Annotated in this window: 44 protein-coding genes and 1 tRNA gene (1 of these 45 running past the window's edge); 30 read left to right on the plus strand and 15 right to left on the minus strand. The window is 58.0% G+C overall.

The genetic code is table 11. The features are described 5' to 3' along the window. Positions 1-1,817, minus strand: a 1,817-nt coding sequence (locus V6M90_RS23835; RefSeq protein ID WP_332847232.1) for a retention module-containing protein, incomplete at its 3' end; no start/stop codon positions are given. A gap of 331 nt (positions 1,818-2,148) precedes the next feature. Here V6M90_RS23835 and V6M90_RS23840 point away from each other — a divergent pair. The 5 genes from V6M90_RS23840 (at position 2,149) to V6M90_RS23860 (ending at position 8,757) form a co-directional block, all read left to right on the plus strand. Then, positions 2,149-3,501 (plus strand): TolC family outer membrane protein, encoded by a 1,353-nt coding sequence (locus tag V6M90_RS23840; protein ID WP_003171076.1) that lies wholly within the window; start codon positions 2,149-2,151, stop codon positions 3,499-3,501. Between the two features lie 44 nt (positions 3,502-3,545). Next, positions 3,546-5,699, plus strand: coding sequence for a type I secretion system permease/ATPase (locus tag V6M90_RS23845; protein ID WP_078731137.1), 2,154 nt, complete (start codon positions 3,546-3,548; stop codon positions 5,697-5,699). After that, on the plus strand, positions 5,689-7,065 hold the full coding sequence (locus V6M90_RS23850; protein WP_332847233.1) for an HlyD family type I secretion periplasmic adaptor subunit: 1,377 nt from the start codon (positions 5,689-5,691) through the stop codon (positions 7,063-7,065). The genes V6M90_RS23845 and V6M90_RS23850 overlap by 11 nt, the downstream gene beginning before the upstream one ends. Positions 7,066-7,186: 121 nt before the next feature. Continuing rightward, positions 7,187-7,262: transfer RNA gene (locus V6M90_RS23855), tRNA-Thr, on the plus strand. Between the two features lie 172 nt (positions 7,263-7,434). Then, complete coding sequence (locus tag V6M90_RS23860) at positions 7,435-8,757, plus strand: tyrosine-type recombinase/integrase (protein WP_332847234.1); 1,323 nt, start codon at positions 7,435-7,437, stop codon at positions 8,755-8,757. 9 nt (positions 8,758-8,766) lie between these two features. Here the strand turns inward: V6M90_RS23860 and V6M90_RS23865 are convergent, their stop codons facing one another. Beyond that, positions 8,767-10,755: an RNA-binding domain-containing protein gene (locus tag V6M90_RS23865; RefSeq protein WP_332847235.1), complete on the minus strand. Its 1,989-nt coding sequence runs from the start codon at positions 10,753-10,755 to the stop codon at positions 8,767-8,769. Between the two features lie 1,137 nt (positions 10,756-11,892). On the opposite strand from V6M90_RS23865, the gene V6M90_RS23870 reads away from it, so the two are divergent. The 9 genes from V6M90_RS23870 to V6M90_RS23910 all read left to right on the plus strand — a co-directional run bounded on the left by V6M90_RS23870 (position 11,893) and on the right by V6M90_RS23910 (position 22,288). Then, complete coding sequence (locus V6M90_RS23870; RefSeq protein WP_332847236.1) at positions 11,893-12,867, plus strand: integrase domain-containing protein; 975 nt, start codon at positions 11,893-11,895, stop codon at positions 12,865-12,867. 2 nt (positions 12,868-12,869) lie between these two features. Then, positions 12,870-13,139, plus strand: a complete 270-nt coding sequence (locus V6M90_RS23875; protein ID WP_332847237.1) for a hypothetical protein — start codon at positions 12,870-12,872, stop codon at positions 13,137-13,139. A gap of 477 nt (positions 13,140-13,616) precedes the next feature. Then, a complete protein-coding gene (locus V6M90_RS23880) occupies positions 13,617-15,032 on the plus strand; it encodes an HsdM family class I SAM-dependent methyltransferase (protein WP_332847238.1) in 1,416 nt (471 codons plus the stop codon). Next, entirely contained in the window at positions 15,029-16,684 is a 1,656-nt protein-coding gene (locus tag V6M90_RS23885) for a restriction endonuclease subunit S (RefSeq protein ID WP_332847239.1), read from the plus strand. Before V6M90_RS23880 ends, V6M90_RS23885 begins: the two co-directional genes overlap by 4 nt. Beyond that, a complete protein-coding gene (locus tag V6M90_RS23890) occupies positions 16,681-18,318 on the plus strand; it encodes a restriction system-associated AAA family ATPase (protein WP_332847240.1) in 1,638 nt (545 codons plus the stop codon). Before V6M90_RS23885 ends, V6M90_RS23890 begins: the two co-directional genes overlap by 4 nt. 1 nt (position 18,319) lies before the next feature. Further along, positions 18,320-19,402: a hypothetical protein gene (locus tag V6M90_RS23895; RefSeq protein WP_332847241.1), complete on the plus strand. Its 1,083-nt coding sequence runs from the start codon at positions 18,320-18,322 to the stop codon at positions 19,400-19,402. 512 nt (positions 19,403-19,914) lie between these two features. After that, on the plus strand, positions 19,915-21,000 hold the full coding sequence (locus V6M90_RS23900; RefSeq protein WP_332847242.1) for a hypothetical protein: 1,086 nt from the start codon (positions 19,915-19,917) through the stop codon (positions 20,998-21,000). Positions 21,001-21,320: 320 nt separating this feature from the next. Next, the gene (locus V6M90_RS23905; RefSeq protein WP_141064604.1) at positions 21,321-21,644 is read left to right on the plus strand and encodes a DUF2388 domain-containing protein; all 324 of its coding nucleotides are present in this window, start codon (positions 21,321-21,323) and stop codon (positions 21,642-21,644) included. Between the two features lie 353 nt (positions 21,645-21,997). Further along, positions 21,998-22,288, plus strand: coding sequence for a DUF3077 domain-containing protein (locus tag V6M90_RS23910; RefSeq protein ID WP_141064606.1), 291 nt, complete (start codon positions 21,998-22,000; stop codon positions 22,286-22,288). 82 nt (positions 22,289-22,370) lie between these two features. On the opposite strand, the gene V6M90_RS30270 is transcribed toward V6M90_RS23910, so the two are convergent. Continuing rightward, complete coding sequence (locus tag V6M90_RS30270) at positions 22,371-22,445, minus strand: hypothetical protein (RefSeq protein WP_408637335.1); 75 nt, start codon at positions 22,443-22,445, stop codon at positions 22,371-22,373. Beyond that, a complete protein-coding gene (locus V6M90_RS23915; protein ID WP_332847243.1) occupies positions 22,438-25,788 on the minus strand; it encodes a DEAD/DEAH box helicase in 3,351 nt (1,116 codons plus the stop codon). The genes V6M90_RS30270 and V6M90_RS23915 overlap by 8 nt, the downstream gene beginning before the upstream one ends. 197 nt (positions 25,789-25,985) lie before the next feature. Here V6M90_RS23915 and V6M90_RS23920 point away from each other — a divergent pair, with 197 nt between their 5' ends. Further along, positions 25,986-28,115, plus strand: a complete 2,130-nt coding sequence (locus V6M90_RS23920; RefSeq protein ID WP_332847244.1) for a M48 family metallopeptidase — start codon at positions 25,986-25,988, stop codon at positions 28,113-28,115. A gap of 72 nt (positions 28,116-28,187) precedes the next feature. Here the strand turns inward: V6M90_RS23920 and V6M90_RS23925 are convergent, their stop codons facing one another. Further along, entirely contained in the window at positions 28,188-29,480 is a 1,293-nt protein-coding gene (locus tag V6M90_RS23925) for an OprD family porin (protein ID WP_332847245.1), read from the minus strand. Between the two features lie 409 nt (positions 29,481-29,889). Between V6M90_RS23925 and V6M90_RS23930 the strand changes: the two genes are divergently transcribed. Further along, positions 29,890-31,977: a TonB-dependent receptor gene (locus V6M90_RS23930; protein ID WP_141064610.1), complete on the plus strand. Its 2,088-nt coding sequence runs from the start codon at positions 29,890-29,892 to the stop codon at positions 31,975-31,977. A 65-nt stretch (positions 31,978-32,042) separates the two neighbouring features. On the opposite strand, the gene V6M90_RS23935 is transcribed toward V6M90_RS23930, so the two are convergent. From V6M90_RS23935 to V6M90_RS23945, 3 genes are all read right to left on the minus strand, one after another. Further along, positions 32,043-32,258, minus strand: a complete 216-nt coding sequence (locus tag V6M90_RS23935; protein ID WP_042944036.1) for a hypothetical protein — start codon at positions 32,256-32,258, stop codon at positions 32,043-32,045. A gap of 236 nt (positions 32,259-32,494) precedes the next feature. Next, positions 32,495-33,601, minus strand: a complete 1,107-nt coding sequence (gene aguA / locus V6M90_RS23940; RefSeq protein WP_305428246.1) for an agmatine deiminase — start codon at positions 33,599-33,601, stop codon at positions 32,495-32,497. A gap of 121 nt (positions 33,602-33,722) precedes the next feature. Next, positions 33,723-36,623, minus strand: coding sequence for an aminotransferase (locus V6M90_RS23945; RefSeq protein ID WP_332847246.1), 2,901 nt, complete (start codon positions 36,621-36,623; stop codon positions 33,723-33,725). 144 nt (positions 36,624-36,767) lie between these two features. Between V6M90_RS23945 and rfbB the strand changes: the two genes are divergently transcribed. The 4 genes from rfbB to V6M90_RS23965 all read left to right on the plus strand — a co-directional run bounded on the left by rfbB (position 36,768) and on the right by V6M90_RS23965 (position 41,630). Next, entirely contained in the window at positions 36,768-37,850 is a 1,083-nt protein-coding gene (gene rfbB, locus V6M90_RS23950) for a dTDP-glucose 4,6-dehydratase (RefSeq protein ID WP_332847247.1), read from the plus strand. A 116-nt stretch (positions 37,851-37,966) separates the two neighbouring features. Continuing rightward, a complete protein-coding gene (locus V6M90_RS23955) occupies positions 37,967-39,775 on the plus strand; it encodes a sensor histidine kinase (RefSeq protein ID WP_141064615.1) in 1,809 nt (602 codons plus the stop codon). Beyond that, positions 39,772-41,148 carry a sigma-54-dependent transcriptional regulator gene (locus tag V6M90_RS23960; protein ID WP_003171050.1) on the plus strand — a complete coding sequence of 459 codons (1,377 nt, stop codon included), beginning with the start codon at positions 39,772-39,774 and terminating at the stop codon, positions 41,146-41,148. Before V6M90_RS23955 ends, V6M90_RS23960 begins: the two co-directional genes overlap by 4 nt. A 26-nt stretch (positions 41,149-41,174) precedes the next feature. After that, positions 41,175-41,630 carry a YiiD C-terminal domain-containing protein gene (locus V6M90_RS23965; protein ID WP_141064616.1) on the plus strand — a complete coding sequence of 152 codons (456 nt, stop codon included), beginning with the start codon at positions 41,175-41,177 and terminating at the stop codon, positions 41,628-41,630. A 61-nt stretch (positions 41,631-41,691) separates the two neighbouring features. Here V6M90_RS23965 and cysQ read toward each other — a convergent pair whose 3' ends face one another. Then, positions 41,692-42,528, minus strand: coding sequence for a 3'(2'),5'-bisphosphate nucleotidase CysQ (gene cysQ / locus V6M90_RS23970; protein ID WP_305428244.1), 837 nt, complete (start codon positions 42,526-42,528; stop codon positions 41,692-41,694). Further along, complete coding sequence (gene nudE / locus V6M90_RS23975; protein WP_003171047.1) at positions 42,525-43,091, minus strand: ADP compounds hydrolase NudE; 567 nt, start codon at positions 43,089-43,091, stop codon at positions 42,525-42,527. Before nudE ends, cysQ begins: the two co-directional genes overlap by 4 nt. Before the next feature lie 87 nt (positions 43,092-43,178). Between nudE and yrfG the strand changes: the two genes are divergently transcribed. Further along, a complete protein-coding gene (gene yrfG / locus V6M90_RS23980; RefSeq protein WP_003171045.1) occupies positions 43,179-43,841 on the plus strand; it encodes a GMP/IMP nucleotidase in 663 nt (220 codons plus the stop codon). A 107-nt stretch (positions 43,842-43,948) separates the two neighbouring features. Here yrfG and lysM read toward each other — a convergent pair whose 3' ends face one another. Next, positions 43,949-44,389, minus strand: coding sequence for a peptidoglycan-binding protein LysM (gene lysM, locus V6M90_RS23985; RefSeq protein ID WP_003171044.1), 441 nt, complete (start codon positions 44,387-44,389; stop codon positions 43,949-43,951). Between the two features lie 132 nt (positions 44,390-44,521). On the opposite strand from lysM, the gene V6M90_RS23990 reads away from it, so the two are divergent. The 4 genes from V6M90_RS23990 (at position 44,522) to V6M90_RS24005 (ending at position 49,381) form a co-directional block, all read left to right on the plus strand. Beyond that, positions 44,522-45,409 (plus strand): LysR family transcriptional regulator, encoded by an 888-nt coding sequence (locus V6M90_RS23990; protein WP_141064618.1) that lies wholly within the window; start codon positions 44,522-44,524, stop codon positions 45,407-45,409. A 97-nt stretch (positions 45,410-45,506) separates the two neighbouring features. After that, positions 45,507-46,346 (plus strand): formate dehydrogenase accessory sulfurtransferase FdhD, encoded by an 840-nt coding sequence (gene fdhD, locus V6M90_RS23995; RefSeq protein WP_003171041.1) that lies wholly within the window; start codon positions 45,507-45,509, stop codon positions 46,344-46,346. Beyond that, a complete protein-coding gene (locus V6M90_RS24000; protein ID WP_003171040.1) occupies positions 46,343-48,691 on the plus strand; it encodes an FdhF/YdeP family oxidoreductase in 2,349 nt (782 codons plus the stop codon). The genes fdhD and V6M90_RS24000 overlap by 4 nt, the downstream gene beginning before the upstream one ends. A gap of 207 nt (positions 48,692-48,898) precedes the next feature. Then, positions 48,899-49,381 (plus strand): glycine zipper domain-containing protein, encoded by a 483-nt coding sequence (locus tag V6M90_RS24005; RefSeq protein WP_003171039.1) that lies wholly within the window; start codon positions 48,899-48,901, stop codon positions 49,379-49,381. A gap of 110 nt (positions 49,382-49,491) precedes the next feature. On the opposite strand, the gene V6M90_RS24010 is transcribed toward V6M90_RS24005, so the two are convergent. The 3 genes from V6M90_RS24010 to V6M90_RS24020 all read right to left on the minus strand — a co-directional run bounded on the left by V6M90_RS24010 (position 49,492) and on the right by V6M90_RS24020 (position 53,284). Next, the gene (locus V6M90_RS24010; protein WP_003171038.1) at positions 49,492-49,923 is read right to left on the minus strand and encodes an acyl-CoA thioesterase; all 432 of its coding nucleotides are present in this window, start codon (positions 49,921-49,923) and stop codon (positions 49,492-49,494) included. Positions 49,924-49,946: 23 nt separating this feature from the next. Next, on the minus strand, positions 49,947-51,884 hold the full coding sequence (locus tag V6M90_RS24015; protein WP_003171037.1) for a RecQ family ATP-dependent DNA helicase: 1,938 nt from the start codon (positions 51,882-51,884) through the stop codon (positions 49,947-49,949). Between the two features lie 224 nt (positions 51,885-52,108). Next, the gene (locus V6M90_RS24020; RefSeq protein WP_332847248.1) at positions 52,109-53,284 is read right to left on the minus strand and encodes a tetratricopeptide repeat protein; all 1,176 of its coding nucleotides are present in this window, start codon (positions 53,282-53,284) and stop codon (positions 52,109-52,111) included. A gap of 175 nt (positions 53,285-53,459) precedes the next feature. Between V6M90_RS24020 and V6M90_RS24025 the strand changes: the two genes are divergently transcribed. From V6M90_RS24025 to V6M90_RS24045, 5 genes are all read left to right on the plus strand, one after another. After that, entirely contained in the window at positions 53,460-53,630 is a 171-nt protein-coding gene (locus V6M90_RS24025; protein WP_003171034.1) for a YhfG family protein, read from the plus strand. After that, a complete protein-coding gene (locus tag V6M90_RS24030; RefSeq protein WP_003171033.1) occupies positions 53,630-54,235 on the plus strand; it encodes a putative adenosine monophosphate-protein transferase Fic in 606 nt (201 codons plus the stop codon). Before V6M90_RS24025 ends, V6M90_RS24030 begins: the two co-directional genes overlap by 1 nt. 178 nt (positions 54,236-54,413) lie before the next feature. Continuing rightward, positions 54,414-54,896 carry a hypothetical protein gene (locus tag V6M90_RS24035; protein WP_332847249.1) on the plus strand — a complete coding sequence of 161 codons (483 nt, stop codon included), beginning with the start codon at positions 54,414-54,416 and terminating at the stop codon, positions 54,894-54,896. A 286-nt stretch (positions 54,897-55,182) separates the two neighbouring features. Continuing rightward, positions 55,183-55,539, plus strand: coding sequence for a DUF1493 family protein (locus V6M90_RS24040; protein ID WP_305428240.1), 357 nt, complete (start codon positions 55,183-55,185; stop codon positions 55,537-55,539). Between the two features lie 102 nt (positions 55,540-55,641). Further along, positions 55,642-56,493, plus strand: a complete 852-nt coding sequence (locus V6M90_RS24045; protein ID WP_078822888.1) for a DMT family transporter — start codon at positions 55,642-55,644, stop codon at positions 56,491-56,493. A gap of 57 nt (positions 56,494-56,550) precedes the next feature. On the opposite strand, the gene V6M90_RS24050 is transcribed toward V6M90_RS24045, so the two are convergent. Beyond that, positions 56,551-57,671, minus strand: the 3' portion of a protein-coding gene (locus tag V6M90_RS24050; protein ID WP_078731105.1) for a phosphoenolpyruvate carboxykinase. 421 nt of this gene lie beyond the right edge of the window; the window shows 1,121 of its 1,542 coding nt (coding positions 422-1,542); its start codon lies off the right edge, out of view; the stop codon is at positions 56,551-56,553.

Consider the following 57,671-nt stretch of genomic DNA (forward strand, 5'->3'; position numbering starts at 1 on the left):
GGGGTTTCTTCGTCGCCAACGGTGAAGGAGCCGGCGATGGTGTCTTTGCTGACGGTGTCTTCAACCAGCGGGTTGGCAACGACTTCGATGGTTGGCAGGTCGTTGACCAGGGTGACGTCCGGGGTCGCACTGGCTTGGGCCGTGGTGTTGGCCGCATCCGTCACGGTCAGGTCAAAGGCCGGCAGTTTGTTGCCTGCGTTGACTAAATCGGCACCGGCCTGGGTCAGGACCACGTTATTGCCGACAATGGCATAGTAGCCGTCTTTATTGCTGTCACCCGTAAAGGTCACGACCAGACCGGCAACTGGCGTTTCCGCATCGCTGACACTGAACGTGCCGGCCACAGTCCCGGCCACGGCGGTGTTTTCGACCAGTGTATTGGCCGTTGTTTCGATCACGGGCAGGTCATTGACGGGTGTAATCGTCACCGTCAGCGTGCTGCTCGACCCGGTGTTGGTGGTGTACCCGATCTGCGGCACTTCGCCGCTGTAGTCCTTGACCGGGGTGAATACATACGCACCATCAGCACCGATGGTGATGGAGCCAATACCCTCGATCTGAGCAGTCTGGCCTGCGTTAAAAGTGCGGCCGTCCACATTGAACGTCGCAACGGTCAACACGTTATCGATGTCGCTGTCGTTGCTCAGCACGTTGCCGGTGGCGGAACCATCTTCTGCAATCGTGGCGGTATCGGCGACCAAAACGCTTGCATTGTCCACGGCGACGACTGTCGAGGTGGCCGCAGCAGGATTGATTGCCAGGTTTTCGTAGTTACCACCGGTGGCGCTGGTGATCGTGGCGCTGACGGCAAGGTCTTTGCCATCGGCCAGGTTGGCAGGCGTGTCGACACTGACCGTACCGCTGGTTTTACCCGCTTCGATGGTAATGGTCTGATCGTTGGACAGCTTGATCACGACGTCAGTCTGCGCCGCGTTGGTCACGGTCGCGGTGTAGACGATCTTGCCGCCTTCATCCACCGACGCGGTCGCGGTCAGCGTGACGGTGGTGGTGTCGATGGTGTCGTTGATCTGGGTGACCGCTGGCGCCGGGTCAGTGGTGATGATCAGGTTGCCGCCGCCGGCGGTGCCGGTGATGGTGGCGGAGATCGACGAAGCATCCAGGTACGGCGTGTCATTGCCTGCAAACGTGACGTTCAGTGCACCCGAGGTCTGGCCGGCGGCGATCACAACCGCGAGACCGTTGGACAAGGTGACGGTCAGGTCGCTGGTGGGTGCCTGGGTAATAAACGCCGTGTAAACGACAACACCACCGGCTTCGGTGATGGTGGGCGTGGCGGTCAGGGTAATGGTGACGTTGCGCGGGTCGACGCCATTGTTATCGCCGGCGGTGAGCGTATTGCCCACGGCATCAGCGGCGTTCAGACCGGTCGTCGGGTAACCGATGGTAGGGTCAACCACACCAGCGGTGGCTTCCAGCACGACAAAGCTGTGGCCGCCGCCAACGGCGCCGTCCGCGCCTGCAGCGGTCGGACCGGCCGCAGTGGGCTCAAGGTTCTGGGTCGGGTCGACGCCGGCAGCGATAGCTTGCTGCAGTTCGGCGACGGACGGTGCGGCTTGAGCAGTGGCGGCACTCAGGTCGATGGCCGAGTCAGGCGCGTTGGCACTCCACTGGCTGTCGCGGCCCAGGTCGATCACTCGACCATCGGCCAGCTCCAACGATATGGCACCCGCAGGGCCGGTATCGACCTGCTCCCCGGCAACCAGGCGATCCCCTTCTACCAGCAGGCGGCGAATCCCTTCCGGGGAAACTGCGAACACTTGACCGACAATGCTTTTGACGACCGCAACGCTGCTCATAAAAGACTCTCCGTGTATTACCGTTCGGGGGTATCCATCAAGGAGACCGGCCCGCTCGCCGCTGCCGATTCAGATAGTTGGAGTACACATTTTTTCGAAAATATATTGGCGTCAATATTTTGTTGTTTCGTGAGAAAAATTACTTTCCCGTCAAGGTATTGACCTATTGGACGCCATCCTAAACAATCCGCCTCGTAATGTCACATTGATATTTAAGCGGCCTCGCGACTTTCTGTTTGCGCCTTTCGGCGTCCAAGAAAAACGGGCATTTCGAGTTGCCACTCCAATTTGTTGCGGTTTTTCAGGCAACCAATCCTCGGGAAAAAATAGAATGCGTTTGCACCTTCTTAAAGTTATGCCTTTTGCTCTGGCCGCCGGTTTCGTCCAGGCTCAAACCCTTCCCGAAGCGATGCAGGACGCGGTGAAAAACCATCCGGAGATCCAGGCGGCTATCAATGCGCGTATTGCCGCCGACTACCAGGTCAGAGAGGCCCAGGGCGGCTACCTGCCTAAAGTCGACCTGCTGGGCGGTTATGGCCGTGAAAGCTCGGACAACACCTCGACCCGCGCCGCGAGCAATAGCCATGACTGGAAAACCCTGAACCGCGGCGAGTCGACCATCCGACTTCAGCAAAATTTGTTCCAAGGTTTCGGCACCATCAATGAAGTGGGCCGCCAACAAGCCACCGCCAACTCCCGTGGCTATGCGCTGCTCAATACCTCCGAGCGCACCGCACTGACGGTTGCCCAGGTTTATCTGGATGTCTTGACCCGTCGCGAGATGGTGCAACTGGCAGAAGACAACCTGAAAAGCCACGAACGTATTTTTGACCAGATCAAACTGCGCACCAGCCGTGGCGTCGGCAGAATGGCGGACATGGACCAGGCAGAAGCCCGACTGGCTCAGGCTCAAAACAACCTGATCACCGAACAGACCAACCTGGCGGATGCCAATACCAACTTCCTGAGCGTAGTCGGCAAAGAGCCCGATCAGCTCGAAAAGCCAATGGGCATTGTGACCGCGCTGCCGGCCAGCCTGGATGAAGCACGCCGCCAGATGGTTGCGGACAGCCCGGTATTGCGCTCGGCCGAGTCGGATATCGCCGCTGCCGAAAAGCAGTACGAAGCCGCCAAGTCGACTTTCTACCCGCGCTTTGATGCCGTGCTGCAACGCTCAGCCAATAACAACATCGGCGGCGAAGAAGGCCATGACAATGGTTATTCCGCCATGCTGAACATGCAGTTCAACCTGTACAACGGCGGCAGCGACAAGGCCAGCCTGCAGTCCAAGGCCTCCCAGGCCAGCCAGGCGCTGGATATTCGCAACAATGCGCTGCGCCAGCTGAATGAAGAACTCGGTTTGGCGTGGAACGCCTACAATAACGCGAGCCAGCAGGTGCCGATCGCACAGCAATACGTGGACCGCAGCAATAAGGTGCGCACCTCGTACCAGCAGCAGTTCAGCCTGGGCGAACGTACACTGCTCGACCTGCTCGACAGCGAGAACGAACTGTTCACCGCTCAGCAGCGCCTGGCACAGATCAAAAACCTGCACATCTATACGCAGTACCGCATCAAGGCCGATATGGGCCAATTGCTGAGAAGTCAGGGCGTCGTTGCGCCGCTGGCATCGGTTGTGCAGAACGAAGTCAAAACGAAGGTAAACCTGCCAGGGATGAACTGATTCTTGACGGCGTGAACCACTCAACCGTTTAAGAGAGAGTCAGCTTGGATTCTGAAATAGGTGTGGCGCAGCTCAACCATGACCCGCGCAGTCAGCATGACGACCCCTTGCTGGACGGGTTGTTGACGCTCTGCTCCCTGCATTACAAGCCCGCCAGCCGGGCTATGCTCACCACAGGCCTGCCCCTGGCGGGGCAACGCCTGAGCCCGGATTTGCTACCCCGCGCAGCGGCCCGGGCAGGTTTGCAGGGCCGTTTGCTGCAGCGCAAGCTGGAGCAGATCCCGTCCATTGCATTGCCGGCCTTGCTGTTACTGAAGGAAGGTCGCAGCGCGGTGCTGTTGGGATGGGAGGGGGACACCGCCCGCCTGCTGCTCAGCGAAAGTGACGGCGGCGAAGTCCAAGTCACCCGTGAAACGCTGAGTCAAGATTACAGCGGTCGGGTTTTTTTCGCGCAGCCGCAACATAAATTTGACGTCACCAGCGGCACGTTGATCCCGCGCGCGCGCTCGTGGTTCAAAGACACCCTCAAGCGTTCGCGCTGGCTATATGCCGACGCCATCGCCGCCAGCCTGGTGATCAACCTGATCGCCCTGGCCGCGCCACTGTTTGTGATGAACGTGTATGACCGCGTAGTGCCGAACCAGGCCACCGCCACCCTGTGGGTGCTGGCCATCGGTATTTGCGGCGCCTACCTGTTCGACCTGTTGCTCAAGAGCATGCGCAGCCTGTGCCTGGACCTGGCGGGCAAGAAAACCGACCTGATCATTTCCGCGACGCTGTTCGAGCGCATCGTGGGCATGTCGATGAAAATGCGCCCGGCGCGCGTCGGCAGCTATGCCTCGAACATCCATGAGTTTCAGGGGATGCGCGACTTTCTCACCTCCCTGACCCTCGCCAGCCTGATCGATTTGCCGTTTACCCTGATCATCCTCGCGGTGATCGCGCTGCTCGGCGGCCACCTGGTCTGGATCCCCATCGTCGCCTTCCCGCTCGCCCTGGGCATCGGCCACTTCCTGCAAAAACCGCTGACCGCGACACTTGAGCGCACCATGGCTCTGGGGGCCGAACGCCAATCGAGCCTGATCGAAACCCTCGCCGGGCTGGATGCGGTGAAGGTCAACAACGCCGAAAGCGAACGCCAATACCAGTGGGAACAAACCATCGGCACCCTCAGCCGCCTGGAGCTGCGGGTCAAGGTGCTGTCCGGCCTGGCGATGAACATCACGTTGCTGATCCAGCAAGTGGCGGGCGTGGCGATGATTATCTTCGGCGTGTACCAGATCATCGATGGCGTCCTGAGCATGGGCGGCCTGGTGGCGTGCTACATGCTCAGCGGTCGCGCACTCGGCCCGTTGGCGCAGCTGTCGGGCCTGCTGACGCGTTACCAGCAAGCCAAGGTGACGATGGTGTCGGTGGACCAGATGATGGAGCTGCCGCAGGAACGCAACTTCGACGAACGCCCCCTCAGCCGCAAAACGCTGCAAGGCGCGATGGCGTTCCGCGAGGTCGACTTCACCTACCCGAACCAGCAGAACCTGGCGCTGCGAGGCATCAACCTGACTGTTCGCCCTGGCGAGAAAATCGGCATCATCGGCCGCAGCGGCTCGGGCAAAAGCTCGCTGGCCAAGCTGCTGGTGGGTCTGTATCAGCCGGACTCCGGCTCGCTGCTGGTGGACGGTGTCGACATCCGCCAGATCGACGTCAGCGAATTGCGCCATAACATCGGCTACGTGGCCCAGGACATCCAACTGCTGGCCGGCACCTTGCGCGACAACCTCGTGTCCGGTGCCCGCTACGTGGACGATGAAATGGTGCTACAGGCGGCAGAACTCGCCGGCGTGCACGAATTCGCCAGGCTGCATCCCCAAGGCTACGAACTGCAAGTGGGCGAGCGCGGGCAAAACCTTTCCGGCGGTCAACGCCAGAACGTCGCCCTGGCCCGCGCACTGCTGCTGAACCCACCGATTCTGCTGCTGGACGAACCGACCAGCGCCATGGACAACACCGGTGAAGAACGCCTGAAACAACGTTTGCAGTCGGTTATCGAAAACAAGACGGTGATTCTCGTCACCCACCGTGCTTCGCTGCTGAGTCTGGTCGATCGCCTGCTGGTGATCGACCGTGGCCAGATCCTCGCAGACGGTCCAAAAGCGGCCGTCATGGAAGCGCTGAAAAAGGGGCAGATCAGTGTTGCTTAAGTCCGGTGCAGGCGGTTGGAAGAACGTTATCTTCCGCTATTTCAAAGGCAGCGACTCGCTCGATGACCAGCCATTGCCCGAGGTCGAAAAGGCGCTGATCGACGATGCGCCGCGCATCGTGCGCCTGACCATCTGGGGCGTGATCGGCTTTTTCGTGTTTCTGTTGTTGTGGGCGCACTTCGCGATTATCGACGAAGTCACCAAGGGTGACGGCAAGGCGATCCCGTCGTCGCGCATCCAGAAAATCCAGAACCTGGAGGGCGGCATCGTCGCGCAGATCTACGTACACGAAGGGCAGATCGTCGAAGCCGGCGCGCCGCTGGTGCGCCTGGACGACACGCGCTTTGCCTCCAACGTCGGCGAAACCGAAGCCGACCGCGTGGCCATGGAACTGCGCGTGGAACGCCTTAGCGCCGAGATCGAAAATCGCCCGCTGAACATCACCGAGGACGCGCGCAAAGCCGTGCCCAACCAGGCCTCGAACGAAGAATCGCTGTACCTGAGCCGCCGCCAGCAACTGGCGGACGAAATTGGCGGGCTGCAACAGCAACTGCTGCAACGCCAGCAAGAGTCGCGTGAATTCAGCTCCAAGCAGGAGCAATACCGCAACAGCCTGAACCTGCTGCGCCAGGAAATCGGCATGTCCGAACCCTTGGTCAAACAAGGCGCGATCTCGCCGGTAGAAGTGCTGCGCCTCAAACGCTCCGAAGTCGAAACCCGTGGCATGCTCGACGGCACCACCCTGGCCATCCCTCGCGCCCAGGCCGCCATCAACGAAGTGCAGCGCAAAATCGACGAAACCCGTGGCAAGTTCCGCAGCGAAGCCCTTGCCCAGCTGAACGAAGCTCGCACCAACCTGAGCAAGGCCCAAGCGACCTCCAAAGGCCTGGAAGACCGCGTCAGCCGCACCATGGTCACCTCCCCCGTGCGCGGCATCGTCAAACAGATGCTGGTCAACACCGTCGGCGGCGTAATCCAGCCCGGCAGCGACATGGCCGAAGTCGTCCCGCTGGACGACACCCTGCTGGTGGAAGCAAAGATCCGCCCACAAGACATCGCCTTCCTGCACCCGGGCCAAGAGGCGATGATCAAATTCACCGCCTACGACTACACCATCTACGGCGGCCTCAAAGGCAAACTCGAAACCATCGGCGCCGACACCGTGATGGACGAAGAGAAGAAAAACACCTTCTACCTCATCAAACTGCGCACCGACCGCAGCCACCTGGGCACCGACGAGAAGCCATTGCTGATCATCCCGGGCATGGTGGCGTCCGTAGACATCATCACCGGCAAGAAAAGCATCCTGAGCTACCTGCTCAAACCGATCATCAAATCGCGCGCCGAGGCACTGCACGAACGCTGATTTTTCGCGGGTGACGTAGGGAAATGCGGGGAGATTTGCGAAAACTTGGGTTTTCGCAAAAATAGTCAGATTTCAGGGGTTTACAGAACTCTGGCAGTCGCTATAATCGTCGCCCTAACACGCCGGTATAGCTCAGTTGGTAGAGCAACTGACTTGTAATCAGTAGGTCCCGGGTTCGACTCCTGGTGCCGGCACCATACAAGGTTCCAGAGAAGGCTTTCAAAATCTCTGAAACCCCCGAAAAACCCGCCTTCTGGCGGGTTTTTTCGTTTTGGCGTTCCGTCGGATTCCGTCAGAAACTGGTGGATTCCAACCGTTTTAAGGGTAGAGTTTGGGATACAGGTCACTTCGATAAAAGGGAGTACCCTTATGTCGCGCACAACAGCTCCGCTCTCCGACGCAGCTTGCCGCTTGGCAAAACCTACAGACCGCGCCTACAAGCTTTTCGACGGCGATGGCCTCTATCTCCTAGTCCAACCCAATGGCCGCAAAGGCTGGCGGCTCCGTTACGTCAAACCTGACGGACGGGAAGGACTGACCTCGTTCGGCAACTACCCCGTCATTGGCCTCGCCGATGCGCGCCGCAAGCGCTTGGAAGTCAAGCGAATGCTGGCGGATGGCGTTGATCCTATAGAGACCAAACACCAAGCTAAGGCGGAAGCCGTAATCAAAGGCAGAACCTTTGAAAGCGTTGCGCTCGACTGGCATACGGAAATGTCGGCCAAGTGGGCACCGGGCCATTCCAAGACAGTGATGAGCCGCCTCAAAACCCACGTATTCCCGCTGATCGGCGCACGCGCCATTGTTGATCTCGACACCCATGACCTTATGCAGCCCTTGGAAGCGATCAAGAAGCGCGGAACGATCGACGTTGCTTTAAGGGTACAAAACTACCTGCAGAGCATCATGCGCGAGGCAAAGCGCCTCCGGCTTGTCACCGCCAACCCTGCATACGACCTCGAAGGCTCGATCAAGGCCCCGCGAGTGGTACATCGCCCCGCTCTACCCTTATCGCGACTGCCGGAACTACAGGAGCGGATAGACACCTATAAAGGCCGGGCGCTTACCCGTCTGACGGTGATGCTGTCGCTGCATGTGTTTGTACGCTCCAGCGAGCTGCGTTTCGCACGCTGGAGCGAGTTCGACCTCAAGCGCGGCACCTGGGAGATACCGGACACTCGACCCGCGCTGGAAGGAGTACCCTTTTCCACAAGGGGTACGAAGATGGCAGGGGATATCCATTTAGTACCCTTATCGCCGCAAGCAGTGGCGCTACTCGAAAAAATCCATGCACTCACAGGCAAATTCGCATTGGTCTTCGCAGGGGATGCCAAACCCTGGAAGCCCATGTCCGAAAATACGGTGAACAACGCGCTTCGGACGATGGGATACGACACCAAAACCGATATCTGCGGGCATGGATTTCGTTCGATGGCCTGCAGCGCACTGATCGAGTCAGGATTGTGGTCGGAGACAGCCATTGAACGGCAGATGAGCCACAAGGAGCGCAACAACGTCCGCGCCGCTTACATCCACAAGGCCGAGTTCATCGAGGAGCGCAGGCTGATCATGAACTGGTGGAGCCGGTACCTGGAGGCCAACCGGCAGGAGCATGTCACTCCACACGAGTTTGCAAACCAGACCGGGACGAACGTCACGCGGCTCAAGGCGAAAAGCCGCTTGAGGGAGTAGGCCGTTAGCCTACTCCTCGTCCTGCCCACCAACGTACGCTTTGTACGCCTGCCTTTCATGAGTCGGCTTGGACGGAAATGCCAACTGAATCTGCCTACTTTTCACCATTCCATTCAGGTACTGCTGACGGAGGGCATCTGGACTGCGCTTTACCAAATTAGCCAAAACGTTGAGCGTCAGATAGTGCTCCTTGCATAGGGTGATAATCACCTGTTGCATACGATCCTTTTGCATGCGCTCTCGATTGCGCGGCTCCTCAGCCAGTATTTCGAGCTTTTCTCGAAACCCTGCATCAAGCCTGTCCAAAGCATCGATCAGCGGCGCGTCAATATGATCGCTCAACAAGCAGCCATCATCGTTTCGCTGCATATCCAGCTCGACCTTATGTTCGGAGCTACCTACATTATGTTCGGAGCTAGCCCCGTTATGTTCGGAGCTGCCGGCGTAATGTTCGGAGCTCTGTAGCGGACCTGCGAACACTTGCTCCGGCGTAGGCAGTTGCTCACCTGGCAGGTGATAAATCATGCCCCGCGAGCGCCCGTCGGGCACAAGGAATCCCTCGCGTACCAACCGCGCAAGCAGTTGGCTCAAGTCATGAGCATGAGTATCACAAATCTCAAGGAGACGATTATGGCTGACCACCCGCTCAATCGCGGCCGTGGCCAAAATCAACCTAGCAGTATGTTCCAAGCTCTCGAAACGAACCCCAAATCGCTCTCGTAACTGCTCCACCACCCCTTCAGGAAGCAAGTCCAACATGCGAAGCTCAAGAAGGGTTTGCTCGGGCTCGGGCTTTTCATAAAGGGCTGGCGGTCGCCAATGCTGGCTGCGCCACCCGCTGTAGATTTTTGGAACCCCAGAACCACCACGCTCGCCAAGACCGATAAGAAGAAACATTTGGTGCATTAGCCTGTTCCGGCAATCGCTGGTACCACCTTGCAACACCTGCTCAAGGGGTAAACGTAAGCCGCCAGGATTGCGAAAGCCAAACAAGTCAGGACGCTTCACGACTAACACAGAAACCCGCCCGGTATAGTCGGCATGGACCAAGGTATTAACCAAAGCCTCGCGCAGAGCTTCATGTACCGGTGTGTCATCCTGGCGCTGATCACCTTTGAGAGCGAACGGTACCTTTAGGTCCTCAACCAACTTGCGATAAACCCGCCGGTAGAAATCAAACAGATTTCCTGACCAGGTTCCATCAGGGACGAGCCTATCCACCCAACGTAGTTCTGTTTTGGCGTGCGGCCGCTCCTGATAGTCCACAAAGTAATGCGGCACACTCTCCTGGATCGAAAGCCAGCGTCCGAACATTAGTAAACCTGCCAGAGTCAGCCCTTCGACTCCGTTCGCGCGGTCCTTACGCCAACCTCCTATCTGTCGGAGAAACTCAATCCCTTGGTGCTCCAGCGCTGGATGGCCTGGCTTTATGTCGCTAAGCATCTGGCGGTAGATACGCAGACTGTCCGGATCAATGTCTGCGAAGTCGTAATTCGGCAAAATCCGCTCGTCCCGACAGTCCTCCACTTGCTCTGCGAACATGCGGCGAACATCTTCTTCAGAGCAACGCCGATCCCCCTCATGTAATCGACGATAAGTGTTACCTAGCGGCTGACCATTGAGAAATACCGGCTTCTGCTTACGCGAAGCCGCCGGGATTTTCACTTCAAGTACCTGCTTGCCCTCCAGCTCTCTGACGACCACCTCCCGGTCAGTCAGCAGATTGACACTGACCTTGGCCGGATTGTTGAGGGTATTGAACAGGTCAGTACGTACTTTCTCGATATTTGATAGGCCTGCAACGCTGAACTGCCCATCCTTCTCGCGCACGCCAAGCAGTACTACCCCACCCTGAGTGTTAGCAAAAGCGGAGTAGGTTAACCAGAAATCCTTAGGCAACTCTCCCTTCCCATCCTGCCCCTGAGCGAGCTTGCACTCGAGCTCGACAGATTCAACCAGCGAGGGCAGGTCTTCAAGGGTGTGGGGATTGAGTGACATCAAAGACTTCCTAAATGATCAGCCGGCTTCACGTAGCTGCAAAAGGTCGAAGAAAAGACTTACGTGCGGGGATTGTACTCAGTCTTCCATAGTCGCACGCAACTCGACGAGCGGAGACTGATCATGAACTGGTGGAGCCGATTCCCTGTCACGAATCAGCAGGAGGATGTCACTCACGACTCTGCACGAATGTCACACGGCCAAAAGCCAATCGCGGCGCAGCAAAGTAAGCGTACGTTCTCGAAATCTCGATGATCCGTTTGTCCACGCGGGTCCATCCAAACAGGGCTGCAAAGCCGCCCTGCTTGGATGGACCTCACTTAAAAAATCTAAAGCTCATCCAACTGTCTGTGGAAAACCACGGATTTCCACCGGTGGATAATTTCATCCACAGCCGCAGTAATCCCGAAAATTCGAGCCTTGACCCAAATTATCCACAGGCGTAGAAAAGATCGGGCAAAGCGCTGTCGTTGACAGCAACCCAGGTAGCCAGAACCTTTAAGGCTACGCCATACCGTGGTGGTTCCCCCAAAGTGCGATTAGCGTCCGGCGGCTCGCACGGTCACAGCGATGTGATGGATGCCTACTTTTATCAGTGTGCCCACTGCGGCAACTCATCCCCTTTCATAGCTGCCCTGCAGCAACCTATCCGCTTGGCCATTTCACTGCGCCAACCTGCGCCCGTCTCTTTCTTCCGAAAAGAGACGGGCGCTCCTACCGCTGCTGCAGCCCAACTCGTACAAGGCTTTGCGGCATTCCCCCTCGTTACAATCGGCGTGACAAACACCGAAATCACCAGCAACAGCGATGCAGATGATGGTGCCGCAGCCCACGGAATGGACTGCACCTGACTGACAGTCAGGCACGCCCCGGTCATCACTTCGCTGCCTTCACCCGACTCAGGATCTCGCGGCATTGGTCTCGTCAGCCAGTGCAGCCTCCACCCGCCCACCGGTAACGGTGTTCAGGAGGCCAGATCATGAGATGCCCAAGCTCCCGTCGTAAAGAGCCGCCAGTCCCGCGTTAGTGGACAACCCTCACAGGTCGCAGGGGCCTTGATCCCTGATAACACTCAACATTCGTGGCGGGATGACGTGGGGAAGGTTTTATAGGTTTGGCTTCGAGAGGAGTTTGATCATGGCATTGGTAGGAAGGCGAGACGGGCGCAATTTTGGATATGGCCGGCAGTTGAGCTATGCCGGGCCACAAGCATTGCGTGATCTTTTTGGCGGCGGCCATTACGGCACGGTCAAAGCGCACAGTGATCGCTGGCAGGCGTTTGTACGCTGGTGTCGCTCGGAGGATGGGCCGGGGGTTAACGATGCGCGGCAAATAGATCGGCAGACCTTGTTGGACTATGCCGGACATCTGCGTCAGCAAGTTGAACAAGGTGAGCTCGCCATCGCCACCGCACAAAACCGGTTGTCCAGCGTGAACCGGACCATCGCCGCGCTGCGCGGTGATCAGTATGTGAAAGTGCCGAGTCCGAGCAAGGCATTGGGAATGCGGCGAACCCGTGTTCGTCGCTCGGTGCCGCAAGGCCAAGATCGCAGGCACGTGAAGCGGATCGTCGACGTGCTCTGCGAACACCAAATGCCGCGCGCGGCGGCAATCACTCAGTTGGCGAGAGCCACCGGCATGCGCTTACGCGAGGCCATTTTGGCGGACCTACCGCGTTTAAAACGTGAGGCCGAACATTATGGCAAGATCAACATCCAGGATGGCACCAAAGGTGGCCGTTCAGGGGCGTCAGCACCTCGCTGGGTTACGGTAGATGATCATATTCGTGATGCGCTGAGGTTTGCCGAACAGGTCTCACCCGACGGTAGTCGCAACCTACTTGCGCCGAACGAAAACTACTTTGATTTTCAACGGCAGGTCGTCCGCCCTGCACGGGGCATCCTCCATACGCAAACCCTCAAAGGCTTCCACGAATTGCGGGCGGCCTATGCGTGTGAACGCTTTAAGCAGATCACCCATCACCTTGCTCCCATCAATGGTGGCAGGTGCAGGCGAGTCGACCCTCACCTTGATCGAGAGGCACGATTACAAATCAGCTATGAGCTGGGACACGGTCGAGTCAACGTGATATCGGCTTACATCGGTGGCTAGGTATGAACAAACCATTCGATATGGAGATCTTCTTGGCAGGGGTATTGACTGGAGCACATGCAACACGAGTACGTCACATCCGCCAGGCCAAGACTATTCAAGCAGCCATTTCTGAACGCTGGAACCGAGACAATCCATGGACATGGCAAAAAAAACATCTCATATGGTTCTTGAACCAAAGCGCGAAGCATCGCGCCTCTGCAACGCACTACTACTTCGCCCTCACCGCACAGCTGGTCGCTCTCAGGCTCGGAAAGCCTTGGTTTAGGTAGGCGTGGGTGCGCGCAGCCGCTACACGAACAGCGTCAAGACTTAAGCCCAGATTGACCGCAGCCAAACAATCGTACTGACAGCCTCGTCACCGAGCAGCTTCGAACCAGTACGTCGCGGGCCCATACGGTTTCAATTTTTCAATAGAACTGAGAAACTGGCTCATCCCGACGGCATGCCTCCAAGAAATCGTTTGTCCCAGAGAGCGCAGCACGCCTAAAGACACCAATTGGCCTAAACGACCCCGGTTTTTGGTCCAAAACGTCGCGGCGGTGCTTTTATTGTATAGCCGTCGAAAATCCTAGATATACACAGCTGCAAATTTTGGAAACCGATACCATGTCTTTGGTGAACAATCCCCGCACAGGCAGCCAGTCGGCCCAGCTACCGGCTGCTCAGCTCTCAGTCTCGTCCAGATGACTACTCAAGATATCGTTGGCAAGCTTTGGAGCCTGTGTAACGTCCTAAAGGACGATGGCGTGACGTACCATCAATACGTCACCGAGCTAACTTATTTATTATTTCTAAAGATGGTAGACGAGACCGGTCAAACGGGCCAATTGCCTGCAGGATGCGAGTGGGCGGACTTGGTTGCACAAAGTCCTGCTCAGCGTTTGGAGTTCTACAAGGTGACCTTAATTCGTTTAGGGAACCACAGCTCGCCAGTTGTAAAAGAAATATTTACAAACGCTAGCAGCTTCATAAAAAAGCCTGCAACTCTATCCTCTTTAGTAACCGATATGGACAAACTAGATTGGTATAGCGCTCGACAGGAAGGTCTAGGCGACATATACGAAGGCCTTCTAGAAAAAAACGCTAACGAAAAGAAGAGCGGGGCTGGACAATACTTTACGCCACGCGTGCTGATAGACAGCATGGTTGCAGTCATGAAGCCTAAACTAGATGACCGTATCCAAGATCCAGCTGCAGGTACGGGTGGGTTCCTAATCGCTGCCCACCACTATCTGAAAGAGCATAACGAGCTCGATACACTCAGCAAGTCTCAGAGACGAAAGCTAAGCTGCGACACTTTTTTCGGAATGGAACACGTCCAAGATACCCATCGGTTGGCACTTATGAACTTGATACTCCACGGTATCAATAGTGCAGGAGAGATGGGCCCCACAAAAGGTGGAATTCACTACGGTGATACGCTCGGCCCTGAAGGCGAAAAATTAGCCAAAACAGGTGCTACTTTGATACTCACCAATCCTCCCTTCGGAACAAAAAAGGGCGGAGGTTTACCTGCACGCACCGATCTTTCTTTCCCTTCAAGCAACAAACAACTTTGCTTCGTACAACATATAATAAATGCCCTTGAGCCGGGCGGCAGGGCAGCAGTTGTGCTACCTGACAATGTTTTATTTGATAGAAATATAGCAGCCGAAGTTCGCCGCGACCTCATGGACAAATGCAATTTGCATACTATCCTCCGGCTCCCGACTGGTATTTTCTATGCACAAACAGTGAAAACAAATGTTCTGTTTTTCACTAGAGGCAAAAAGGATCAAAACAATACAAAACAAGTGTGGGTGTATGACATGCGCACAAATATGCCCCAATTTGGAAAACGCACCCAACTTACTCAACAACTTTTTGCTGATTTCGAATCTGAGTTTGGGGATGACCCCTATGGAGATGCCGCCAATTTATCTAACCGCCAGGATAAGGGCGAGCTAGGACGCTGGCGCGTTTTCACGAGAGATTTTATTGCGGCCCGAGGTGACAGTCTTGATATCTCTTGGTTGAAGGACGACGGAGAAGGACGTCATGAGTTGCTTTCGGACCCTGCTATATTAGCTCGAGAGGCGTTGGGTGAACTAGAACAGGCATTAGAGGATTTGAAGGGAATTTTGTTCGAGTTAGGTGAGGAGCTGGACGAGGGTGAGGAGTGAAGACACTTCCGAAGAGCTGGACTGAGGCCACCCTAGGCCAGGTTATCAAAGGTTTCGAAACAGGGAGGAGTATTCAGGCTGCTGGTACGCCTGCAGGTCCGGATGAGTTTGGCGTGTTGAAAATTAGTGCCGTTACTTGGGGACGATTTCAGCCAGAAGAAAATAAAGCACTTTTCTCTATTGACAAGCCACTTCCCCATGAAACGGTAAAATCAGGAGATTTGCTCATCTCCCGAGCTAATACCACTGCATTAGTAGGAGCTCCAGTTCTAGTCGACCGAAATTATGACCACTTGATGCTCCCCGACAAAATTTTACGTGTGCTGTATAGATCTGAACTCGTTGATCCACGTTATTTAGTTCAGGCCCTGCGCTCGCCTATTGCTCGCACCTATATAGAAGCCAATGCGACAGGGACCAGCGAATCCATGCGTAACCTGTCTCAGGCAAAGCTGAAAAACATACCTATTTTACTCGCACCGCTCGCTGAACAAAAACGGATCGCAGATAAGCTCGACCGACTTATCGCCAGAGCGGATGCTTGTCGAGAGCGGCTTGACCGCGCACCTAAAATACTTAATAACTTTCGTCAGGCCGTTTTGGAAGCTGCAACAAGAGGCGACCTATCAGCTGAATGGCGCGAATCTAAAAAAATAGAAGATGGTGTACAATCTTTTAATATAGACGAGAGCGATTCCTTTAGCACATACCAATTCCCTATAAGCTGGCAAGCTGTACGACTCTCAGATATTGCTTCTATTCAGGGAGGAGTAACTAAGGACTTGAAAAAACAGTCTCACCTCCATCCCGAGATACCATATTTGCGTGTTGCTAACGTTCAACGAGGCTATCTAAATCTCAATGAAATAAAGTCTATTCGTGTCCCACCAGACAAACTCGAAAACTTGCTCCTGAGAGCCGGGGACATCCTCTTCAACGAAGGCGGAGATATAGATAAGCTTGGAAGAGGCTGGATCTGGAATGATGAGCTGCCAGTATGCACTTATCAGAACCATGTATTTCGTGCGCGCTTGCTGAACCCCAATTTTGAACCCCGCTATATTTCTTGGTATGGCAACAGCCGTGGACATTTTTACTTTCTGACCAATGGAAAGCAAACTACAAACTTAGCGTCTATAAATAAGTCAGTCTTATCATCTTTGCCGGTAGCTATACCGCCTCCTGAAGAGCAAGTAGAAATAGTTCGACGTATTGAATCTCTTTTTTCGCTCGCGGATGCACTGGATGCAAAATACAAAGTATTTCGCGCTCAAGTGAATCAGCTCATTCCTTCGCTTATTTCTAAAGCGTTTAGCGGAAATTTCGTGCCCCAAGATTCATCTGACGAACCAGCTGAAGAGCTACTCACGCGCGCCATGGCAGCAAATCAAATTCAAAGGCCTAGTCTGACAACTACAAAGCCAACAAGGAGGACTCCATTGGACGCTGCGCTCGACGAGACTCTATTAGATGTCATCGACAAGATACCGAAAGACGGCCTTACTTTTGAAGAACTCAGTAATTTAGCTGGGCGGGATTACGAGACTGTCAAGGAAGAGCTATTCAAATTACTTTCCATGAAAGAGCCGGCTATTCAACAATTCTTCGATACCAAAACAAAGACAATGAAGTTCAGGCAGGTACAAGGATGAAGCTCCTTCGAGTACATATCGTTTCCGCCAAGTCCTGCGGGGGCCTACTGGATGGTCTCGACATCACCATGCGAGACTCAAGCACCGGACCGGTTGAGTTCGAGCCGCTTTGCCTAATAGGCCCAAATGGCGCCGGAAAATCGCAGCTTATTCAGGTAATTGCGGAAGCTTTTCAGTCATTATTTCACGCCGTCGTTCCTAGCGAGGAGCGAAACGAAGGCAATGAAAACCTACTGTTCGAAATTGAATATCTTATATCTCCTATAACAAACGAGAAGCCAATAGAGGTGCGCGCAAGCCGCCTTGCTCAAGGGAGAAAAAGGCCAGTTATCACTCTATCCAAGAAAATTGACGATTACGAATGGGTAGAGTGCGACTTAACAGACCCTGCAACCATTTCACTTCTTCCGGCCAAAGTAGTTGGATATACTTCTGGGGCGAATGAAACTCTAAGCTTACCTTTTTTAGTGTCTCGTAGCGGGTATGCCGACGAAGTCACACGCAGGGCTCTAAATAAAAAAACAGTTTCCGAATCAGTTCCAGATACGAGACTGATGTTGATTGATTATGGAACCCACCTTGAAGTTTTGGTATCTAATCTATTATTAGGGACAGCAGAGCAAAGAACAGCTCTATTGAGCGATGCGCGCGTTCAAGACCTCCATACGTTCAGATGCGTCGTTCAACTTGCACACTCCGCAGTTCCTAAGACAGCTGCCGCAAAACGAGGCCGCTATAAAAGAAAAGGCATACAGCTCACTGATGAACTGGAAAAATACCTAGATCAGTTGCGACGTTGCGCGACAAGTCATAATCACGACCCTAAAAATGACAGTTATACGTTCGATTTCTTTATAACAAAAGAAACGCGCATTGCTTTCGCCTCCTTTTGGTCAACTGCGCTCGAGCTATATGGAGCCCTGCATAAGCTTGCGATGCTAAATGATCTGGCCATCCCAAGAATGACGCGCGATCGATTCAAGAAGGAAACCCAGTTACGCAAGTTTGCATCTCGTTTACCGGAACCCCAAGACGAGGATAAAGTCTTTAGGTTCGAACGCGTTACATTCAACGCTCATGAAGAACGGGGCACAGTCGACTACGTATCACTCTCCGATGGGGAACATCAGCAGGCACAGCTTCTAGGTACTCTGTGCATGGCCTCATTCCCGAATGTTCTTTTTCTTCTTGACGAACCGGAATCACACTTCAACCCGCAATGGCGGGTAAAGCTAATGTCCAAAATTTTGAGTTTGCCTACAGCAAACGGTAAACGTGATGAGGTATGCGCCGCCGCCCTGCAAGACTTACTACTTACTACCCACTCTCCCTTTGTTCCCTCCGATATGCCAAGGGAACGTGTTTTGATTTTCACAAAAAACCCAGACACAGGGAAAATTGACGTTCGACACCCCGACATAGAGACTTTTGGGACGACTTTCGACTCAATCCTGGCCGAGTGCTTTGATATACGCCCACCAATGTCTGACGTTCCCAAAGCAGTAATCGAAGAGCTTAAATCTTCACAGAATGCTCAAGAAATCCAAGATCGTATGCAGACACTAGGTGAGTCGGTAGAAAAAATTCTTCTTGCAGACCGAGTTCGTCAACTACAACGAAAATCGAGGGAATAACGTGCTGTTTGGCTATTCTATCGCAGCTACCTCTGAAAACTGGCTACATGAAAGTATGATAGCAGCAGTTGAAAAAGTTCACTCGCTAGTTGATGAGGGAAAGCGTATGCCAAAATGGCCGAACATTTTTCCCGATGCGTATAGGGAGAGATTGTCGGGCAGAAAAGGGCTGGCCAAAAGATTAGCAGTTTATACCAAAGCCATAAAATCTCTAAGTTCTGCAGATCGAGAGTTGGTGCTTCAAGCTCTCAGCACACAGAATAGGATATCCGAGCTTCTAAGCCGGCAGTGTGATTGCATGGATCTAGAAGAGCTTCCCATGGCCTCACGAGAGCCTATTAAAAATCTTTTCACTTTCGCTTTCGGGCTTCTCACTGACTATGGGGTTCGTCAACGCCAATATAAGGCACTATGCGAAACCATACCTGCTCGTATTTGTCCATTTTGTGGCTGTGAAGGGCTAGATGCCCCAGGAGCCCCTCAGGAAGACTTAGATCACTACATTCCGCGATCAAAGTATCCATTTGCCGCTGCAAATTTACGAAACTTGGCTCCTATGGGGGGCAGGTGTAATGCCTCATATAAGCATATGCAGGACCCACTACGTGGCACTGACGGCCGCCGTAGAATAGCTTGCGACCCATATCTTACAGACGGTATAAGTATTTCACTGAACAACAGTATTGTCGACGATTTCGCCGTCGACCGTATAATCTCTGAGTGGGTAATTGACTTTCAGCCTACAAACGAAGCAATTGAAAGTTGGGAAGAAATATTCCATATCAGAGAGCGGTGGAAACGGGACATTTTGGACGAACCAACATTCAATCAATGGCTCGGCGATTTCAGAAACTATTGTAGGAGCGCCGCATTTAGATTCACGGCAGATAATGATGTCACGGAAGCAATTGATCGTTATGAACAATACCTCTCTGGCTGTGGATTTCGTGATCGTTCATTTTTGAAAGCGGCAGTGTTCCGATTTATGTCGATCCGGTGCGCTCAGGGTTGTCAACGCCTCTTGCCTCTACTTAGAGATTTGACAGGGGTGCCTCAACCACAAAATGCTCCACTGCCAATCTGACGGATACCAGCCATAAATGACTAGGCGTCAGTGGGATGTGATTAAAGATTCTCCTCCGGAGAAATCCGACTTAAAGGGCACGACAGGAAAAGGATAATTTTAGGGGTAGTCGCTCGCTTAATGGCCAAAAAAAATTTATATATTAGCTAATTAGAACTTTATTCGACTCCTGGTGCCGCACCATACAAAACGAAGCCCCTGCAGAAATGCAGGGGCTTTGTTGTTTCTGAGCTTTGATGTTAGCGCGCTTACGCTCTCAGTTGTTTCGCCCTGTTTGAGCTTGCCGCGCGGCTTCCCACGGGCTTTTCTTCCTTCCCTACGCTCTGGCGATGAGAACCAACATGGCAGTCATCGAGGCGCAATGAGTGCCCCTCCCCTTGCTGCATAAGTGAGACGTATAAAGAGCTTTTGCCCTACAAATAACGACTTGATTCTTCGCCCGAGCAAAAAACTACCACTGACCTACACTCAGTTTAGCAATGTCCTTTTGCCACCACTCAAGGAAGGGAATCATGTTAAAAGCGTGCGGAAAGGCGGTCGTCATGGCTGGAGTTGCGGGATTTATTTGCCCCGCCTCAGCCTATCAAATCAACCCACTGGTCAACAAATACGTGCCTGGATCGAATCCCTCAATCGCAGGTATGGCCGCCTCCCCCTTGCATGAAGAAATAACCTACCGAGCGCGAAAGTGCGCAGAAGATCAATCAGGCCAACCACCACTAATACTGAAATGCACGACCGCTGGCTCATCGCCAGGAGCGGGATTAGGGGGTAACAAGCAAGATGCGCTGGTACGTGGAGTTTGGTGGAACGATGACCCAAACCAGTTGCTTTTTGGTTTTTTTGGAAATCGCCATGCCAAATGGCGAGCCTGGATGCATGACGGCAAGCGAATTGCTCATACAGGCACGAACTACAAGGGTGAGAAAGCAGAAATCAATCAAACCTACTATATGCAGTACCGCTCTCATTATGGAGACCTTCAGTTTCTCCACGCCATGGCAAGTGCCGACGGCCAACCGGCATTAGTCACACAAGCCAACATCCTCGCATGGGCCGAATTCGTTTATCAGGTAGCCACTCACCAGATTGATGCAGAAACGAAACTTAAGGATGTAAGAACTCCAAACTTCCAAAGCTTTTTCGGCAAACAGCCGGGCTGGACCATCAACTACCTGTTTGCCCCAACCTATCGACTAAAAGCTTCCGAATACACCCCGCAAATGGCCCTAGGCTCTCTGCTCCACGTCATACAAGACTCGTATTCACTCGGCCATACCCTTCGCGATTTCAGCCCGACGACAGCCTGCCCCAGCGGACGAGTCATTCAATACTATTCATACACAAATCAAGATGCTGACTTACATCACATGACCGACACGCCCTCATCTTGGAAAGCGCAAGGTCTCGTTGCACCACAAGATCCAGTGAGCGCGAGCGCAACAGTACTGCGATTTGCCAAGCAACGTGCAGAGTGGTCGACCGTCAGGGATTATCTTCAAAAGGTCGTGTTCTGCGCGGACACTGACGCGGTAGCTTCCGGGCCCGGGAAATATGGCGTATCGAAGGTCGCGCAAGCTGAGAGCCCGGGAGAATAGGGAAAGGTGCAAGACCATGCACCAATCTAAAATGGAGATCTTGGTCCGCCCACGTTCCTCAAACCGTGGTACCCAACGTGCGATTAGCGTCCAGCAGCTCTCTCATGGGCATAGCGATGCCGACTTTTACCAGTACCCTAGACAGTTCATCCTGCTATGTTTCCCGCGCGGATGCGGAAGCTCAGTTGAAACGATCACAAAGGATTGATTCGTCAATGAAAATCGTGGCATGGCCTTAGTCTGGCGCCGGGCTTCTTGTTTCTGGCAATCCCCTGCTCTGATAGGGTTGCCCCCTCAGACAGCAATGGAAGCATCAAAGCATGGGTTCATGGAAGACTCTGGCAATCGCCGTCATGGTATCAATCAGCGCTCAGACCGTTGCGGAAGATAGGGGCTCGTATCAAAACTCAATGATGATGATAACTATGGCTCCCACTCTCGTCCTTGTTGCAACGACGGGCATTTCTCTAGCCGTCACAAAAAAATTCAAGCCCGCCAAGGATGATGCGCTTGCGTTTATTGGCTCAGATGGCGAGATTCGCGGCGCTCGGTTTGAGCAGGCCTCCAGGTACTACCAGTCGGCGTATCCCTCCCCCCGCATGTCAGACATGCAGCTGGCCCAGGCGATAGTTACATCATTTTGAAAGCGACCTTCGAATCGGCACAGTGATTTTCGCTCGCCCTAAGACTCGCCCAGACCAACCGTTCTATTTTCCCGATTGCTCCTTGCGCCCCACCACGCTACCCTCCCTCCATCGCTGCCAATTCAGCGATCGGGCCTGATAACCCGGCAAGATGCAGGCGCACATAGCGCCCCCAAAACCCGATTTTGAAGGCGTTTTTTTTGCCTTAAAATTCGTGCAATGGCGGCTGTGCGTGGGAGACCTTCGGGTCTGCCGGGTTCCTGTATCTCCGGTTTATCAGCCTGCGCACAGCTGCCACCCAATTCGCCTGATAACGAATGTGGTAGCTCTCACTCGATATGGGAGTTTTACCGATGACCGCTACACCTGCGTCTGCGTTAACCACCCTCGGCGTCACCCCCTTCTCCTTTCACTCCGACCAGCCTCTGTTCCGCGTTAACAGCGGTGTTTCCCTGCATGAAGCCTTGCACCACGTTTCCGACCTGCTCCACGTCGCCAAGCTGCTCGCCGAAGATGCAGCGATGACGAAGGAGACGGACCGTTATGCCTGGGCGTCGCATTATTTGCAGGAGATGAGCAAGGCGGTGATTGATGATGTGGTGAAGGTGTTGGAGTCGCCAGGCAATACCGGGGGCGGGCAATAAGAAGGGCTGTGGTGGCTGGGCGAGCTCGGCTCCCACAGCATGAGCGCCCCGGCTTGGGGCGCTTTTTTCGGTATAACCCTGATCATTCGCGCGTCGTGAATGACCGCCGCTGAACGCCCTGAAGTTGATCTGCCTGCGGGTGGTTGCAACTAGACATCCGTTCTTTCTTGGGCGTTCGCGCTCTGCACAATCACCCCAAAATCGCACCGTCTCCATCGCGGTATCGCCACGTCTCCCGTCACAGCTTTCTCAAAATAGGGCAATGCTCCCCACAGTTTGATATCCCCCACAAGGTAGATGCGGTGCTGGGCTCGGGTCAGCGCCACATTCAACAGATTGGGTTTGGAGGAGGCCCAAGTTGCGCCACCGGCATTCTCCATGTCAGTGCCCAATAGCATGAACACCGTTTTTTCCTCTTTGCCTTGAAAGGTATGGACGGTGCCGACGCTTCTTTTAAGCCAGCGTTTCAATTCATCCCTCTTGGGTACAGCCTGCTTCCACGTACAGCTCAGTAGACCTTCACGCAACGCTGTACGGATCGCCTTGAAAGGCGAGATGACGTAGAGCTCAGGCAGTGCCGTGTCGCGGTGGAAGAGGCTGACGATCACCTTGATCATGAACTCGATCTGCTCGGGCACTACCTGTTTGCGTTCGACGGCGCCGCGGATGTCGACCCAGCCACTGGGGAGGTCGATCAATGGTGCAGCACTGGGGTTTCGCTCAGGTAGGCCATAGACCATTTTGTTGTCGTAGGCGATACGGTTGGCCAAGGTGAACATGGGTTCGTGACAGCGACGGTGTACACGCAGTGGGCTGCCAACCCATATTGTCTCGTCCAAGAAAGGTGCATAGGCACCAAAGCGATTGGCCTGGTCGGCGAGACGCTGGACAGACACGCAATGGGGCGCATAGGCATTGCTGGCGGTGACAGGGTTGAGTTCGCCCAGCGCGTTGAGCAAAGGCGTTGGAAGTGTAAAGACGGGTTCAATCTGCAATGGGTCCCCAACCACCACACAGCGTTGTGCCCGCCAAAGCGCCCCGACGGCAGCTTGCGGAACGGCCTGGCCTGCTTCATCAATGAAAACCCAGCCCAAAGCGTTTGGGCCCAGGCCGGCGAATTGTTTGGCGAAGGAGGCAAACGTGCTGGAAACCACTGGCACCACCATGAACAGGTTTTGCCAGATGGGCAAAGCGTGGCTTGGGTCTTCCGGTGTTTTGTTGGAAAGCAGCGCAGAGATGGCTACAAGGTTTTTTCTCAGCGCCCCTCTCTTTTGACCCACCGTGTGCAGCCAGGCTTGTTGCAGTGCAAGTGCAGCCGCGAACAAGCTGGACCGCAGTTCAGCAAGCGTTCTATCGTGCCATAGGCCTTCGATCTGAAACCGATCGTTCTCCCTTAGCTCCAGCGGATCAGCGGGCAAATGGGGTTTGCCCAACCTTGCCAGCAATTGCTCGCATTCTTCACTCTGTCGTTGCCATTGCTGAGCGAGTTCCGCTTGCTGGTGCTCGTGAAGCCGGACGCGCTCCATGGCATCGCGAAGTTTTTCCACCAACGTCTGCTGGTCCTGGCGAACACTGCGGATTTCTTCATGGGTGTGCAGTTGGCTATTGGCATTGAGCTTGCGTCGCTCAAGGTAGGCCTTAGCCTCTTTCGTACGCCATAAACGTGCCCACCAGCCCGGTGCAGTGCGGTCGATCAGGCGCTGTTCTTCGGTGAGTTGTACGAAGTTTTGCTGCGCCACTTGAAGACGCTGAAGATGGCGTTCATGCAATGCATTCAGGCTGGCGACTTCGCTATTAGCCTCTTTGACTTGAAGCGCCGCAGTGGCGACGTAGTCAGCCTCGGTTCCTCGGCTCAGCACGTCCAACAGTTCGGCCAGTCGCTCACGCTCGTCGAGTGCCTCGCACAATTGGCGATCAGCCTCCTTGAATGCATCGCAGGCTTGCTTGAAGGTCAGTGCATTGGGCCTGTCGAACCACTCCCAGATCCGCATAGCCTTTTCCTTGCTGGCAGTTTCAAGGCTGAACATGCTAAAGCGTTCATTGAAGTTGCGACGGTTAGTGGAGTTACCCAGCGCACAGCTGATCAGCCCCCAAGGCATCTGGTCACCTTCGGGAGAAATGTTGCCGCGCTTGGTCTGCTCAATTGCCATGTTGTGCGCTATCGGCTGCAAATAGCCGAAATGCCGCCATTGCTCGCCTAACGCCTTGCGCTTGACCAGATCGACAGAGATGTTTTCGACCGCTGCATTGTTGGTCGAAGCTACAACCATTTCGAACCCGGTCAGAGCGTTGATCAGAGGGCGTAGTTGGACAGTGCTTGAGTCGCTTTTGAAGCGCACCGTGAGTGCGTGTTTTTCAAAGGCATCGTCAGCTTTGGCCAACCCCGCCAGTATCCGAGTGCGTTGGACAATGTTGTCCGCGAACAGGTCTCGCAAGAGCGTGGTCTTGCCAGTGCCGGGCGGGCCGTTGACCGAAAAAAGCCCGCTGCGCTCAAGGTCCTGCCCTATCTGATTGAGAGCGAACTGTTGCATTAGACTCATCGGTTGACCTGGGTCAGCCATCCAGTGTCCAGGGTTCATAAGCCTCGGACGCAGTGCCTGCAGTAATGCTGAGCAGCCCTCTCTGGAATACAGGTCGATACGTTTGTCGGTGGCAAGCGGAATCAGATACTGCCCGAGTGCTTGCGTAATATCGCCGGTGCGCACGCTGTTGATCGTCCGTTCGATATCGCGAATATAAAAGCTGTTCAGGATATCCAGCTCTTCCTCCGGCGCTTCACCCTCTTCGTCGTCGTCGAAGTCGGGAGTTATGGCTTCGGGGGACGCTTTTTCCGTTGTCGTGACGGGCGTGCGCGCTTTGACCTTTGCCGTAATGGCTGCAATGGGTTGCGTTGCCGAGGGCGTGAATCCCGCCCATCTGCACAGCAATGCCTGCAACGAAAGCACCTCGGATGCATCCAGCCCCTTATCCGCAAAGCAGCCACGCTCACTCATGAAGTCGCGGAGCATCATCTTCAGCTCTTTTTGTGCTGAATCGAATGCGTCATGGTTTAGAGCGTTCAGGCCATCATTAAGTGTTTGTCCCAACGCCCAAGGGGCCGTCGAAATGGAGATTGAATCGATGATGGGATAGCCGGCTCTATCCAGTGGCAACTTGGCAAAGCAGGTCATGCCCTCCAGGTCTGCACGTGCCTCTTCCTCAAAAACACCTGTGCTATCGGTGGCGTCGATTGAAGGGCGGATACATTCGCAGATCTGACTGATAGAGGACTTGTCGAAAACTCCCAGGAACAAGTTATAGCCAAGCAATTCCTTGTCTTCAGGCACATCAATGGTCAGCCAACCGGTGTCTGTACTTTCCAGGCGATTACGCAAAAGCGTCTTGGACTGCCACTCTTCAAGGTCATCGAGGTATTGCTCCAGCCCATAGGGGACGAAGAACTCGACCTTATGCCAGTATTCCAGTATCGCGAGGAGGGTTGCTTGGTCGTAGGATGCCAATGTGTAGATTCCCGAAAGTCCGTGTTCGTTTGGCGATTGTACATTGGTTCATCCAAGCACCATCCTCTGGCCTCAACTCAAGTGGCCAACTTCCGGGTGGTGGGACGGAGGACTTCACTCATGCGGTTTGCCAGCCTCTATCGCGCCCTGCGCATTTTTCGGTATAACCGACAACCCCGCGTCGTGAACAAACGCCCATGAACGCCCTGAAATTGATTGCCCTGCTGGTGATTTTCCCGCTGCTGCTCACCGCCCTGGGCGGCTGGGAGCGTCAGCGTGCTGACGAAACCACCACCGCGATGAACGATTACCACAGCACTGTGAATATCGCTAAACGGCAGCTTCAAGCTCTGGCGGCAAAAGACCCGGCGGCCACGGTCAAGCTGGTCGATGAAACAATCGGCGTGCACCTGGCGCTCAGCCGTCTGGCAAAAATCGAAACGGAACTGCCCATCGCTCATCGCGTGAACAATGCGATGCGTGGGCTGGCGCTGTGGGTGATGGGCCTGGGGTTGTTGGCGGCGTTGATTGGCGTGGCGGCGTTGGCGGGCACGCACTGGGCGGGGCGGCGGGCACGGCAGTCGCGGGAGAAGTTGTGGCAGGTGTTCGCTCTGGGCAGCCGCTTGTTGCCCTATGTGCTGGTGAGTCATGGGGTGGCGATGGCGGCGGCGGTCGCGGTCGCGCTGAGTTTTGAAGGCTTGGCGATGTGGCACATCGGTCGGTTGGGCAGTGGCGAAGTCAAGTTGATGGCGGTGCTGGGGGTGATCGCGGCGTTCTGTCTGTATTCGATCTGGCAGTTGCTTAAACAGCTGCGCCACATGCTGGGGATGTTCAAGCCCGTGCCGCTGGAGATGTTCGGCCAGTTGGTCAGCCCCGAGCAGGCACCGGGGTTGTGGCGTCAAGTGAATGCGTTGGCGGACAAACTTGGCGCGCTGCCGCCGGACCATATCGTGGTGAGCCTGGCCCAGGGTTTTTACGTGACCTCCAGCGAGGCCAGTGTGCAACCGGCGGATATTTCGTTGCACGGTCGCACCCTGCACGTGCCGCTGCTTTACCTGGGCCTGCTGAGCCACGACGAAATCGACGCGGTGATCGGCCACGAGCTGGCGCACTTTGCGGGGCAGGACACGGAGTACAGCCTGCGCTTTTTGCCGATCTACGATGGGGTCAATCGTAGCCTCGAAGCGCTGTTGGACACCCTGCAGGCCAGCGACTTTATCCAGGGACGTTTGATGCGACCGTCGTTGATGTTCGGTGTGTTTTTCATGCAGCGCTTTGACCAGGCGGTGAACCACTGGAGCCGTGAGCGCGAATTGCTGGCGGATGCCGCTGGCGCGCGGTTGGGGGGCAATAGCGCGGCAGCCTCGGCGCTGTTGCGGGTGTCGGTGTTGCAGCCGCATATTGAGGACTCACTGATGGCCTTGTGTGACGCCGCGTCAGCGACGGACCTGCCCGACGCGGTACTCCGCGCCTTGCGCGAGTGTGAGCTGCAGCTACCGCCCGAAGCCCTGGAAATTCATCAACCGCACCCGACCGATTCCCACCCGTCCAACGGCGAACGCCTACAGGCACTGCGCGTGTCGCTGGACGATGCCTTGCACAGCGCCACTCGCGCAGTGGATTGCGACACGGCGAATGCGCAAATCGATGCCTGCTTCAGCGCACCCCACAGGCTACGCGATCAGTTGTCGGGCGATTTGATCGACGTCGCCGTATTGGAGAATGCCGAACATACCCATCTGCTGGAAACCATGGTCGCATCGGCCCAGGGCGAGCATGCGTTGCACGAAGGTGGGCGGCGAGGCGCTGTGCTGATGGCGGTGCTGTCGGTCCCGTTCGTGCTGCTGGGGCTGTGGGTCATGGCTCAACCCTGGCTTGCCCCGGAACGCATGAAAGGCACGCCGTTGTCCGCCCTCGGCGCCGGTGCGGCCATCGGTAGCATCGCGCTGATCTTTCTCTGGCTGGGCGTGCGCCGGTTCAAACGCGCCCCGCAAATTGCGTTGCGCCTGACGCCGGAGCATTTTGTGTTTGCCAACCTGGCGCAGCCGTTGCCCATCGAGCACATCGACAGCGTCACGTTGCAATTTATGCAAGGCATCTGGGTAACGCTGGATCTGACGCCGGAAGCGCCCTTGCCCGAGTTGCGCAAAACCGCGTTCGGCGTGCCCGGCGCACGGGTCAACAAGAAGAAGCGCCAGGTGCTGCTGCAGATGGCGCAGCTGTGCATCGACAACAAAAAGATCGAGCCATACGACGGCCTGGTGTTGATGACTGACTACGTCAACGCGTCGCTGGCGCGCAAGATTTTGCAGAGCGGCGAGGGCTGATCGGCGCCCATGAAAAAACCCCGAACCAGTCGGGGTTTTTATCGCCTGGCGTCAGGCGCGACGTGCGATCACTTAGAAAACGTTGATCGGGTAGTCGGCGAACAGACGCAGTTCGTTACCGCCAACGTTGTAGTTGCTGGCGTTGTTGGAAACGCGCAACCACGAGGCACGGGCACGCAGGCTCAGGTCTTTGGCCGGACCGCTCTGGACCACGTATTTGAACTGGTTCCAGATTTCACGCTCGGTGCCATCGCCACGGCCAGTGCCGTCGTCGATGTTGGTACCGCGTACATACGCAACGTTGTAGGTCAGGCCCGGCACGCCGAAGGTGGCGAAGTCGATACCGTAGCCTGCTTGCCACGAACGCTCGTCCTTGCCGTTGAAGTCGGACCAGTAGGAGTTGGCCAGCAGGATGGTGTTGCCGCCGTCGCCGATGCCGGTGTCGCGGGTATTGTCACGATAGCCACCATACAGATAGCCGGTGTCGCCGGTGCTGCGCTGGTGGGCCAAGGTGAAGCTGTGTGCGCCCACCGCCCAGGTGGCGCCCAGGCTCCAGATTTTGTTGTCACGCGCGTCGGCATCGCCGCGTTGCTCGGCGAAGCTCTTGTCCAGCTTGGTTTTGTAGCCGTTGAAGTCAAAGGTCAGCGACTGTTTCTCTGGCAGGGCCAGCACGTAGTTGACGTTGACGTATTGCTTCTTCAGCACGTCTTCCATGTCGGAAGCGTACAGCGCAGCGGACAGGCTTTCGGTGAACTTGTAGCTGCCGCCCAGGTAGCTGATGTTTTTCAGGTTGCCGCTGTCGGTGCCTTCAGCACTCTTGCGGGCCTCCTTGGTGAAACGACCCGCGTCCAGTTGCAGACCTTCAATCTCCTTGGAAACGATCGAAGTACCGGTGTAGGTTTCCGACAACAGACGGGAATTGTCGTACTGCAGCACAGGCACAGCCGGCATTTGGTCGCCGTACTTGAGCACGGTGTTGGACACACGGAATTTCACCGCCGCGCCGCCTTTGGTCAAATCGTCGGCCGCCGCACCGCTGTCACCTTGTTTAAAGAAGTCGATGCCGCCCGCGCCGCTGCGACCTTTACCACCGTCCAAACGGATAGCGTACTGACCGATCACGTCCACACCCACACCGACGGTGCCTTGGGTGAAACCGGACTCGAACTTACCGATGAAGCCCTGGCCCCATTCGGCTTTGTCCTGCTTGCCGTTTTTGTAGTCGCGGCTGATGTAGGCGTTACGTGCGGTGATGTTCAGGTGGCTGTCTTCAACGAAACCCTTGGATTGCTCCTGGTCGTTTGCCATTGCTGTCGATGCGCTCAAAATCCCCAGAGCGATCAGACTCATCCGTTGCTTCAACATGTTCTTGTATTCCTTATTTCTGGTTGAGTACGCGCGGTGACACCAGGCCCCATGTCGCTTTCTGGTGTCGACTTTCTCCGGAAAAAAGAAGGCCCGCGGACGACTGAACATACCGCGGGCCTTTTCTTATTGGATGAGTCATGGCTGTTAGCCACAGGCGTTGGGCGCAATCCTAGTCGCGCGTTGAACTATGTGTCAATTTCGTGAATCGTCTGTATTTAGGCGAAATAATTCTAAGCAAAGGCTGATGGCCTTTCTAAAAACGACATGTATCAGCTTCCAACGACGCTGAAAACACATCTCGTAACACATTCAAAGCGGATACGTTTGGCAATAGATAACGCGCGCAAATGCAAAGCATTACCATTAGCGCGCTGTCTTCTCCCAAACCCTCTGGATGCATTTTCCCATGCCTGCCCCTCGCCTGACGCCCATCACCCTTGGGCTCTCTGTCCTGCTGTCTGCCGGTTTTGCCTGTGCGGCGACCACGTTGCCCGAAACCGCGATCAGCGCCGAAGCTGACGAAGATGACCCGCGCACCAAGGAAACCAGCACCGCTACCCGCACTGCCACACCGGTGCGCTATGTGCCCCAGGCCATCGATTCGGTGAAGACCGAAAGCCTGCGCTCCTACGGCACCAATGACCTGGGCCAGGCCTTGAGCGGCATCCCCAACGTGAGCAGCGGCGCCGACACGCGTTTCGACAGTTTGCGCATCCGTGGTTTTGACGCGAGCAACGATTTTTACCTGGACGGGATTCGCGACGACAGCCAGTACGTGCGCGACCTGCATAACATCGAGCGCATCGAAGTGCTCAAGGGGCCGGCAGCCGTGCTGTACGGGCGAGGCGGTCAGGGAGGGATCGTCAACCGTGTGAGCAAGTTGCCAACGGCCGGGCGTACATCGAGCATCGAGGCCCAGGGTGGCAGCAATGATTTGCGCAGTCTGTACGCCGACCTGAGCACCGATCCCACGGAGAACATCAGCTTGCGCCTGAACATGGGCAATCAGGACAACAACAGCTTTCGCGACGGCGTCAGCGGCAATCGCCAACTGTTTGCGCCGTCCATGAGCTGGCAGCTCACGCCGGACCTGAACTGGCTGGTGCAATACGAATACAGCCGCTACAACCGCACGCCCGACCGAGGCATCCCAGGCGTCAACGGCCGCCCCGCCGATGTGAGCCGCAGCACCACCTACGGTGACAGCCGTGATTACATTGACGACAAGACCCAGTCGCTGCGCTCCAAACTGGCCTATGAACTCAATGACAACTGGCAACTGCGCCAGACCCTGGGCGTGTTCAAGCTCGACAGCGACTTCGACAACACCTACCTCACCGGCTACACCCCAGCCACTAATAGCGTCACGCGCCAACGCTGGCAGCAGGACCTGACCACCTTAAACATCTTCAACAATGTCGAGCTGGAAGGCGGCTTCAGCACCTTCGGCCTCGACCATCGCCTGCTCACCGGTCTCGAACTGGGCACCCAGCGTCGCGATCCTACGTTGTATACCGCCACTGCCGTGAACCGAGGCGGCCAGGCGGTGCCGAGCCTTGACCTCAACCGGCCCAACCGCAACCTCAGCCACACCGGGCGCATGAGCGTATCAAGTGATAACCACACCGAAGTCGACAGCCGCGCCCTCTACGTACAAGACCAATTGCGCCTGAATGATCAGTGGCAAGTGCTGGCCGGCCTGCGCTACGACCGCTTTGAAGTGGACACCGAAAACAAGCTGCTCAACACCCGGCAAGACGTGAAAAGCCACAGCACCAGCCCGCGCTTCGGCCTGGTGTGGACGCCGCTGGAAAACCATTCGTTCTATGCCTCGTGGAGCAAAACCTTCTCCCCGGCGGGCGGCGGCCTGATCGGCATCACCCCGAACGCCGCCGGCAGCGTCAACGACCTGAGCCCCGAGCTGACCAAACAAAAGGAGATCGGCGTCAAAAGCGACTGGCTCGATGACCGTCTGAGCACCACCCTGGCAGTCTACGAACTGGAACTCTACAACCGCCGCACCAGCGACCCGCTGGACCGCACCATCACCTTGCTCAGCGGCCTGCAACGCTCGCGCGGCGTGGAGCTGACCGCCACCGGCAAGCTCGTCGACAACTGGTATGTACGCGGCGGCATCGGTCTGCAGGATGCCAAAGTCGAGAAGGACAACAACGGCTTCGAAGGCAAGCGCGTCAGCGACGTGGCCAAGCGCAATGCCAGCCTGTTTATCACCTGGAAACCGGAAATGGGCTGGTACGCGGAAACAGGCCTGACGCTGGTGGGCGACCGCTATGCCGACAGCCTCAACACCGTGGTCCTGCCGGGCTACGGCACTTGGGACGGGTTGGTCGGATTCCGTCAGAAAGCCTGGGATGTGCGGGCGGCGCTGAACAACATCACCGACAAGACCTACTATGAATCGGCGACCAGCGTGGCGCAGATTCAGCCGGGAGAGCCGCGTAACCTGGTGGTGACGGGCACTTACACCTTCTAAAAAGCTACACAACTCAACAATGTGGGAGGGGGCTTGCTCCCTCCCACACGCGTTACCAGCGCTGCCTAGTTTTTCAGTAAGTCACACAACGCATGCACTTCATCCTCACTGAACAACCCCACCGGGTAACGTTCATTCATCACGCTGCGCAAATCCGGCGACTGCCTGACCTGCCGTGAGCCGTGTTCCTTCAACCAGAGTCCCAGCGCCTGGATCGCGTCGCCGTTGACCCGCAAAGGGTGAAACGTACGGGTATTCATCAGGTTGATATCGGCGTTCATTTCAGCGCTCTCTCCTACTGCGTGAGCGGCTAACTTACTCAAGGTTTATGACAGAACTACGCAGTCATGCCCCCGAACCACTGTGACAATCAACGATACAAGAGCTATGCCAATGTCCTGTGTTTGCAGGCATGCACCCACAAAAAAGCCCGCAACCGTGCTGGGCCGCGGGCTTGCTGTGGGCACTGAAACCGAGTAGCGCCCCCGTTGCATGAAAGGCGCTGTTACAACTGCACTCAGTTTCTGTGCGGGGCGGGCTGTTGTTGGGTCAGGCAGTGGATATTGCCGCCCCCCAGTAACAGTTCACGGCCCGGCACCATCACCACTTCGTGTTGCGGGAACAGGTTCTGCAGGATCGCTTTGGCCTGGCTGTCCAATGGGTCGTCGAAGCTTGGCGCAATGATGCCGCCGTTGACGATCAGGAAGTTGACGTAGGAACCCGCCAACCGCACGCTCGGATTACGCTCCTGGGAACCGTCCACCGGGTCGACGCCTGCGCATTCTTCTTCAGTGGCATACAGCGGCCCCGGAATCGGCATTTTATGCACCGTAAACGCTCGACCACGGGCGTCCGTGCTGCTTTGCAGGACATCCAGCGCGGCGTGGCAACGTGCGTAGTTCGGGTCCTGCGGGTCATCGGTCCAGGCCAGCAATACCTCGCCCGGACGCACGTAGCAGCAGAAGTTATCCACATGGCCGTCGGTTTCGTCATTGAACAGGCCGTCCGGCAGCCAGATGATCTTATCCACAGCCAGGTTGGCGCTCAGCACCGCTTCGATCCGGGCACGATCCAGGTGTGGGTTGCGATTGCGGTTGAGCAGGCATTCTTCGGTGGTGAGCAGGGTGCCTTCACCGTCGACGTGAATCGAACCGCCCTCCAGCACAAAACCTTCGGTGCGGTAGCGCGGCGCGCGTTCGATTTCGAGGATCTTGCCGCCCACCTGCGAGTCGCGGTTCCACGGTGCATACAAGCCGCCGTCAAACCCGCCCCAGGCGTTGAAGTCCCAGTTCACGCCGCGCACTTCGCCGTTGTTGTTGATCACGAAGGTCGGCCCGGTGTCACGCACCCAGGCATCATCGCTGGACATTTCCACCACACGGATATTCGGCACGTCCAAACGGGCGCGGGCGTTCTCGTACTGGCCGGCGGACACCGCCACGGTCACCGGTTCGAAGCGCGCAATGGCCTTGGCCACGGCCACATGTGCCGCTTGCGCCGGCTTACCGCCCAGACGCCAGTTGTCCGGGCGCTCTGGCCAGATCATCCAGGTTTGCGTCTGTGGCGCCCATTCGGCAGGCATATGAAAGCCATCGGCGCGGGGGGTGCTGTGCAGGGTGGTCATGGCGATCAGGACTCCGAATGGGGTAAAGGCCGACTTTATAACGGATAAAAATCGGCTTTAATAGCGATCAAAGAGCATGATCGATAAATATGACAAGTCGTAACCGATAACAATCGATTAATCACAACTGTTCGTCCAGCACCTTCGACAGCATGTCGACGAAGAAATCCACACTGCGTTTGGAGGTCACCATCGGCGGCTTGATCTTGAGGATGTTCAGGTAATCGCCAGTGGGCTGCATGAAAATGCCCAGCTCGCGCAAACGGTCGCACAGCCGTGTGGTTTCTTCGGTGGCGGGCTCCAGGGTTTGCCTATCGCGCACCAGCTCCAGTCCCAGATAGAAACCCGAACCGTGTACGGCCCCCACCAAGGGGTGACGGTCAATCAATGCCTCCAGGCGCGCCTTGAAATGTCCGCCCACCACTTGGGCGTTTTCCCACAGTTTCTCTTCCTCCATGACATCCAGCACCGCCATGCCGATGCGGCAACTGACCGGGCTGCCCCCTGACGACGAGAAGAAGTAACCCTCGGCTTCCAGCGCTTCGGCGATTTCGCGGCGGGTAATCACGGCACCCAGTGGCTGACCGTTGCCCATGCCTTTGGCCATGGTGATGATGTCGGGCACTACGCCCTGCTCCTCGAAGCCCCAGAAGAAATGGCCCATGCGGCCGTAGCCCACCTGCACTTCATCGGCGATGCACACGCCGCCTTGTGCACGGACCAGGCCATACACCTGCTGCAGATAGCCGGGCGGCAGGGAGATTCCGCCAGCATTGCCATACACCGGCTCGCAGATGAACCCCGCCAGTTGGCGTTTACTTGCGGCGATTTTCGCCAGGTTGTGCTCCACGCTTCTTACGTAGTCCGGCGCGCTGTCCTGCCCGCGAAACTCACCGCGATAGGTATTCGGCGCCGTCACCGGGTGTACCCACTCGGGGCGGCTGCTCAGCGCCTGGGGGTTGTCGGCAATCGAGGTGGACACCGCATCCGCCGCCACCGACCAGCCGTGGTAGGCCTCCAGCACACTGAGCATGTCGCGCCCGCCGCTGTAGGCCCAGGCCAGGCGGATGGCCAAGTCATTGGCCTCGGTGCCGCTGTTGACCAGAAACACCCGGTCCATGCCCTTCGGCGCCAGCGCCAGCAGCCGTTCGGAAAATTCGGCAATCGCCGCGTAGTGGAACCGCGAGTTGGTGTTGAGCAGCGACCACTGCCGCGCCGCCACCGCCGCCATGCGCGGGTGACCATGGCCCAAGACCGCGACGTTGTTGAGCATGTCCAGGTAGGAACGGCCCTGCATGTCGATCAGGTGGTTGCGCCAGCCACGCTCGATGCGCGGCGGGTCGACGTAATAGTGCTTCTGTGAACGGGCGAAACTGGCGTCCCGGCGAGCCAGTAAGGCCGCGGGGTCCAACTCGGGTTCGGCATCACAGGCCAGCCCGAGCAAAGCGGCGGGCGATGGGCACAGGGTTTGCCAGGCCAACGCGCGAGACGGCGTGCAAAACAGCGGGGGTTCCAGGTCGGCACGGCACAATTGCACGATCAGCGGGGCGTGCACCTCACCCAACACCTGCCCTTTGACCAGAAAAGAGCCAGGATTCAATCGGGTGTTCACCCCCCACAAACGCACACTCGCCTCGGCGCCCTGCACACTGACCAGGCCGTCGGCGGCCTGGCGCAATGTCCCGGCAAAAGGCGCTTCCACCACGGTGCCATGGGGTAAATGCAGCTCAACATGCAGCGCGAACGTGTCCGGCTCGTCGGCACTGTCCGGTCGGGTGCGTGACAGTCGGTATTGGCCATAACGACTGGCCGCCAACCCATGCACCGCCGCCGCTTCATCCAGCAACTGGCGATCGATGCCGGGAGCCTCCCAGTTGCCCGCCTCGAAATGCGGGCTGAGCACCCCCAGGTCGATCAACGCAAATGTCTGCCCCACCAGTCCCGGCAGCAAGGGCGCGAAGTCCTGGCTGGCCATCGGCACCGGCACTTCGCCGACACCGCTGAGGATCGCAGCCTCCATCAGCTCGAATGGCACCGACGTCGCGACCTGGAAGATTTCCCACTCATGCTCGGCGTTTTTCAGCAGGTAGGTGCTGTGCGGGTCCAGGCGTTGCTGCTGTTCGCTGCTCAATACCAGCACCGCCGCACGCGCCACGACCAGCGGCCACAGCGCCAGCAACTCTTCACGCTGCAACGGGGTAACAGCGTGGCACGCCTGGATCGCCGGCAAGATGGCAAAGGGGTCGCCCTCGGCATGGTGCAACAGCGCGGCGCAGGTCACCGACAGGTCGGCAATGCGCCAGGTGTGTACCAGGTCGCCAAAATCAATCACGCCCTGAATCTGCCAATGCCGCTGGGCATCGCGCTGCCACACCACATTGTCATCGGTGATATCCATGTGCACCGCCTGCCAGGGCAGGCGCTCGGCCAAGGGGCGGATGCGTGTCGCGACCTGCTCGGCGACCTGCTCCAGCGCGTCTCGATGGGGCAGGTTTTCCAAGGTCGCCAACAAATGAGTGATCAGCTCCCCCGCATGGCGCGGGTCCCATTGCAGGGTCCGGTCCAGGCCAGGGTGGGTGAACTCAGCCAGCGCCCGGCTCATGCGCCCGCACAGCTCGCCAAAGCCCGCGATCACGTCGCGTCCCAGATGCGGCAGATGGGTCAATGGCTGCCCGTCGATATAATCCAGCACCCGCAGGTGCAAGGTTTGGCCGTCGACCGTCAGGGTCAGCAACTCTTCGCCCGCCAGGGATTCGATCACCCTCGGCACGCGCACCGCCCGCAAGTGCTTAAGCGCGGCATGCTGGGCCTGCAACTCCAGCGCTGCATAGTCACCGTGGCAGATTTTCAGTACAAACCGACCGCGAGGGCTGTCGACTTTGTAGTTGAGGTCTTGCTGGCTGCCCAGAGACTGCAACGTGCCGGCGAGGCCGTAATGCTGTTCGAGAAGTTGAGCCGCCTGATCGGGGCCTACGTACGGGCAGGGTAGACTGGCGCGGTGGATCAACGTGGCGAGCGGCATGGGGGTGGCCTCGGTTTTTTAGGTGTGTATATCGCCATTGTTCGGGGGGCTTGCGCAACCCCCCTCACATCCACACCCACCCGCTCCCCCAACACAGGCTATGCTCCCCTCGCTAAGCGTCCGGTTACGAAAGAGGCCCCCGACATGCGCATTTTGATCACCGGTGGCGCCGGTTTTATCGGTTCTGCGTTGATACGCCATCTGATTCAACACACCGAGCACGAAGTGCTCAACCTGGACAAACTCACCTACGCCGGCAATCTGGAATCGCTGGCCAGTATCGCGTCCAACAGCCGCTATGAGTTCGTCCAAGCCGACATCATCGACCAGGCGACTGTGAGCGCCGTGCTGGCGCGCTTCGAGCCCGATGCCATCATGCACCTGGCTGCCGAGTCCCATGTCGACCGTTCGATTGACGGTCCATCGGACTTTGTCCAGACCAATATCGTCGGCACCTACAGCCTGCTGGAGGCCGCCCGAGGCTACTGGCAGCAACTGGCCGAACCGGCCAGACGCGCGTTTCGCTTCCACCATATCTCCACCGACGAGGTGTACGGCGACCTGCATGGCGTCGACGACCTGTTCAGCGAAGCCACGCCGTATGCGCCCAGCTCGCCCTACTCGGCCAGTAAAGCCGCGTCCGACCATCTGGTGCGTGCGTGGCGACACACCTACGGCCTGCCAGTGCTGCTGACCCATTGTTCCAACAATTACGGACCGTTCCATTTCCCGGAGAAGCTGATCCCGTTGGTGATTCTCAACGCTCTCGCAGGCAACCCCTTGCCGGTCTACGGTGATGGCTTGCAAGTGCGCGACTGGCTGTACGTCGAAGACCACGCACGGGCACTGCTCAGCGTCGTCACCCAAGGCGTGGTCGGCGAGACCTACAATATCGGCGGCCACAACGAGCAAAAAAACATCGACGTGGTCCGCAGCATCTGTGCGCTGCTCGAAGAGCTGGCGCCACAGCATCCACAGGGCGTGAACACCTACATCGATCTGATCACGTTCGTTAAGGACCGTCCGGGCCACGACCAACGCTATGCGATCGACGCCAGCAAGATCCAACGCGAGCTGGGCTGGGAGCCCATGGAGACGTTTGAAACCGGCCTGCGTAAAACCGTGCAGTGGTACCTCGATAATCTGGAATGGTGTCGCAGGGTCCAGAACGGCAGCTATCAGGGCCAACGATTGGGCAATACCGACATGCGGGATCTGATTGCATGATGCACATCGCCATTGAGCAGATCGGCATGCCGCCAGTTTGCCAACACGCATTGCGCGAGTGTCTTGCCGGGCGGCGCTAGGCATAATGCGCCTGTACCCACAGGCGCACGATTCCCATGACTCCACCCCTTCCGCGAAGACCCCGCTGGCGCAGCCTCGCCCTGCTGGCGTTGTGCCTGGCACCGCTGCTATGGCCGCTGGAGCATTTGGCCGAACGCTATTACCGCAATGAACTGGCCGGGCAGAACCGCCAGACCCTCGACCTGTACGTCGCCAACCTGCTCGGCACGCTGCATCGCTACGAGGTGCTGCCGCAGATCCTCGGCGATTTGCCCGCCCTGCGCACCGCACTGGATGCGCCGCACGTCAGCACCAACCTGGCCAACGCCAACCAGTTGCTCAAGGACGTCGCCGCCCAGGCCGGGGTGGAAGTGATGTACCTGATGGACACCACCGGCAAGACCCTCGCCGCCTCGAACTGGGATAAACAGGACAGCTTCGTCGGGCGCAACTTCTCGTTCCGCCCGTATTTCAGCGAAGCCATGGCCGGGCACCTGGGGCGGTTTTTCGGCCTGGGCACCACCTCGGCCAAGCGTGGTTACTTCTTCGCCGCCGCCGTGCGCAATGGCGACACCATCATCGGCGTGCTGGTGGTCAAGGTCGATCTGGACCACACCGAAAGCCTGTGGGGCAACACACCGGAACAACTGCTGGTCACCGACCACAATGGCGTGGTGATCCTGACCTCGCGCCCGCAATGGCGATTCCGCGCCACCCGTCCACTCACCGCCGAAGAACGCCAGGCCATCATCGCGATCCAGCCGTATCCAACGCGTGACCCACAACCGCTGAGCCTGAGCAGCAGCGCCTGGTTGCGCCAATCCACGGCGATTGCCGAGACCGGCTGGAATGTAGAGATTCTCGCCCCGCAATCCCTGATCAACCGCCCGGTGCGTACCGTGGTGGCGGTGGGTGGGGCGACATTGCTGGTGCTGATGCTGCTGCTCGGCCTGCTGATGCAACGCCGTCGCCACTACCTGGAGCGCATCGCCTTCGAAGCCAAGGCCCGCCGCGAGCTGGAAATGCGCGTCGCCGAACGTACCAGCGACCTGGAAGGCTTGAACCGGCGCCTCAAACAGGAAGTGCTGGAGCGCGAACATGCGCAACAGGAACTGGTGCGCGCCCAGGACGACCTGGTGCAGGCCGGCAAGCTGTCGGCGCTGGGCACCATGTCGGCGAGCATCAGCCACGAACTCAACCAGCCGTTGGCGGCGATTCGCAGCTATGCGGAAAACGCCGAGATCCTGCTCGACCATGAACGCACGGCCGACGCGCGGGGCAATCTCAAGCTGATCAGCGAACTGACCGGGCGCATGGCCTCGATCATCGCCCACCTGCGCGCCTTTGCCCGCCGCGACCGGCATGCGCCGGAGAGCGTGGCGCTGCAACCGGCGCTGGACGATGCGCTGGCGTTGCTGGCCAAGCGGCGACGTTCGATGGAAGTGGAGCTGATCCGCGATCTGCCGGAGGCGACCTTATGGGTGCAAGCCGGGGAAACACGCCTGCGCCAGGTGTTGGGCAACCTGCTGGCCAACGCCCTCGACGCCCTCACCGAGAAAGGACCGCCGCGCAAACTGTGGCTGAGTGCCGAAACCACCGCACAGGGCGTCAACCTGTACATTCGCGACAACGGCCCAGGCTTTTGCATGGAAGCCCTGGGCCGTGCCAGCGAGCCCTTCTACACCACCAAGACGCGCACCCAAGGCCTGGGGCTGGGCCTGGCAATCTGTGAAACGCTGATGCGTGCGTTTGGCGGCGAATTGCTGTTCGCCAACCACAGGGAAGGCGGCGCGCTGTTAACCTTGAAATTGCGTGCCGGCTCGCCGGGCGTCAGTCTGCAACCGTCCGAGGACCGCAGTGTATGAGTATCGATAACCAGATTCAGGTGGTGTTGATCGACGACGATCCACACCTGCGTCAGGCGCTGTGCCAGACCCTGGACCTGGCCGGGCTGAAAGTCCTGCCCCTGGGTGAAGCCAGCGGCCTGACCGCGCGCCTGACGCGGGACTGGCCCGGCGTGGTGGTCAGCGATATCCGCATGCCGGGCATGGATGGCCTGGAGCTGCTCGCCGAACTGCACGGCCAGGACCCGGACCTGCCGGTGCTGCTGATCACCGGCCACGGTGACGTGCCGCTGGCGGTGCAGGCCATGCGCGCCGGCGCCTATGACTTCCTCGAAAAACCCTTTGCCAGCGACGCGCTGCTCGACAGTGTGCGCCGTGCCCTGGCCCTGCGCCGCCTGGTGCTGGACAACCGCAGCCTGCGCCTGGCCCTCAGCGACCGCCAGCAACTGAGCACGCGCCTGGTGGGGCACTCGCCGCAAATGCTGCGCCTGCGCGAGCAGATCGGCGCTCTGGCGGCGACCAAGGCCGATGTGCTGATCCTCGGCGAAACCGGGGCCGGCAAAGAGGTGGTGGCGCGTGCCCTGCACGACCTGTCGAGCCGCCGCAGCGGGCCATTCGTGGCGATCAACGCCGGTGCCTTGGCCGAATCGGTGGTGGAAAGCGAACTGTTCGGCCATGAGCCCGGCGCCTTTACCGGCGCGCAGAAACGCCGCATCGGCAAGTTCGAATTCGCCAACGGCGGCACGTTGTTCCTCGATGAAATCGAAAGCATGAGCCTGGACGTGCAGGTCAAGCTGCTACGCCTGCTGCAGGAGCGCGTGGTGGAGCGCCTGGGCGGCAACCAACTGATCCCGCTGGACATCCGCATCATCGCCGCCACCAAGGAAGACCTGCGCCAGGCGGCGGACCAGGGCCGTTTCCGCGCCGACCTGTATTACCGCCTCAACGTCGCGCCGCTACGTATTCCGCCGCTGCGCGAGCGCGGTGAAGATGCCTTGATGTTGTTCCAGCATTTCGCCGACGAAGCCAGTAGCCGCCACGGCCTGCCGCTGCACGAATTGCAACCTGGGCAACGCGCCTTGCTGCTGCGCCATAGCTGGCCGGGCAATGTGCGCGAGCTGCAAAACGCCGCCGAGCGCTTTGCCCTGGGCCTGGAACTGGCGCTGGACAACACGCCGGACAACCCCGCCAGCGGCGTGCTCATCTCCACACCGGGCGGCTTGAGCGAGCAGGTGGAGCAGTTCGAAAAAAGCCTGATCGCCGCCGAACTGACCCGCCCCCACAGCTCCATGCGCAGCCTCGCCGAAGCCCTCGGCGTACCGCGTAAAACCCTGCACGACAAACTGCGCAAGCACGGCCTCAACTTCGCCAACCAAAGCGCTGACGACGAATGACCCTGCCCACCCACCAAGAGGCCGCCATGAGCCGCGACAGCCGTTACCTGGAATCGATCCTCCACCACGACATCCCCCTCACCCGGGAAATGGGCCTCAAGGTGCTCGATTGGCAGCACGGGCAGCTGCAACTGCATTTACCCCTTGAAGCCAACATCAACCACAAGAGCACCATGTTCGGCGGCAGCCTGTATTGCGGCGCCGTGCTGGCAGGCTGGGGCTGGCTGCACCTGCAACTGCGCGAGGAAGGGATTGAAGACGGGCATATCGTGATCCAGGAGGGGCAGATCAGTTACCCGCTGCCGGTGACTCAAGACGCAACCGCGATTTGCGCCGCGCCGGAGGAAAAGGTGTGGAAGCGTTTTTTGGCGACGTACAAGCGCTATGGCCGGGCGCGGTTGACGCTGGACACGTGGATTGTGAATGAGGGCCATGAGGACCATGCAGTAACCTTCACCGGCCAGTACGTCCTGCACCGCTGAAAGCCATCACACAAAACAAATGTGGGAGCAAGCCCCTCCCACATTTTGATCTGCTGAGGGGTTAAGACCGAGCCAGGGCCAACAACCGCTCACGCCATGCCGCCTTAGCCGGCAACGCCAGAAAGAACGGGTTCAACAACGACGCCCGCGCCGGGTAACTGAACGGCTCGCCACTCAACTCCAGCACCTCGCCGCCCGCGCCTTCCAGCACGCCCTGGGCCGCTGCGGTGTCCCACTGCGAAGTCGGCGCCAGGCGCGGGTAGCAATCGGCGCTGCCCTCGGCCAGCAGGCAGAACTTCAACGAACTGCCGATATTTGCCAGCTTCAACTCACCCAACCCCGCGCTCAAACCGTTCAACAGGCTTTCCTGCTCAGGGCTGGTGTGTCGACGGCTGGCAACCACGGTAAACGCCTCACCGGCCGCCGGTGCCTCGCGCACCTGGATCTGCCGAGGCGCTTCGTTCACATCGGAGCGCCATGCGCCCAACCCCGCGCCACCGAAATAGCAACGGCCACTGGTAGGCATCGACACCACGCCGAACACCACCCGCCCGTGCTCGATCAGGGCGATATTGACGGTGAACTCTTCACTGCCGCTGATGAACTCCTTGGTGCCATCCAATGGGTCCACCAGCCACCAGCGCGTCCAACCGGCGCGCACGCTCTGGTCGATATCGGCATCTTCCTCGGACAGTACCGGGATGCTCGGTTCCAGGGCCGTGAGGCCCGCGAGAATCAGGTGGTGAGCGGCCATGTCCGCTGCCGTCACCGGGGAATCATCGGCCTTGGAGGTCACGGCCACATCGACACGCCAGTACGGCAGGATCACTTCACCGGCCTTGCGAGCCAGCTCGATCACAGGGGCGATAAACGGGTGGCCTAAAAACAGTTCGCTCATGCGACAAACGCTCCACGCTGGGTCAACAGGTCTCGTACCAGGTACAACGCCGCCAGGGCGCGACCTTCACTGAATTGCTCGTTTTGCGCCAACTGCGACAGCTCGCGCAGGTTGACCTTGTCCACGCGCATCGGCTCAGGCTCATCGCCTTCCAAGCGTTCTTCGTAGAGATCGGTGGCCAAAACCACCTGAATTTTCTGGCTCATGTAACCGGGCGACAACGACAGTTCGGTAATGTGCTCCAACTGCCGCGCGCCATAGCCGGCCTCTTCCTTGAGCTCCCGGTCCGCGGCGGCCAGCACGTCTTCGCCGGGTTCGATCAGGCCCTTGGGCAAGGACACCTCATATTCGTCGGTGCCGCCGCAATACTCTTCCACCAGCAGGGCATGATCTTCGTCGATCATCGCCACGATCATCACCGCGCCGTAACCGGCACCCCGGCCCACCAGGCGCTCGTAGGTCCGTTCGACGCCATTGGAAAAGCGCAATTGCACTTCCTCCACGCGGAACAAACGGCTACTGGCGACTATTTCGCGGGCGAGGACGGTGGGTTTCTGGCGCATAAGCGGCTCCTTGGCGTGATCGGGTTACTATACCGTGGCTTTTCCGATTGTCTGTGTCGGATATCTTTACTTACGTGAGAACGCCCCATGCCCTCTTTGCCCTGGCACGCCATCGACACCGTCCTGCTGGACATGGACGGCACCCTGCTCGACCTGCATTACGACAACCACTTCTGGATGGAGCACCTGCCCCAGCGCTACGCCGAACTGCACGGCGTAAGCCGGACCATGGCCGAGATGGAGCTGCTGCCACTGTTCGAGCGTAACGCCGGACAGTTGCAATGGTATTGCCTGGATTTCTGGAGTGCGGAACTGAAGATCCCGGTGCGCGAGCTGAAGCTGGAAACCGCCCACCTGATCGCCCTGCGCCCGGATGCCGATACCTTTCTGGCGGCAATCAAGCAGGCCGGCAAACGGGTGATCCTGATCACCAACGCCCATCGTGACTCGCTTTCGCTGAAGATGGAGCGCATTGAACTGGCGCCGTATTTCGAGCGGCTGATCAGCTCCCACGACTACGGTTTTGCCAAGGAAAACCCGCAATTCTGGGATGCCCTGCAAGCCGATACCGGCTTCGACCCGTCGCGCAGCCTGTTTATCGATGACACCCTGCCGATTTTGCGCAGTGCGCGGGATTTTGGCGTGGGGCATTTGCTCGCGGTGAAAGAGCCGGATAGCAAAAAGGGGCCCAAAGACACGGCTGAGTTTGCAGCCGTCGATGACTACCGAGACCTCATTGCCGGACTCTGAACCATGTGGGAGGGGGCTTGCTCCGATGGCGGAGTGTCAGTCACTGAATGTGTATCTGACACTCCGCCATCGGGAGCAAGCCCCCTCCCACATTTTGCCCTGCGTTTTTACTCAGGAATGCGCAGCGTCTGCCCTGGGTAGATTTTGTCCGGATGCGACAGCAACGGTTTGTTGGCCTCGAAGATTTTGTTGTACTGGTTGGCAGTGCCATACACCGCCAGGGAAATCGCGCTCAGCGTGTCGCCCTTTTTCACTACGACGAAACGGGCAGCGGCAACGGCCGGGCCGGTTACGGTGATCTGGTCATCCACACTGGCCACGCCTTGGATGTTACCCAGCGCCAGCAAAATCTTCTCTTTCTCTTCCTGGCTGGCGACTTCACCGGTTACGGTCACCTTGTCGCCATCCACCGTGGTCTGCACATTCGGATTCCCCAGACCGACTTTGGCCACGTGCTCCTTCAACTGCTCACTGGCATTCGCATTACCCGGCGTCAACAGGTCGATCAACTTCTCGCCGGCTTCCTTAACAAAACTAAAAAGACTCATGGTGCACGCTCCTTGGTATTTAAGTTCCAGATGCCCAAGACTAGACCAATCCCACACAATTGGGTTCCAGACCGGCCCAAGACCCAAACGCGCTAGAATCCCACCGCCATTGGAATAAGCCCTGGAGCGAAGATGGACATCAAACAGCTGAAATTCCTCATCGCCCTCGACGAAACCCGTCACTTCGGCCAGGCCGCGGCGCGTTGCCATATCACCCAACCGACCCTGTCGATGCGCCTGCGCAGTCTGGAAGAAGAGCTGGACTTGCCTCTGGTCAATCGCGGCCAGCGCTTCGAAGGCTTCACCGCCCCTGGCGAGCGCGTGCTGGCCTGGGCGCGCACGGTGCTGGCGGCCTATGACGGCTTGCAGGCCGAAGCCGCTGCCTGTCGCGGTAACCTGGTCGGTACGTTGCGCCTGGGCGTAGTGCCACTGTCGAGTTTTGATCCGTTGGCGTTGATGCAACAATTGCATAAAGAGCACCCGAGCCTGCGCTTCGAGCTGTCGGCCCTCAGCTCGGAACAGATTCTTGAGCAATTGGCGAGCAATCGCCTGGACCTGGGCGTGTCATACCTGGAGCGCCTGGACAACGAACGCTTCGACTCGCTGGCCCTGGGTGAAACCCGCATGGGCCTGCTCTACGATCAACGTTTTTTCAGCTTCGGCGACACGCCGTTGAGCTGGGAGGCGCTGATCGAACTGCCCCTGGGCATGCTCACCAGCGGCATGCATTTTCGCCAGTCCATCGACCACAACTTCCACAGCCGTGGGCTCCATCCGCAACCGCTGCTGCAAACCGATGCCGTCCATCAGTTATTACAAGCCGTACACGGCGGCCTCTGCTGCGCGGTGATGCCGTTGGACGGTGGCCTGGAAGCGCTCACCGAACACCTGCGCCTGCAACCGATCGAAGACGCTCACACCCTGGCGCGCCTGGGGCTGATCATGCGTCGCAGCGCACCCCGTTCGGCGTTGGCCGAGGCCTGTTTCGCGCTGTATCAGAAATTGCACATCGAGCCTTGATCGACGTCATCTATCGGTAGATCAGTACTGGCAATTAGACGCGACGCTTTGTCGCGCCTAGTCTAAACACTGATCAATCCGCCGGTGGTACTGCCTCATGAACGCCAAGCGCCCTGTCTGCGCGGCGCCCGCTCTCCAAATGCCCGCGCCCGCCGCCAGCCAGAGCTACCAGTATTGCAATCTCGAACACACGGATGTCGGCAGCACTGCGCTGGCCGAAGAAGTGGCGTTGGCCATTGCCTATAACGACATCAGTCAGGCAGTCATGCTGGTGACGCCGACGGACCTGGAAGACTTTGTCGTCGGTTTCAGCATCGGCAGCGGCATCATCGCCGACGTCAGCGATATTTATGACCTGAAACTCAGCGGCTCGGGCTCTGCCCAGCAGGCTCAGGTGCAGATTTCCAGTCGCGCGTTCTGGAACCTCAAGCAACAGCGCCGTCAGTTGGCCGGTACCAGCGGCTGTGGCCTGTGCGGCGTGGAAGCGGTGGAGCAGGCCCTGCCGGATCTTCAGGCACTGCCCGGCGCGCCCTTGCCGCCGGCCGAATGGCTCGATGGCCTGCGCCAACGCATCGGCGCGTTCCAGCCCTTGGGCCAGTACAGCGGCGCGGTGCATGCGGCAGTGTTTATGAACCACCGGGGCGAATTGCTGCTGGGCCGCGAAGACATCGGCCGGCACAACGCCCTGGATAAATTGATCGGTGCGCTGATCCGCCAAAAGATCCCCACCGAAGGTGGCTTGGCGATTGTCACCAGCCGTTGCAGCCTCGAATTGATCCAGAAAGTCCTGCGCGCGGGCATCCAGACCCTGGTCAGCCTGTCGTCGCCCACAGGCCTGGCCCTGCAATGGGCCCGCCGGCACAACCTCAATCTCATCCACCTGCCGCAAAAAAGTGCGCCGCGGGTCTACAGCCCTGCGATGGAGAACCAGCCGTGAGCAATCATCATCAAGCCGACCAAACCCCGACCCCGCGCTACAAGCCTTACAAAGGCCCGGCCGGCGGCTGGGGCGCACTGATCAGCGTGGCACAGGCCTGGCTGACCAGCGACAACGCGCTGAAAAACCTGCGCATGATGCTCAAGACCAACCAGAACGGCGGCTTCGATTGCCCAGGCTGCGCCTGGGGTGACTCGCCGGAAAGCGGCATGGTCAAGTTCTGTGAAAACGGCGCCAAGGCGGTCAACTGGGAAGCCACCAAGCGCCGTGTGGACGCTGCGTTTTTCGCCAAGCACAGCGTGACCGCGTTGCTGGAGCAGAGCGATTACTGGCTCGAGTACCAGGGCCGCCTGACCGAACCGATGCGCTACGACGCCGAGACCGACCGCTACACGCCCGTCAGCTGGGAAGCGGCCTTCGACCTGATCGGCAAGCACCTCAACGCCTTGCCAAGCCCGGACATGGCCGAGTTCTACACCTCGGGCCGGGCCAGCAACGAAGCGGCCTATCTGTATCAGCTGTTCGTGCGCGCCTATGGCACCAACAACTTCCCGGATTGCTCGAACATGTGCCACGAGGCCAGCGGCGTGGCCCTGGCGCAGAGCGTGGGCGTCGGTAAAGGCACCGTGACCTTTGATGATTTCGAACACGCCGACGCGATTTTCGTGTGGGGCCAGAACCCTGGGACCAACCATCCGCGCATGCTCGAACCCTTGCGCGAAGCGGTTAAGCGCGGCGCGCAAGTGGTGTGCATCAACCCCTTGAAAGAACGCGGTCTGGAACGCTTCCAGCACCCGCAGCACCCGCTGGAAATGCTCACCAACGGCGACAAGCCGACCAACACCGCCTATTTCCGCCCGGCGCTGGGCGGCGACATGGCCATCCTGCGCGGCATGGCCAAGTTCCTGCTGCTGTGGGAACGCCAGGCCCAGGCCGAAGGCAAGGAAGCGGTGTTCGACCACGACTTCCTCAACGAACACACGGCCAACGTGCTGGATTACCTGGCCAGGATCGACGACACCTCATGGGACGAAATCGTCGAGCAATCCGGCCTGCCGCTGGTGCAGATCGAGCAAGCGGCGCGCATGTACGCCAAAGGCAAGAACGTGATCATGTGCTGGGCGATGGGCATTACCCAGCACCGCCACTCGGTGCCGACCATCCAGGAACTCGCCAACCTGATGCTGCTGCGCGGCAACATCGGCCGCCCGGGCGCCGGCCTGTGCCCGGTGCGTGGCCACAGTAACGTGCAGGGCGATCGCACCATGGGCATCAACGAACGTCCTCCGGTGGCGTTCCTCGACTCGCTGGAACGTCGCTTCCAGTTTCGGGTACCGCGCACCAACGGGCACAACGTGGTCGAAGCGATCCACGCCATGCTTGAAGGGCGCTCCAAGGTGTTTATCGGCCTGGGCGGCAACTTCGCCCAAGCCACGCCGGACAGCACCCGCACCTTCGAGGCGCTGCGCAACTGCGACCTGACCGTGCAGATCAGCACCAAGCTCAATCGCAGCCACCTGACCCACGGTAAAGACGCACTGATTCTGCCGTGCCTTGGCCGTACCGATATCGACATCCAGGCCGAAGGCCCGCAAGCGGTCACGGTGGAAGACTCGTTCAGCATGGTTCACGCCTCCAATGGCCAACTGCAACCGCTGTCCAAGCTAATGAAATCCGAGCCTGCCATCCTCGCCGGTATAGCCGCCGCTACCCTGGGCAGCAAACCGGTGGACTGGAACTGGCTGGTGGCTGACTACGGGCGTATCCGCGACCTGATCGCCGACACCATCCCGGGCTTCAAGGATTTCAACGAAAAGATCAAGCACCCGGGCGGGTTCTATCTGGGTAACTCCGCCGGCGCACGCCGCTGGAATACCCCGTCTGGCCGCGCCAACTTCCGCCCGAACAGCCTGCCCAAGGACCTGATCCACGAGCGGACCCACGCCACAGGCCGTGTGCCGGACCTGATCATGCAATCGATGCGCTCCCACGATCAGTACAACACCACCATTTATGGTCTGGACGATCGCTACCGTGGGGTCAAAGGCCAGCGTGACGTATTGTTCGTCAACGAAGCCGACATCATCCGACTGGGCTTCAAGCCAGGACAAAAGGCCGACATTGTGTCGCTGTGGGAAGACGGCCGTGAGCGCCGCGTCAAGGGCTTTACCTTGCTGGCATTTGATATTCCGGCGGGGCAGGCAGCCGCTTATTACCCGGAAGTGAATCCGCTGGTGCCGCTCGAAAGTACCGGCGATGGCAGCCATACGCCAACCTCGAAATTCGTGGCGATTCGCCTGGAAGCCGCGAGCGAGAGCGGTTTGATCATGTCGCGCTCGGCCTGATCGATCATTTTGGACACAAAAAAAGGCCGCTTTTGCATAAAAGCGGCCGTTCCGAAGAGCTAATGACTCGCAAAAATCACTTAAGTTCCGCAGTTAAAACAGTAACTTAGAGAATTGTGTACAACTCGTGTTACTGGTCGGATTTCTATTGTCAGCATGTCAATACGGCCTCAGGATCGCGCCGTCATCCCCTTGAGGTTTACCTGAATGAAGCTTTCCTCGATTCTCTTGTTGTCCCTTGGCCTGGTCAGTGGCGCAGCCATGGCCGGTGGCACCACCGAAGCCGGTGTAGGCGGCGCATTGGGCGGGGTTCTAGGTTCAGTTGTCGGCCAACAACTGGGCGGCAACACAGGTTCGACCATCGGCGCGGCCCTTGGCGGCGCGGGTGGTAGCGCGGTCGGCGCCGACAAGCGCAGCCGTGGCGAAGCCGCCATTGGCGGCGCACTGGGCGCAGCCGGCGGCAACGTCGTGGGGCGCAGTGTCGGCGGCAGCACCGGCGCACTGGTCGGCTCCGCGGCCGGTGGTGGCGCAGGTGGCGCGCTGGGCAACTACATGGGTAACAAGAGCGACGACGATGACCGCCGTTATCGTGGACGCGACCGTGACGACCGTCGCTACTACCGCGATGACCACCCAGGCCGTGGCCATGCCTACGGGCATCGCAAGAACAAGCATCGTTATCGCGACTGATCCATACGCAGTCTGAAGATCACAGCAGTATCCATGTGGGAGGGGGCAAGTCGAATCGTCGCACCGCCCCTCCCACATTAGTTTTGCAGTATTTTTTTTGGGGGGGCCGGCTACACCACCAACCGCTGCAATGCCTCACGCAACATCCCCGGAATCGTCACCGGCTGGTTCGTCCCCCTGTCCACAAACACATGCACAAAACGCCCCGCCGCACAGGCTTCCTCTTCGCCTGTCTTGAACACCGCCAACTCATACTGCACTGAGCTGTTGCCCAGCTTGCCCACTCGCAAGCCGATTTCAATGCGCTCGGGAAAGGCGATCGACGCGAAGTAATCGCACGCCGAACTCACCACAAATCCCACCACCTCGCCGTCATGAATATCCAGCCCGCCCTGCTCGATCAGGTAGGTATTCACCGCCGTGTCGAAGAAGCTGTAATAGGTGACGTTGTTGACATGGCCGTACACATCATTGTCGTGCCAGCGCGTAATGATCGGCTGGAAGTGAGGGTAATCGGCACGTTGCGGCACGGAGTCAGGCATGTAGACCTCTGGTGAAAGGGAATTTACAGGTCGTTCAAATGGGCCTCGGCCCACTCGCGCACTTCGGCGTAGGGGTAGTCCTCCAGCGCAGCAAAACCCGGAATGCCCCGCGCCTTTAACTTGTTGAACAACGGCACACTGATCCCACCCAGGAACCGCGTCAGCCGTTCCGCGCCGGGCAGTTGGCCGGTGTGCTCATGATGCCTGTGGATAAAATCACCGCACAGCCCCATGAAGTTTTTATCCACAAGCGGCGGCAGACTCGGCGGCGGTGGCAGATGCGCGACGTGCCCGTGGCACACCGAGCAATGTCCGCAGCGCTGCGGTGCGTTCTCATCACCGAAATACCGCGCCAACCGTTGCCCCAGGCACTGTTCAGTGGCAAACAGATCAAGCATGGCGTGAATCCGCGCCACCTCCGTCACCTCGTGCTGCTTGAAGCCTGTGTATAACTCGGCGCTCAGCACCAGTGGATCAAAATCGGTATTCAGCAGGCTGTAGACCTCCGTCATCTGCTTGCTTTCCAGCTCGATCAGGCCCTGCTCCTGGAAGTAATCCAGCGCCTTCACCACGCGGCCGCGCTCGGCATTGTGCTGCTGGTAAAGCGCGTCGAAATCCACCGTCGCCCAGGTTTTCGCGCGCTTGCACACCTGGATAATGGCCGCGACAAACTGCTGCCGCTCACCCGAGAAGCGCGCCAGTAAAGCCTCTGGCTCAATCAGGTACTTGAAGCGGTATTCGGCATAAAACGCATAGCGCGGCGCGATCACGCCCTTGAGTTCCAGTTGCACCAACAGCGTCTTGAGCGGCAACTCACGAATATTGCTGTGGTCCGACAGCGACCTCAGCACAAACTCCCACTGCCCCTCGCTGCGCGCCGCCTGCAAGTCTTCGAGCACGTGGCGGATGCCCTCCTGCTCGGGCGTATCGCCGTAGATGAAGTTCTCCAGCACATTGAGACTGTCGCGGTTGGCCAACACCAGGCAGTCCGAAGGCTGGCCATCACGCCCGGCGCGGCCGATTTCCTGGCTGTAGTTCTCGATGGATTTGGGCAGGTCGAAGTGCACCACATTGCGGATGTCACTCTTGTCGATGCCCATGCCGAACGCGATGGTGGCGACAATGCAATTGGAGCGACCGCCCATGAAGCGCTGCTGGATACCTTCGCGTTTGTCATGGGGCAAACCGGCGTGATAGGCCTCGGCCTGGATGCCGTTGCGATTCAAGTGTTCGGCGATCTGCTCGGCGGTTTTCTGCAGGGTGACGTAAACGATGCTCGGCTGGTTGGCGCGCTCGCTCATCCACTGCACCAGGCGTCGGCGCTTGTCCGCCCCGCTGACCGGCTCGACCAACAGGTTCAGGTTCGGTCGATAGAAACCCGTGGTCACCACATCGTCCGGCGCAATAGCGAACTTGGCCTGCATATCGGCAATCACCTTGGGCGTGGCGGTAGCCGTCAGCAGCAGCGCTTGCGGGATCTTGAACTGGCGTTGGTAGTCCGGCAGTTTCAGGTAGTCCGGACGAAAGTTGTGGCCCCATTCGGAAATACAGTGCGCCTCATCCACCACCAGCAATGAGATCCGCACGCTTTGCAGAAAATTACGAAAGCGCTCGTTCTTCAGGCGCTCCACGGAAATCATCAGGATTTTCAACTCGCCGGAACGGGCGCGAGCCATCACGTCATTGGCCGCCTCGCGACTCTGCGCCGAATCGATGCTGCCCGCCGAGATACCGTGGCGTTGCAAGAAGCCCAACTGGTCCTGCATCAACGCCAACAGTGGCGACACCACCAATGTCAGGTGTGGCAGCAGTACGGCAGACAGTTGATAACACAGGGACTTGCCCGACCCGGTCGGGAAAATCGCGGCCGCCGAACGACCTGCCAGAACGGCGCTGACCGTTTCTTCCTGGCCCAAACGAAACTGTGGATAACCGAAGACCTGCTGGAGGGTGTCGTGCATAGGCTGTCACTCCATTGACCGTTGAACGTGGCTTAAAAACGTAGCCCAGTCAGCTCAGCGGATCGAGAAAGGTCGCATGAAAAAAAGAGACAGGATGATACACAGGGTGGGGGATGGCCCAGGGCCGAAGTGGGAATAATCTGAGCAGGTAGCAGGAAGACACAGATCCAAATGTGGGAGGGGCTTGCCCCCTCCCACATTTTCAGAACCGCGCCATGGCTGAATCAGCGGTTCCGCACGCGCTCAATCGCCGTGTCATACACCGGATTGGCCTTTTGCTCCTTGGCCAACTGGTAATGACGCAACGCATCCGCAAACTGCCCCGCCGCTTCATAGATCCGCGCAATGTTGTAGTAGGCGCCGGCACGTACGGTGGCCGCATTGGCACCGGTCGCCAGGGCGATGGCCTTGCGATTGGCCCAGATCGACTCGGCAGTGTTACCGGCCTTCTGATATGCCAGACCGAGGTTGCCGTAGGCCTTGCCAAACCCATTGTCCAGATCGATAGCCTGACGGAACAGATCAATCGCCTGGTCCAGGTTACCCGCTTGGTAGGCCGCTTCACCCTGTACGTTCAGACGCTTCGCATCAGCTTGTGCGGATGAGCTGACAGCTACTGCGGTGACTGCAACGCTGTCATCCAGCAACGGCTTTACTTCGTTCAGTACGTTCTTGGCATCGACCTTCACACCGCTGAACGTGTTGATGTCCTGGAAGTCGCCGCTACCGGTCATGCGGAACACTGTCCATAGGTTACCGCTGCGGTTTTTCGGCACATAGTAGGTGCGTACCAGCGATTGGCCCATGTACACGAACACTGTGGCTTCGCTGTTGGACAACTGGCGCGAGCTTGGATTGCCGCCGTTGCTGTAGTCGTGCACGGCGTAAACGTAGCTTTCGCCGTAGTGTTTTTTCTGCAGGGTGATGGTTTCCGGGCCGTAGCTGTCGGTGTCATCCACGTCCAACTCGGCGTCGGTGCCGGTCTTGTTCTCGAAGTAGATATTGTTGCCGGGGAAGATCATATGGGAGTCGAGATCGTCCGGCGTCTGGCCCCAGGTCAGCACCACACGCAGGCCATCGAGGTTTTCCATCACCGGGCTGATGGCATAGGTCATGCCCTTGCACGGGCACTTCACCACCAGGTTGGAATAACCAGGCTTCTTGATGATTAGCAGGTTGCTGGCATCATCAGCCGCCTCGCTGGTCAAGGTCACCTGGCCCTGGGCGTTGGTACGACCCACCACGTTCTGCGCGCCGTTGCGTTGCAGCAGCACTTCGGCGTCGGCGATTTTCTGGTCCTTGACCACCGCGCTGAGCACTTCAATCGGCAACTGTTCGGCCTGAGCGGAAAAAGCCACCGCACACAAAGACATCGCCGAAGCGACACGAAGCAAACTCATGCTTAACTCCCTTTAAGTAACGGGCGGAATCGCCCTACAAGATTTTGCGGTGAAACATACGCTGAATTCAGCCTGCTGGCGGACTTTTTATACAAAATGTGACGCGGTTTTTATCCCGCCTGCCCGCTGACGCATTGCGCTACAATCAAGCCTTGCTACCCAGGAGGACGCTGCGATGAGCGAACTGACGTTTGAGCAAAAACAGGATCACTACCATAAGATCCGCCGTTCCAATTACCTGGCCAGCCTGCGCCTGGAAGGGTTCGAGACCCAACCCGCCGACGTCGACAAACCCTTGCCGACCCGCGAAGCCGTGCTTGCCAAGTACCGCAACACCTCACGCTGATGCTCGACAAATACGGGGTGGGCCAGGACCCGTACTGCTATCCCGGTAGCAGCGTCCTGCGCAACCGCCTCGATTTGCTCGACGAGCACCGCCTGCATCAGGCCGAGCGGGAATTATCCGAAATCGCCGTAGGCAACCTCCCGCTTTTCCCACCACCCTACGACCTCGATCGCCTGCAACACATCCACCGTACGCTGTTCGGCGACATCTACGACTGGGCCGGTGAACTGCGCAGCGTCAACATCCAGAAAGGCGACACACTGTTCTGCACCCCGGAACGCATTCCGCCGGAAGCGGCGAAGATCATTCGGCATATGGAAGAGGCGAACTGGTTTGTCGGCGCGAGCCAGGCCGAACTGGTAACGCAGATTGCCCAGGCATACGGCGACCTCAATGTTATCCACCCCTTCCGCGAAGGCAACGGCCGGGCGCAGCGGATTTTGTTCGAACAGATCATCGTGAATGCAGGTTTTTCGGTGAACTGGTGGCTGGTGAAACATGCGGCGTGGATACCGGCGAATATTGATGCGGTGGCGTGTGATTATCGGGGGCTTGAGGCGATTTTTGAGCGGTGTATCAATAAGCCGGCCAGCGCCCACATTTGACCCGTTTCAGCTGCCAAATCGCTGCCAAGCCGAAAATGCCAGAAGCTGCTGTAGGAAACAACCAAACACCGTGCAAGCCCATTCCTAAACTGCAAAAAACACCTGCCCGCCCCTCTACAGGCCCCCCCTATTTCTGACCGAAACTAGCGCTCTCTCAATTTTTTTTTCGGCAAAAAATGTGAACATCGAACGGACTCAACACATCGGCCATTACGGCGTCACGTTCACTGTGATTCGCCTTACCGTTTTACCTGCCAACCGACAGGCACTGGCAAACCTTTGTTTATTGGAGGCCGGCCCTTCAGCAAACGACGTTCGCTACCGCCTGATGCGCCTTTACGAAAAAATGCTTGCCCGTGATTTACCTTGCAAGATGACTGTCGCAATCTCCAAGCCGCTGACCCGGCGCCAGGCCGATTTGCTTAATGAACGTGGAACCATCGTGGCAGGATTGATCGCCGGTGCTGTTTCAGCGCCCATCAGCCTGGCATCACCCTTTTTGGGAGCCGCCGCAGGTGGAGCAGTTGGCCTGAAAGTGAAAGATGTCATTCGCAGCTATCACGCCGCAGACGTCATCATCGGCATAGACGCACAAGTAAACGGCGGCATCGGTCCTCAACGATCGTTGTCAGCCATGGTCCGAAAGTTCCAGGGAGGATAATACGGTGACCGAATACTCTCCCTGGATAACTCTTATCATCCTTGTAGTACTTGCCACTGTATTGGATAGGAAACTGAAGCACCCCGTAATCAGAAAATGGACTGGGTTAGCCCTTATGCTTACAGGACCTACACTTTTATTCAGCGCCACGTCCTGGATAACACAGTTACCATTCTTCAGTTTCCCGATCATTGCCTTCATCACAGGTGTCGATCTCTTGTTCACCCAAAACAAACACAAAAGATCACACAACCATCCCCCTCATCCACTCCTGCGTGCCCCCACCATGAACCTGGCCCCCAACTTCCCCGAAGACCCCGCGATGCAACAGTTGTTGCAACTGCTGCACGAAGAAATCGGCCTGCCGAAACACAAGACCCTCCGCCTGCAAACGGCGATCAACTTCGACCTGGGTTGCGACGGCAGTGAGGCCAAACAACTCATGGAAGCACTGGAACAGGATTTTGGCGTCGACCTGGGCGACTACGACGCTTATCGTTACTTCAACCCGCCGATGTTCGACGTGTTCATGAAACACCGCGCCAAGGGTCGTGGCGAAAAAGTGCCACTGACCATCGGTATGCTGTATCTGGCGATCAAGACCCACAGCTGGGACACGCAGACGCTGGAGAACCTGAGCTGAGCGAACACCGACTCCAGGCACACCGCAACCCCTCCCACATTGGATCTGCGCGAGCCCAAGGGGCCGCGTTCAAAACAACAAGGATCTTGCATGGACGCAACAATGGGCCTGCTGGCCGCCCTGCTCTGGGGCGGCACGGATTTCCTCGTGGGCCTCAATGCCCGCGCCGTCGGTGTTAAACGCGCCGTGTATTTCGGTCAGGCACTTGGCTTCCTGATCATGACCTTGCTGCTGGTCATCTTTCCGATCTTCCTCTTCAAAGCCCTCGACGCGTCACTGAGCGTCTGGCTGCTGGGCATTGCCGCCGCACTGCTCACTGTGTCCGGCGCGCTCGCGCTGTCCAAGGCTTTCGCTCTGGGCAAAGCAGCCATCGTTGCGCCGCTGGTGACGTCATACGGCGTGGTCACCACCCTGCTGTCCTGGGCCAGCGGTGAACACATCAATCTGATCCAACTCGGCTGCATCGCCCTGTGCGTGCTCGGTGTGATCCTCTCCAGCCTCCACAAGGACAACGGCGTCCCTCATAACAACCCGCGCCTGTCCATCGCCTACGCCATGCTCGCCGCATTGCTGTACGGCACCAGTTTCTGGTTGCAGGGCCGCTATACATTACCGGCGCTGGGGCCGATTACCATGCTGTGGCTGGGTTATCTGGTGGGCGTGTGCGTACTGGTGATGATGGTGCTGAGGATCAAGGACGGCCTGAAAATACCACCGTTGAAAAACTGCGCAACGTTAACCGGCGCCAGCGTGATGAACCTCGGCGGGTTCTCGGCGTTTTCATGGGGAGCGATGGCCGGATCGGTCTCGGTGGTAACAGTGATCAGCACGTTGTCGGGTGGGATTGCGGCGATTCTGGGGTTTGTGTTTTTCAAGGAGCGATTGGCGGCCGTGCAAGTGCTGGGGGTCGTGTTGGTGCTGGTCGGGGCGGTGCTTTTGCACATTGCTTATTAACCCATCGCGCACAAAAAAGCCGCCCACAAGAGGCGGCTTTTTCACAACATGCGAATCTTACAACTTGGGACCCGCAGCCTTGATCGCATCGCTCACTTCAAATTTCTTGAAGTTCTCGATGAACAGGCCGGCCAACGCCTTCGCCGCTTCATCGTAAGCCGCCTTGTCAGCCCAGGTGTTACGTGGGTTCAACAGGCCGGTTTCAACGCCCGGTACGGCCAATGGCACGTCAAGGTTGATGGTGTCGAGGTGTTCGGTTTCGGCACCGATCAGAGCGCCGCTCTGGATCGCTGCGATCACGCCGCGCGTGGTCGGGATATTGAAGCGTTTGCCGACACCGTAGCCGCCGCCGGTCCAGCCGGTGTTGACCAGGTAGACCTTGGAGCCGAAGCCGCGGATGCGCTTGATCAACAGCTCAGCGTATTCACCAGCCGGGCGCGGGAAGAATGGCGCACCGAAGCAGGTGGAGAAGGTCGACTTGATGCCGCTGCCCGAACCCATTTCGGTCGAGCCCACCAATGCGGTGTAGCCGGACAGGAAGTGGTAGGCCGCTTGCTCTTCGCTGAGGATCGACACGGGCGGCAGTACGCCGGTCAGGTCGCAGGTCAGGAAGATCACCGCGTTTGGCTCGCCGCCCAGGTTCTTCTCGGAACGCTTGGCAACGTGCTCCAGCGGGTAGGCGGCACGGCTGTTCTGGGTCAGGCTCACGTCGGCGTAGTCAGCGTGCTTGGCTTCGTCGATCACGACGTTTTCCAATACCGCGCCGTGCTTGATGGCTTTCCAGATAACCGGCTCGTTCTTCTCGGACAGGTCGATGCACTTGGCATAGCAACCGCCTTCGATGTTGAACACCACGCCCTCGCCCCAGCCGTGTTCGTCGTCACCGATCAGGTAACGGCTTTCGTCGGCCGACAGGGTGGTCTTGCCAGTGCCGGAGAGGCCGAAGAACAGGGTCACGTCGCCCGCTTCGCCAATGTTGGCGGCGCAGTGCATCGGCAGTACGTCGGCGGCCGGCAGCAGGAAGTTCTGCACCGAGAACATGGCTTTTTTCATTTCACCGGCGTAACGCATGCCGGCGATCAGCACTTTTTTCTGGGCGAAGTTGAGGATCACGCAACCGTCGGAGTTGGTGCCGTCACGCTCTGGCACGCACTCGAAGTTGGCCACGTTGAGCACTT

The organism is Pseudomonas lactucae (genome assembly GCF_036688725.1).
Taxonomy (GTDB): domain Bacteria; phylum Pseudomonadota; class Gammaproteobacteria; order Pseudomonadales; family Pseudomonadaceae; genus Aquipseudomonas; species Aquipseudomonas lactucae.

Excerpts from the sequence above, each read along its gene's own strand:
- V6M90_RS23870 (WP_332847236.1), top strand. The coding sequence starts at position 11,893 with ATGGCATTGGTAGGAAGGCGAGACGGGCGCAATTTTGGATATGGCCGG.
- cysQ (WP_305428244.1), bottom strand. The coding sequence starts at position 42,528 with ATGAGCGAACTGTTTTTAGGCCACCCGTTTATCGCCCCTGTGATCGAG.
- V6M90_RS24045 (WP_078822888.1), top strand. The coding sequence starts at position 55,642 with ATGGGCCTGCTGGCCGCCCTGCTCTGGGGCGGCACGGATTTCCTCGTG.
- V6M90_RS23875 (WP_332847237.1), top strand. The coding sequence starts at position 12,870 with ATGAACAAACCATTCGATATGGAGATCTTCTTGGCAGGGGTATTGACT.
- V6M90_RS23920 (WP_332847244.1), top strand. The coding sequence starts at position 25,986 with ATGAACGCCCTGAAATTGATTGCCCTGCTGGTGATTTTCCCGCTGCTG.
- V6M90_RS24025 (WP_003171034.1), top strand. The coding sequence starts at position 53,460 with ATGAGCGAACTGACGTTTGAGCAAAAACAGGATCACTACCATAAGATC.
- V6M90_RS23960 (WP_003171050.1), top strand. The coding sequence starts at position 39,772 with ATGAGTATCGATAACCAGATTCAGGTGGTGTTGATCGACGACGATCCA.
- rfbB (WP_332847247.1), top strand. The coding sequence starts at position 36,768 with ATGCGCATTTTGATCACCGGTGGCGCCGGTTTTATCGGTTCTGCGTTG.
- lysM (WP_003171044.1), bottom strand. The coding sequence starts at position 44,389 with ATGAGTCTTTTTAGTTTTGTTAAGGAAGCCGGCGAGAAGTTGATCGAC.
- V6M90_RS23905 (WP_141064604.1), top strand. The coding sequence starts at position 21,321 with ATGGGTTCATGGAAGACTCTGGCAATCGCCGTCATGGTATCAATCAGC.
- V6M90_RS24010 (WP_003171038.1), bottom strand. The coding sequence starts at position 49,923 with ATGCCTGACTCCGTGCCGCAACGTGCCGATTACCCTCACTTCCAGCCG.
- V6M90_RS23990 (WP_141064618.1), top strand. The coding sequence starts at position 44,522 with ATGGACATCAAACAGCTGAAATTCCTCATCGCCCTCGACGAAACCCGT.
- V6M90_RS23890 (WP_332847240.1), top strand. The coding sequence starts at position 16,681 with ATGAAGCTCCTTCGAGTACATATCGTTTCCGCCAAGTCCTGCGGGGGC.
- V6M90_RS23945 (WP_332847246.1), bottom strand. The coding sequence starts at position 36,623 with ATGCCGCTCGCCACGTTGATCCACCGCGCCAGTCTACCCTGCCCGTAC.
- V6M90_RS24020 (WP_332847248.1), bottom strand. The coding sequence starts at position 53,284 with ATGAGTTTGCTTCGTGTCGCTTCGGCGATGTCTTTGTGTGCGGTGGCT.
- fdhD (WP_003171041.1), top strand. The coding sequence starts at position 45,507 with ATGAACGCCAAGCGCCCTGTCTGCGCGGCGCCCGCTCTCCAAATGCCC.
- V6M90_RS23925 (WP_332847245.1), bottom strand. The coding sequence starts at position 29,480 with ATGTTGAAGCAACGGATGAGTCTGATCGCTCTGGGGATTTTGAGCGCA.
- V6M90_RS23865 (WP_332847235.1), bottom strand. The coding sequence starts at position 10,755 with ATGTCACTCAATCCCCACACCCTTGAAGACCTGCCCTCGCTGGTTGAA.
- V6M90_RS23900 (WP_332847242.1), top strand. The coding sequence starts at position 19,915 with ATGTTAAAAGCGTGCGGAAAGGCGGTCGTCATGGCTGGAGTTGCGGGA.
- V6M90_RS24005 (WP_003171039.1), top strand. The coding sequence starts at position 48,899 with ATGAAGCTTTCCTCGATTCTCTTGTTGTCCCTTGGCCTGGTCAGTGGC.
- V6M90_RS23965 (WP_141064616.1), top strand. The coding sequence starts at position 41,175 with ATGAGCCGCGACAGCCGTTACCTGGAATCGATCCTCCACCACGACATC.
- aguA (WP_305428246.1), bottom strand. The coding sequence starts at position 33,601 with ATGACCACCCTGCACAGCACCCCCCGCGCCGATGGCTTTCATATGCCT.
- V6M90_RS23840 (WP_003171076.1), top strand. The coding sequence starts at position 2,149 with ATGCGTTTGCACCTTCTTAAAGTTATGCCTTTTGCTCTGGCCGCCGGT.
- yrfG (WP_003171045.1), top strand. The coding sequence starts at position 43,179 with ATGCCCTCTTTGCCCTGGCACGCCATCGACACCGTCCTGCTGGACATG.
- nudE (WP_003171047.1), bottom strand. The coding sequence starts at position 43,091 with ATGCGCCAGAAACCCACCGTCCTCGCCCGCGAAATAGTCGCCAGTAGC.
- V6M90_RS23955 (WP_141064615.1), top strand. The coding sequence starts at position 37,967 with ATGACTCCACCCCTTCCGCGAAGACCCCGCTGGCGCAGCCTCGCCCTG.
- V6M90_RS23930 (WP_141064610.1), top strand. The coding sequence starts at position 29,890 with ATGCCTGCCCCTCGCCTGACGCCCATCACCCTTGGGCTCTCTGTCCTG.
- V6M90_RS23910 (WP_141064606.1), top strand. The coding sequence starts at position 21,998 with ATGACCGCTACACCTGCGTCTGCGTTAACCACCCTCGGCGTCACCCCC.
- V6M90_RS24015 (WP_003171037.1), bottom strand. The coding sequence starts at position 51,884 with ATGCACGACACCCTCCAGCAGGTCTTCGGTTATCCACAGTTTCGTTTG.
- V6M90_RS24040 (WP_305428240.1), top strand. The coding sequence starts at position 55,183 with ATGAACCTGGCCCCCAACTTCCCCGAAGACCCCGCGATGCAACAGTTG.
- V6M90_RS23935 (WP_042944036.1), bottom strand. The coding sequence starts at position 32,258 with ATGAACGCCGATATCAACCTGATGAATACCCGTACGTTTCACCCTTTG.
- V6M90_RS24030 (WP_003171033.1), top strand. The coding sequence starts at position 53,630 with ATGCTCGACAAATACGGGGTGGGCCAGGACCCGTACTGCTATCCCGGT.
- V6M90_RS23860 (WP_332847234.1), top strand. The coding sequence starts at position 7,435 with ATGTCGCGCACAACAGCTCCGCTCTCCGACGCAGCTTGCCGCTTGGCA.